Source organism: Oribacterium sp. HCP3S3_B9, assembly GCF_052064255.1.
Taxonomy (GTDB): Bacteria; Bacillota; Clostridia; order Lachnospirales; family Lachnospiraceae; genus Oribacterium.
This window is the reverse complement of sequence record NZ_JBQHVY010000002.1, coordinates 115344-173014: the sequence shown is the minus strand read 5'-3', so window position 1 is coordinate 173014 and position 57671 is coordinate 115344. Positions and strand designations below refer to the sequence as shown.

49 protein-coding genes and 1 tRNA gene (1 of these 50 only partly in view) are annotated in these 57671 nt (G+C 55.5%); 48 read left to right on the top strand and 2 right to left on the bottom strand.

All coding sequences use genetic code 11. The features are described from left to right. Nucleotides 1–212 precede the first annotated feature (212 nt). From ACTNC3_RS02115 to rplT, 40 genes are all read left to right on the top strand, one after another. On the top strand, nt 213–1484 hold the full coding sequence (locus ACTNC3_RS02115; RefSeq protein ID WP_441226305.1) for a GTP-binding protein: 1272 nt from the start codon (nt 213–215) through the stop codon (nt 1482–1484). A 12-nt stretch (nt 1485–1496) separates the two neighbouring features. Further along, nucleotides 1497–2543 (top strand): TIGR03943 family putative permease subunit, encoded by a 1047-nt coding sequence (locus tag ACTNC3_RS02110; protein ID WP_441226304.1) that lies wholly within the window; start codon nt 1497–1499, stop codon nt 2541–2543. Between the two features lie 276 nt (nt 2544–2819). Further along, entirely contained in the window at nt 2820–3866 is a 1047-nt protein-coding gene (locus ACTNC3_RS02105; protein WP_441226303.1) for an ABC transporter substrate binding protein, read from the top strand. 291 nt (nt 3867–4157) lie between these two features. After that, on the top strand, nt 4158–5111 hold the full coding sequence (locus tag ACTNC3_RS02100; protein ID WP_441226302.1) for an ABC transporter permease: 954 nt from the start codon (nt 4158–4160) through the stop codon (nt 5109–5111). A gap of 3 nt (nt 5112–5114) precedes the next feature. Continuing rightward, the gene (locus ACTNC3_RS02095; RefSeq protein ID WP_410043053.1) at nt 5115–5912 is read left to right on the top strand and encodes an ABC transporter ATP-binding protein; all 798 of its coding nucleotides are present in this window, start codon (nt 5115–5117) and stop codon (nt 5910–5912) included. 148 nt (nt 5913–6060) lie between these two features. Further along, entirely contained in the window at nt 6061–7716 is a 1656-nt protein-coding gene (locus tag ACTNC3_RS02090; protein ID WP_441226301.1) for a C40 family peptidase, read from the top strand. Nucleotides 7717–7788: 72 nt separating this feature from the next. Next, nucleotides 7789–8403 (top strand): YczE/YyaS/YitT family protein, encoded by a 615-nt coding sequence (locus ACTNC3_RS02085; protein ID WP_410043051.1) that lies wholly within the window; start codon nt 7789–7791, stop codon nt 8401–8403. Nucleotides 8404–8555: 152 nt separating this feature from the next. Beyond that, complete coding sequence (locus tag ACTNC3_RS02080) at nt 8556–9443, top strand: DegV family protein (protein ID WP_441226300.1); 888 nt, start codon at nt 8556–8558, stop codon at nt 9441–9443. A 278-nt stretch (nt 9444–9721) separates the two neighbouring features. Then, on the top strand, nt 9722–11038 hold the full coding sequence (locus ACTNC3_RS02075; protein ID WP_410043049.1) for a MarR family transcriptional regulator: 1317 nt from the start codon (nt 9722–9724) through the stop codon (nt 11036–11038). Between the two features lie 117 nt (nt 11039–11155). Beyond that, nucleotides 11156–14092 carry a DNA translocase FtsK 4TM domain-containing protein gene (locus ACTNC3_RS02070; RefSeq protein ID WP_441226299.1) on the top strand — a complete coding sequence of 979 codons (2937 nt, stop codon included), beginning with the start codon at nt 11156–11158 and terminating at the stop codon, nt 14090–14092. Between the two features lie 164 nt (nt 14093–14256). After that, on the top strand, nt 14257–15924 hold the full coding sequence (locus ACTNC3_RS02065; RefSeq protein ID WP_441226298.1) for a formate--tetrahydrofolate ligase: 1668 nt from the start codon (nt 14257–14259) through the stop codon (nt 15922–15924). A 69-nt stretch (nt 15925–15993) separates the two neighbouring features. Beyond that, nucleotides 15994–17487 (top strand): UDP-N-acetylmuramoyl-L-alanyl-D-glutamate--2,6-diaminopimelate ligase, encoded by a 1494-nt coding sequence (locus ACTNC3_RS02060; protein WP_441226297.1) that lies wholly within the window; start codon nt 15994–15996, stop codon nt 17485–17487. Between the two features lie 11 nt (nt 17488–17498). Next, complete coding sequence (locus ACTNC3_RS02055) at nt 17499–18848, top strand: UDP-N-acetylmuramoyl-tripeptide--D-alanyl-D-alanine ligase (RefSeq protein ID WP_441226296.1); 1350 nt, start codon at nt 17499–17501, stop codon at nt 18846–18848. Further along, nucleotides 18848–20977 carry a replication restart helicase PriA gene (gene priA, locus ACTNC3_RS02050; protein WP_441226295.1) on the top strand — a complete coding sequence of 710 codons (2130 nt, stop codon included), beginning with the start codon at nt 18848–18850 and terminating at the stop codon, nt 20975–20977. The genes ACTNC3_RS02055 and priA overlap by 1 nt, the downstream gene beginning before the upstream one ends. A gap of 13 nt (nt 20978–20990) precedes the next feature. Next, nucleotides 20991–21494, top strand: a complete 504-nt coding sequence (gene def, locus ACTNC3_RS02045; protein ID WP_441226294.1) for a peptide deformylase — start codon at nt 20991–20993, stop codon at nt 21492–21494. A 289-nt stretch (nt 21495–21783) separates the two neighbouring features. Further along, a complete protein-coding gene (fmt, locus tag ACTNC3_RS02040) occupies nt 21784–22758 on the top strand; it encodes a methionyl-tRNA formyltransferase (RefSeq protein WP_441226293.1) in 975 nt (324 codons plus the stop codon). A gap of 160 nt (nt 22759–22918) precedes the next feature. After that, nucleotides 22919–23632, top strand: coding sequence for a zinc metallopeptidase (locus tag ACTNC3_RS02035; protein ID WP_441226292.1), 714 nt, complete (start codon nt 22919–22921; stop codon nt 23630–23632). Between the two features lie 104 nt (nt 23633–23736). Further along, the gene (locus tag ACTNC3_RS02030; protein WP_441226377.1) at nt 23737–25014 is read left to right on the top strand and encodes a transcription antitermination factor NusB; all 1278 of its coding nucleotides are present in this window, start codon (nt 23737–23739) and stop codon (nt 25012–25014) included. Then, the gene (rlmN, locus tag ACTNC3_RS02025; protein WP_441226291.1) at nt 25011–26078 is read left to right on the top strand and encodes a 23S rRNA (adenine(2503)-C(2))-methyltransferase RlmN; all 1068 of its coding nucleotides are present in this window, start codon (nt 25011–25013) and stop codon (nt 26076–26078) included. Before ACTNC3_RS02030 ends, rlmN begins: the two co-directional genes overlap by 4 nt. Nucleotides 26079–26214: 136 nt before the next feature. After that, nucleotides 26215–26961, top strand: a complete 747-nt coding sequence (locus ACTNC3_RS02020; protein ID WP_410043076.1) for a Stp1/IreP family PP2C-type Ser/Thr phosphatase — start codon at nt 26215–26217, stop codon at nt 26959–26961. Then, entirely contained in the window at nt 26958–29111 is a 2154-nt protein-coding gene (pknB, locus tag ACTNC3_RS02015; RefSeq protein ID WP_410043039.1) for a Stk1 family PASTA domain-containing Ser/Thr kinase, read from the top strand. Before ACTNC3_RS02020 ends, pknB begins: the two co-directional genes overlap by 4 nt. A gap of 11 nt (nt 29112–29122) precedes the next feature. Next, nucleotides 29123–30109 carry a ribosome small subunit-dependent GTPase A gene (gene rsgA, locus ACTNC3_RS02010; protein WP_410043038.1) on the top strand — a complete coding sequence of 329 codons (987 nt, stop codon included), beginning with the start codon at nt 29123–29125 and terminating at the stop codon, nt 30107–30109. 41 nt (nt 30110–30150) lie between these two features. Continuing rightward, nucleotides 30151–30813 (top strand): ribulose-phosphate 3-epimerase, encoded by a 663-nt coding sequence (gene rpe, locus ACTNC3_RS02005; protein WP_441226290.1) that lies wholly within the window; start codon nt 30151–30153, stop codon nt 30811–30813. A gap of 11 nt (nt 30814–30824) precedes the next feature. Further along, complete coding sequence (locus tag ACTNC3_RS02000; RefSeq protein WP_441226289.1) at nt 30825–31709, top strand: bifunctional hydroxymethylpyrimidine kinase/phosphomethylpyrimidine kinase; 885 nt, start codon at nt 30825–30827, stop codon at nt 31707–31709. Between the two features lie 157 nt (nt 31710–31866). After that, nucleotides 31867–33186 carry a serine--tRNA ligase gene (serS, locus tag ACTNC3_RS01995; RefSeq protein WP_410043035.1) on the top strand — a complete coding sequence of 440 codons (1320 nt, stop codon included), beginning with the start codon at nt 31867–31869 and terminating at the stop codon, nt 33184–33186. A 186-nt stretch (nt 33187–33372) separates the two neighbouring features. Beyond that, nucleotides 33373–34176 (top strand): ABC transporter ATP-binding protein, encoded by an 804-nt coding sequence (locus ACTNC3_RS01990; protein ID WP_410043034.1) that lies wholly within the window; start codon nt 33373–33375, stop codon nt 34174–34176. Nucleotides 34177–34205: 29 nt separating this feature from the next. Beyond that, entirely contained in the window at nt 34206–36272 is a 2067-nt protein-coding gene (locus ACTNC3_RS01985; RefSeq protein ID WP_441226288.1) for a COG1361 S-layer family protein, read from the top strand. Next, nucleotides 36259–37602, top strand: coding sequence for an ABC transporter permease (locus tag ACTNC3_RS01980; protein WP_441226287.1), 1344 nt, complete (start codon nt 36259–36261; stop codon nt 37600–37602). Before ACTNC3_RS01985 ends, ACTNC3_RS01980 begins: the two co-directional genes overlap by 14 nt. A gap of 116 nt (nt 37603–37718) precedes the next feature. Next, nucleotides 37719–39038, top strand: a complete 1320-nt coding sequence (locus ACTNC3_RS01975) for an aspartate kinase (RefSeq protein WP_441226286.1) — start codon at nt 37719–37721, stop codon at nt 39036–39038. 104 nt (nt 39039–39142) lie between these two features. Further along, nucleotides 39143–40423: an NAD(P)/FAD-dependent oxidoreductase gene (locus ACTNC3_RS01970; RefSeq protein WP_410043030.1), complete on the top strand. Its 1281-nt coding sequence runs from the start codon at nt 39143–39145 to the stop codon at nt 40421–40423. 79 nt (nt 40424–40502) lie between these two features. After that, nucleotides 40503–41168: a (d)CMP kinase gene (gene cmk / locus ACTNC3_RS01965; protein ID WP_410043029.1), complete on the top strand. Its 666-nt coding sequence runs from the start codon at nt 40503–40505 to the stop codon at nt 41166–41168. A 12-nt stretch (nt 41169–41180) separates the two neighbouring features. Further along, nucleotides 41181–42053 carry a 4-hydroxy-3-methylbut-2-enyl diphosphate reductase gene (gene ispH / locus ACTNC3_RS01960; RefSeq protein ID WP_410043028.1) on the top strand — a complete coding sequence of 291 codons (873 nt, stop codon included), beginning with the start codon at nt 41181–41183 and terminating at the stop codon, nt 42051–42053. After that, on the top strand, nt 42034–43170 hold the full coding sequence (rpsA, locus tag ACTNC3_RS01955; RefSeq protein WP_441226285.1) for a 30S ribosomal protein S1: 1137 nt from the start codon (nt 42034–42036) through the stop codon (nt 43168–43170). Before ispH ends, rpsA begins: the two co-directional genes overlap by 20 nt. Before the next feature lie 177 nt (nt 43171–43347). Further along, nucleotides 43348–44685, top strand: a complete 1338-nt coding sequence (tig, locus tag ACTNC3_RS01950) for a trigger factor (protein ID WP_410043026.1) — start codon at nt 43348–43350, stop codon at nt 44683–44685. 90 nt (nt 44686–44775) lie between these two features. Then, on the top strand, nt 44776–45399 hold the full coding sequence (clpP, locus tag ACTNC3_RS01945) for an ATP-dependent Clp endopeptidase proteolytic subunit ClpP (RefSeq protein WP_441226284.1): 624 nt from the start codon (nt 44776–44778) through the stop codon (nt 45397–45399). Between the two features lie 49 nt (nt 45400–45448). Continuing rightward, nucleotides 45449–46723, top strand: coding sequence for an ATP-dependent Clp protease ATP-binding subunit ClpX (clpX, locus tag ACTNC3_RS01940; protein ID WP_410043024.1), 1275 nt, complete (start codon nt 45449–45451; stop codon nt 46721–46723). Nucleotides 46724–46822: 99 nt separating this feature from the next. Next, entirely contained in the window at nt 46823–47437 is a 615-nt protein-coding gene (gene yihA / locus ACTNC3_RS01935; protein ID WP_441226283.1) for a ribosome biogenesis GTP-binding protein YihA/YsxC, read from the top strand. 298 nt (nt 47438–47735) lie between these two features. Beyond that, on the top strand, nt 47736–48257 hold the full coding sequence (gene infC / locus ACTNC3_RS01930; protein WP_410043022.1) for a translation initiation factor IF-3: 522 nt from the start codon (nt 47736–47738) through the stop codon (nt 48255–48257). A 17-nt stretch (nt 48258–48274) separates the two neighbouring features. After that, entirely contained in the window at nt 48275–48478 is a 204-nt protein-coding gene (rpmI, locus tag ACTNC3_RS01925; RefSeq protein ID WP_410043021.1) for a 50S ribosomal protein L35, read from the top strand. A 28-nt stretch (nt 48479–48506) separates the two neighbouring features. Next, entirely contained in the window at nt 48507–48863 is a 357-nt protein-coding gene (rplT, locus tag ACTNC3_RS01920) for a 50S ribosomal protein L20 (RefSeq protein ID WP_410043020.1), read from the top strand. A 433-nt stretch (nt 48864–49296) separates the two neighbouring features. Here the strand turns inward: rplT and ACTNC3_RS01915 are convergent. Further along, nucleotides 49297–49379: transfer RNA gene (locus ACTNC3_RS01915), tRNA-Leu, on the bottom strand. Nucleotides 49380–49498: 119 nt separating this feature from the next. After that, nucleotides 49499–49999 (bottom strand): COG2426 family protein, encoded by a 501-nt coding sequence (locus ACTNC3_RS01910; RefSeq protein WP_441226282.1) that lies wholly within the window; start codon nt 49997–49999, stop codon nt 49499–49501. Between the two features lie 347 nt (nt 50000–50346). Between ACTNC3_RS01910 and ACTNC3_RS01905 the strand changes: the two genes are divergently transcribed. The 8 genes in view from ACTNC3_RS01905 to ytvI are tightly spaced (at most 20 nt apart) and all read left to right on the top strand, a layout consistent with a single transcriptional unit that may run on beyond the window. Next, complete coding sequence (locus ACTNC3_RS01905) at nt 50347–50508, top strand: hypothetical protein (protein ID WP_410043018.1); 162 nt, start codon at nt 50347–50349, stop codon at nt 50506–50508. After that, a complete protein-coding gene (locus tag ACTNC3_RS01900; RefSeq protein WP_410043017.1) occupies nt 50505–51806 on the top strand; it encodes a tetratricopeptide repeat protein in 1302 nt (433 codons plus the stop codon). Before ACTNC3_RS01905 ends, ACTNC3_RS01900 begins: the two co-directional genes overlap by 4 nt. A 3-nt stretch (nt 51807–51809) precedes the next feature. Then, complete coding sequence (locus ACTNC3_RS01895; protein WP_441226281.1) at nt 51810–52631, top strand: hypothetical protein; 822 nt, start codon at nt 51810–51812, stop codon at nt 52629–52631. A 2-nt stretch (nt 52632–52633) separates the two neighbouring features. Beyond that, the gene (locus tag ACTNC3_RS01890; protein WP_441226280.1) at nt 52634–53539 is read left to right on the top strand and encodes a hypothetical protein; all 906 of its coding nucleotides are present in this window, start codon (nt 52634–52636) and stop codon (nt 53537–53539) included. Between the two features lie 5 nt (nt 53540–53544). Continuing rightward, nucleotides 53545–54399 (top strand): diadenylate cyclase CdaA, encoded by an 855-nt coding sequence (gene cdaA / locus ACTNC3_RS01885; protein WP_441226279.1) that lies wholly within the window; start codon nt 53545–53547, stop codon nt 54397–54399. Further along, complete coding sequence (locus ACTNC3_RS01880; RefSeq protein ID WP_441226278.1) at nt 54396–55571, top strand: CdaR family protein; 1176 nt, start codon at nt 54396–54398, stop codon at nt 55569–55571. The genes cdaA and ACTNC3_RS01880 overlap by 4 nt, the downstream gene beginning before the upstream one ends. Before the next feature lie 20 nt (nt 55572–55591). Then, nucleotides 55592–57016, top strand: coding sequence for an O-antigen polymerase (locus ACTNC3_RS01875; protein WP_441226277.1), 1425 nt, complete (start codon nt 55592–55594; stop codon nt 57014–57016). Next, a protein-coding gene (gene ytvI / locus ACTNC3_RS01870; RefSeq protein WP_441226276.1) for a sporulation integral membrane protein YtvI crosses the window boundary here: on the top strand, nt 57013–57671 show its 5' portion. The gene runs 481 nt beyond the window's last position; only the first 659 of its 1140 coding nucleotides appear in the window; its start codon is at nt 57013–57015; its stop codon lies beyond the right edge, outside the window. The genes ACTNC3_RS01875 and ytvI overlap by 4 nt, the downstream gene beginning before the upstream one ends.

The following is a 57671-nucleotide window of genomic DNA, read 5'->3' as shown; positions in this document are numbered from 1 at the left end:
CTCTTAAATCTTTTCAAAACTCTTCGGATTGCGGAGCTGCTTGATTGACAAGCGGAAATGCACTGACTATACTTAGCAGTGTTATAAAGAGAGTGCTAATAAACCGTGAGGTACGATTTTATTATGCTACCGGAGCTTATGGGCCGGGTATGTACCGTACGGTCGTTTGCATTGTCCTGATAAATGACATGATGACTGGAAGGAGTAATCATATGACACGTATAGATATCGTATCCGGTTTCCTCGGAGCCGGAAAGACCACCTTCATTCAGCGCCTGCTGGATGAGGCCTTAAAGACGGAGAAGGTTGTGCTGATCGAGAACGAGTTTGGTGAGATCGGCATCGACGGCGGTTTCCTGAAGGATGCCGGCATCGAGATCCGTGAGATGAACCAGGGCTGCATCTGCTGCTCACTGGTTGGTAATTTTGAGAAGTCTCTGCAGGAGGTTGTGGAGACATATAAGCCGGATCGTATCATCATCGAGCCGTCTGGTGTCGGCAAGCTGTCGGACATCATCGGTGCGGTGAAGGCGGTTTCCGCTAACCTCGACGTCGAGCTGGATGCGGCGGTGACCATCGTGGATGCACAGAAGGCGAAGCTCTACTCGAAGAACTTCGGCGAGTTCTTTAACAACCAGATTCTCTATGCAGGTACCGTCGTGCTGTCGAGAACCGATATTGCAGCCGAGGAGAAGGTCGATACTGCGGTGAAGATCGTGAAGGAGATCAATCCGAAGGCACAGGTCGTGACGACCCCGGAGGCACAGCTCAGCGGTGAGCAGCTCATCCGTATCATCTCCGGTAAGGATGATCTCGAGGAGTCCATGATGAAGGAAGTCATGGAGAGAGTCCATGCACATGAGGGTGAGGAAGAGGACGACGATGATCACGATGTGATCGAGACCCTCGATAATGGCATCACCATCCACCATCATCACGATCACCATCACCATCATCACCATCACCATGATCACGATCACGAGCATGAGCATGACGAGGACGAGCACTGCTGCCACCACGGCCATGACGATGAGGACCATGATCATGAGGAGCACGATCACCATCACCACGATCATGATGAGGACGAGCACTGCTGCTGCCACCACGATCACGAGGATGAGGACCATGATCACGAGGAGCACGAGCACCATCACCACGAGCATGACGAGCACGGCCACTGCTGCTGCCATGACCATGACGCGGACGAAGTATTCACGAACTGGGGCATGGAAACCCCGCATCCGTTCAGTAAGTCGAAGCTCGAGTCCATCCTTCACGAGATGGCCGAGGGTGAGACCTTCGGCACCGTCATCCGCTGCAAGGGTATGCTCGAGGATGCGGAGAACCGTGGTCACTGGATGTACTTCGACCTCGTACCGGGTCAGACCGATGTACGGGAGGGCTCTCCGGAGTTCACCGGTAAGGTCGTCGTGATCGGCGCTCATCTCGATGAAGAAGCACTGAAGCACGCATTCTGCGAATAAATAGGAGTTTTTATGGCAACAAGTGATAATTACGAGTTACAGGATGATCAGATTCCTGTATTCCTGATCAACGGCTTCCTCGAGGCCGGCAAGACCGAATTCATCAAGTACACCATGGCCCAGGATTATTTCCAGACCGAGGGCACAACCCTGCTTCTCCTCTGCGAGGAGGGTGAGTCCGAGTACGAGGAGGCAGAGCTCCTGAAGTACCATACAGTAGCGATTCGCATGGAGAAGGAGACCGACTTCAACGAGGCGTACCTCTCGAAGCTGCAGGCAGAGTATAAACCGGAGCGTATCATCATCGAGTGGAACGGTATGTGGAACCAGGATGATCTCTACGATGGTCCGATGTCCGAGCAGAAGCTCGCGAAGGATCAGGGACGTCCGGCGAACTACGCGCTGTCGATGCCGGAGAGCTGGGTGATTTACCAGGTCATCACCATCATGGATGGCTCCACCCTCGGCATCTATATCAATAACAATAATATGCGCAGCTTCCTCGGACAGATGCTCCGGGAGGCGGAGCTCGCGATCGTGAACCGCTGTGATAATGTCTCCAGTGAGCAGTTGGTGGACTTCCGTCGTAAGATCCGTGCGATGGGACAGGGGGCAATGCTGATCCTCGAGGACAAGAATGGCGAGATCCAGCAGGACATGCTCCCGGAGGATCTGCCATATAACCTCGCGGCCGACAGCATTGACCTGAAGCCGGAGGACTACGGCATCTGGTTCGTCGACTGCATGGATAACCCGGAGCGCTATATCGGAAAGAAGATCACGTTCACCGGTATGGTTCTGAAGCGCCGCGGTATGCCGTCGAACGAGTTCATCCCAGGCCGTATGGCGATGACCTGCTGCGCACAGGATATGACCTTCCTCGGCTTCGTAACGAAGGGCGATCCGGCCGTGATCGCGCCGTATAACACGAGAGACTGGGCGAAGCTCACGGCGACTGTTTCGATGGAAGAGCGGGAGGAGTACAGCGGCGAGGGCCCTGTGCTGGAGCTCGAGTCGATCGTTCGGACCGGTCCGATCGATGATGTCGTCACATTCTAATAAAGATTCTGAAACGAAAACTTCTGAAATCAGGAGTGAGTTTAAAACGAAAGCCGTGGCAGATGCTGCGGCTTTTATTTATGTTTTGAGCCGGGCGGTTAAACGATCAGAGCTATAGAAGATATAAACACAGGTGATTGCCTGCGCCTTTTCTATAATTTATCCTTGCATTTGAAAAAATACGCGCTATAATACATTCATAACTAATCTGCTTTAAAGTGTTAAAGCTTCTAAGACTTTAAAGGATAAAAGCGGATGAGAAAGAGGAGATGCATTATGAAAAAGATGAACAGATTTACAGCGATTTCCATGGCCGCGATGATGGCTGTGGCTTCCTTAAGTGCCTGTGGCTCCAGCTCCACACCGACCGCGACGACCGTGGCAGCAGCAGAGACGACGGCAGCCGCAGCAGAGACCGATGCGACGACCGCAGCGGCAGCCGAGGGGACCGACGGTAAGACCTATAAGATCGGCGTACTCCAGCTCGTACAGCATGCGGCGCTCGATAAGGCAAACGAGGGCTTCGTAAAGGCTCTCGATGATTCGGGTATTTCCTATGAAATCGATCAGCAGAACGCGTCCGGTGAGCAGTCTGCCTGCCAGACCATCGCTGAGAAGTTCGTAAATGATGGAGATGACCTTATCTATGCGATCGCGACGCCGGCAGCACAGGCCGCTTCCGCGGCGACGACCACCATCCCGATCGTTCTTTCCGCGGTAACCGATCCAGCAGAGTCCGGCCTCGTAGCTTCCAACGACGCGCCTGGCGGAAATGTCACCGGTACCTCTGATCTGACCCCGGTAGCGGAGCAGATCGATCTTCTGAAGCAGCTTCTTCCGGATGCGAAGACCGTCGGTATCCTTTTCTGTACCGCGGAGTCGAACTCCGAGATTCAGGCACAGATGGCGAGAGACGCCTGCGATAAGGCCGGCCTCGCACATGCGGATTACACCGTTTCCAGCTCGAACGAGATCCAGACCGTCGTGGAGTCTATGATCGGTAAGGTTGACGTCATCTACGCACCGACCGATAACACCATCGCAGCCGGCATGGCGACCGTCGCTTCTGTCGCAACCGACAATAAGATCCCGATCATCTGTGGTGAGGAGAACATGGTCAATGAAGGCGGCCTCGCAACCTATGGCATCGACTACTACCAGCTCGGCTACATGGCAGGTGAGCAGGCTGTGGAGATCCTGAAGGATGGCAAAAATCCTGCAGATATCCCGATCGGCTACCTCAGTGCGGATAAGTGCACGATCGCTGTCAATCAGGAAACCGCTGATACACTCGGCATCGATGTTTCTTCTGTCAAGAAGTAAGTCGCTTTTCAGCCTTCTGTGCCGGCGGTGAATATAAAGACTTCGTTCTTCGCATCATCGCAGGGGCGTCACGGATGAGGATGAAAACGAAATTTATTTTTCAGAACCGAGGGCGGAGCAGAGGCTTCGCCCTTTTTATATTCCTTGTTGACTTTAAAGTACTAAAGTCCTATGATTATGAAAGTTGTATCAGCGCTTTAAAGCGTCTATGTGACAGAATGTGTAGACCGCTTGGGAGGATGCTTTCTTGCGCAGGATACAACCTTATTTTTTATTACAGGAGGAAACCTCATGAACGGTTTACTTGCATCCATGCTGGGCGCGGTTTCACAGGGACTCATCTGGTCGATGATGGTGCTCGGCGTCTATATCACCTTTAAGCTTTTAAATATCGCCGATATGACGACGGACGGTGCCTTCGCACTGGGCGGCTGTGTGTGCGCGACGATGATGCTCGCGGGACTCGATCCGACCCTCGCACTGATCTGCGGTTCACTGGCAGGTGGCGTGGCAGGTGCGGTGACCGGTGTTTTACATACCTTCTTCGGTATTCCGGCGATCCTCGCTGGAATCCTGACCCAGATCTCACTCTGGTCCATCAATCTCCGGATCATGTCGGATAAGTCGAATCAGTCGGTGAATAAGATTGCGTCCGACATCACCTTCTGGGTGTATAAGCTCGGCATCACCCAGTCGCAGGCGACGCTGATCGTCGGACTCATCGTCGCGATCGCACTGATCGCCATTCTCTACTGGTTTTTCGGTACCGAACTCGGTGCGGCACTGCGTGCAACGGGTAACAACGAGGATATGATCCGGGCCCTCGGCGTAGATACGAACCATGCGAAGCTGCTCGGCCTCGTCATTGCGAACGTCCTCTGCGGCCTGTCCGGCGCCCTCGTCTGCCAGTCCACGAAGTATGCGGATGTCGGTATGGGTACCGGTGCGATCGTCATCGGCCTCGCGTCCATCGTCATCGGTGAAGTCATTTTCGCCCATGCACGTAATTTCGCAATGCGTTTAAGCTCGGCGGTCATCGGCTGTGTCATTTACTTCGTTATCCGTGCCGTCGTGCTCCGTCTCGGTATGAAGGCGAACGACATGAAGCTTCTGTCGGCGGTTATCGTCGCCCTCGCGCTCTGTATCCCGGTAGCGATGCAGAAGTATCGTGCAGCGAAGAGCTATCGTGAGCGTGTATCCGAGGATGAGGAAGCGACGGATGCACTCGAGCAGAAGGAGGCATAAGCGATGTTAGTGATCAAGAACGTACGAAAGACCTTTAACAAGGGAACCGTCAATGAAAAGAAGGCACTGCGTGGCATCAACCTGACCCTGAACGATGGTGATTTCGTGACCATCATCGGCGGTAACGGTGCCGGCAAGTCGACCCTTCTCAATATGATCGCCGGTGCCTATCCGGTCGATTCCGGCATCATCGAGATCGATGGTGAGAACATCACGAAGCAGCCGGAGTGCAAGCGCGCGAAGTACATCGGACGTGTATTCCAGGATCCGATGAAGGGCACGGCTGCCGACATGCAGATCGAGGAGAATATGGCGCTCGCCTTCCGAAGAGGAGAGCGCAGACGTCTCCGCTGGGCGGTTACCCAGAAGGAGCGTGAGTTCTATAAGGATGCGCTCGAGCGTCTCGGCCTCGGTCTGCAGAGCCGTATGACCAGTAAGGTCGGACTCCTGTCCGGTGGTCAGCGCCAGGCCCTGACCCTGCTGATGGCGACGCTCAAGCGTCCGCATCTGCTCCTGCTTGACGAGCATACCGCGGCCCTCGATCCGAAGACCGCCTCGAAGGTCCTGGCTCTCACCGAGGAAATCGTCGGGGAGAACCATCTGACGGCCCTCATGGTTACCCACAACATGAACGACGCGATCCGCATCGGAAACCGCCTCATCATGATGGATAACGGAAAGATCATCTATGATGTCGCCGGGGAAGAGAAGAAAAAGCTCACCGTCGAGGATCTGCTTCAGAAGTTCGAGGAGGCCTCCGGCGGAACCTTCGCGAACGACCGTATGATGCTCGCGCGATGATATGACGGACGGAAGCATTGGCGCAGGGCAATGCAGGCGACTGGAACGCAGGCGGCTGTGCCGTGCGCTTCTGAAAAAAATAATGTAAATACAGGCCCCCTATGCTATAATGCTCGTGATTTTGAGTTTATAGGATAGGGGCATTTTTATGGGAAAGCCTGGAAGAAGCAGAAAAAAACAGGGTATGGGAAGTGAGGCGAAGCAGAGGATCCTTCTGATTTCGGCGCTCGTTTTCTGTGTCCTGATTATGGGCCTCCTGATCCGCGTACTGGTGCGCGGCGGGAAGCAGGAGGCCGTCGTGGAAGAGCAGCAGCTGAGCTCGGAAAGTGAGTGTACGGCGGTCCCGGAGACGATTTCGACGGAATCACAGATTCAGCGTCTCACCGATCAGATACAGGCGGATACGCTGCAACGGGTGCTGCAGCAGTATGCGACGCTCGGCATCGTGAAGTGTGACAGCTACATCAATTTCCGTTCGGCACCGAACCAGAACGATCTCACGAACATCATGGGTGAGCTTACGAACGGTGCGGCCGTGAACATCCTCGAGATGGATCCGGAGGGGGCCGAGGGCTGGGCACATGTCGAGTCCGGCGGGATGGATGGCTATATGTCGAAGCGCTACCTCGTGACCGGCGAGGAGGCGGTCGCGATGGTGCCGGAGCTGATCCGCGTGCGTGCGACCGTCATCACCGATCATCTTCGGATGCGTTCGGGACCGGTCATCGAGGACGGCAATACGGTCGGATCTGCGGCGAAGGGGGAGAAGTATGAGGTGCTCGAGCGTGCCGGTCAGAGCTGGATCAAGATCGCACCGGATAACATCGATACCATCGACACCTGCTATATGTCGGCGGATCCTCAGTATGTGACGATCGACTACGGTCTCGACGAGGCGCGCACCCTGAACCTGAAGGCGAAGGTGCTCAATATGTACGATCATCTCGGTGTGTCCCTCGCAAGCGACTACATCAATGTGCGCTCCTCACCGAAGGAAGACGGCATCCAGAACATCGTCGGCAAGTTCCCGGGCTATGCCGGCTGCAACATCCTCGGCGAGGAGGACGGCTGGTATAAGATCAAGTCCGGTCCGGTCACCGGCTATGTGCGGAAGGACCTGATCGCGACGGGCGATACGGCGCAGAATCTCGCCGTGCAGCACGCGCAGGTCATGGCGATCGTAAACACGGAGTCCCTGAATGTCCGTTCGGAGGCCTCGACCGATTCGAAGGCCTGGACGGCGGTCACCTCCGGTCAGCGCTATAACGTGCTGAATCAGCTGGACGGCTGGGTACAGCTCGAGCTGGACGCGGGTGATGATGACGGTGAAGATCAGGGCGCGTTCGTCTCGACGCGAGACAACAACGTCACCGTGCAGTATGCACTGCAGGAGGCCATCGAGTACTATCCGGCGGTCGAGGCAGCGAACGCGGCCATGGCCTTCCGAAACAAGATCGTCAACTTCGCCTGTCAGTTCGTCGGTAATCGCTATGTCTGGGGCGGCACCTCGCTCACCCATGGCTGTGACTGCTCCGGCTTCACACAGTCGGTACTGAAGAACTTCGGCATCTCTGTCCCACGTGTATCCCGTGATCAGGCGCGGAGCGGATCGAAGGTGACGAGTGCGAATATGCGCCCGGGCGACCTCATTTTCTACGCAAACCGCAGTGGTACGATCAACCACGTCGGTATGTACATCGGAAATGGCCAGGTGGTCAACGCCGCTTCCACCCGCTCCGGTATCCGCATCTACCGCTGGAACTACCGGACCCCGGTGGCCATCCGAAACGTCATCGGCGACTGACCCACCGCGCCAGACTTAATGGGGTCTGACCCCATTAAATTTTTATAAACTTTTAGAGGAGAAGAAACATCTATGCAGAATAACAAGATCAGTGCAAGCCGCATCGCCGGTATGCTCCTCGGCTGTGTCGTGATTTCCCTCGGCATCGCCTTCTTCAAGCAGTCCGGGCTGGGCAATGACTCCATCACGGCGCTTAACCTCCGGACATCGGAGCTCCTCGGGATCTCCCTCGGCACCATGAATCTGATGGCGAACACGCTCTTTTTCATCGTCGAGATCCTCTGGGGCCGGAAATACATCGGTCTCGGCACCTTCTTTAACTGGGTGACCATCGGCTACATCGTGACCTTCTTTTATCAGCACATCGAACAGATCTTCGGCGTGGCGTCGTCCTTTCCGGTACAGCTGATCTTCGTGATTCTCGGTGTCGTGATCACCTCCGTCGGTGTTTCAATGTACCAGACCGCGAACCTCGGCATCGCCCCGTACGATTATCTCGCCATCGGTCTCGCCGACCATACCCCATTTCCATACTTCGGCTGCCGCGTCTTCACGGACGCCCTGACCGCGCTCATCACCTTCCTGCTCGGCGGACTTATCGGCCTCGGTACCCTGATCTGCGCCTTCGGCCTCGGCCCCTTCATCAGCTTCTTTGATACCCATTTCTCAAAGAAGTGGATTCGCTGAAACAATGATGCCCTCCTGGGCCTCACTTTAATCGAAACAAATTGTTTTAACGAACATGCAACGGGGTTATGGAGAATTTTACAAGTAGTTATTGAAACTATGTGCATGCGGGTGTATGATAGGCTCAATGTTTCAAAAGGAGTGATCATACTATGCATTCTTATATACTCAGCTGTTGCTCAACGGCGGATATGCCGGAGTCCTGGTACCAGGAGCGCGAGGTCAATGTCTGCTACTTCCACCTTCGTGTCGGAGACGATGAGTACCTCGACGATTTCGGACACTCGATTTCCTCGTCCGAGGTATATCGCCGTATGCTGGCCGGTGAACGTTCGCAGACCTCACAGGTCAATGTCGAGGAGTACGTCGAGCGTTTCCGCCCATACCTCGAGGCAGGAAAGGATATCCTGCATGTCACGCTTTCGAGCGGTATTTCCGGTACCCTCAACTCTGCACGGATCGCAGCCGAGGATCTGCAGGAAGCCTTCCCGGAGCGGAAAATCTACATCGTGGATTCCCTCTGCGCATCCTCTGGCTACGGACTGCTTATGGATAAGCTCTGCGATTTACGGGATGAGGGGATGGACATCGACGCACTTCGTGACTACGCAGAGACGGAGAAGCATAAGGTGCAGCACCTGGTACTGACGACGAACCTTAAGTTTCTCATCATGGGTGGTCGTGTATCGAAGGCCTCCGGTGCGATCGGTACGATCCTCAATATCTGTCCGATGATCGAGCTCGTGAAGGATGGAACCCTCAAGGTGAAGGAAAAGCTTCGTGGTAAGCGGAAGGCCATCGCACGGCTCGAAGAGAAGATGGAGGAGCTTGCGGAGAACGGACTTCAGTACAGCGATACCTGCTTCGTCGGAAATTCCGAGTGCGAGGAGGATGCCGAGAAGCTGCGGGAGATGATCGAGTCCCGTTTCGAGCACCTGAAGGGGAAAATCCGAATCTATCCGATCGGCCCGACCATTGGATGTCATACCGGCCCTGGAACCCTGACGGTGTTCTTCTTCGGAAAAGAACGAACTGAATAAAACGAAATATACGATGAGATCGTAAGTGTTCAGCCAGGAGCCCCTGGCTGAACGCTTACGACATAAGGGGACTGCCTGTGCGCAGCCCTCTTTTTGATTGACTTTCGCGATGTGCAGTGCTAATCTCCGCATAAAAGACGCAAGTCGTAATTTACAGTATCGCGCAGAACGAAGCCCAGCGTATGCATCCGTTGAAGCATCCACTGAGCGGTCAAAGGCATCTGTGTCATGAAGGATGCATCTGATGTTCGCGCGGTCGAAGAGTATGGAGCAGATCTATGATTAATGTTGCAATTGTAAGCCCGGATCATTCGCTGGAGCCTGTAGAGAAGGTCATCGCAGAGCATGATTTCGGCTGTCAGTTTTTTCAGTATATCTATCGAAAGATGAGTGACATCGATGCCATCTACCAGGATGTGAAGGGAAAGTGCGATGTCATTTTCTTCTCTGGCGAGCTGGGCTATCACTATATCAAGAACAAGTTTCCGGATAACCGCATCCCATGTACCTTCACGGCATATGAGCCGATCGATGTGCTGTCGATCCTGCTGCAGTTTCAGATCGACCATCCGGAGACGAAGCTGAATCGTGTTTTCTGTGATTTCCTGACGACGACAAACAACTATATGGAAGTGCCGCAGTATGTAAAGAAGGAGAACTGTCCGTACTTTTTCGAGGACACGCACTACGACTACCGGCATATCACCGCGTATGCGAAGAAGCTCTGGGATGAAGGAAAGATCGATCTGATCCTGTCCCGGTCCATCAATAACCTGACCCGCCTCGATGAGCTGCATATCCCGTATGTTGCCGTGTTCCCTTCGGAGGATATGATCGTGAAGTCGATCCGCTCCGCACTGAACGAGCTCCGTCTGGACTCGATCAATCTGAAGGATGAGCTCAGCATCCTGATGCGTCTGCCGTTTGACGAGGATGTCGAGCAGGAGGAGCAGGAGTACCGTGAGGCGACGGTCTACAAGCTGCTGGCGGACTACCGGAAGGCGAATCATCTGCACTTCCGTATCTCCCAGGGCTTCAACCAGTTCGAGATCCATGTGCAGGTCCCGTCCGGTGCGCCACAGCTCGATACGATCCGTACACTGCTGCTGATCCTGAAGAAGGAGCTGAACTTCCCGTTCCGCATCGGTGCCGGTGTCAGTCCGTCCTATGAGCGCTCACGTTACTTCGCGGAGCACGCCCTCATGGAGGCGGATCGCTATGGCCGCAATGATGCCTTCTTCATGGACGAAGAGGATAAGATCACCGGACCGCTCAGTGCGGATAATCAGCTGATGTACAACTACTCGAATGAAAAGGCACTTGCGTTTGCAAGAGAGAACGGGATCAACGAGACCAATATCCTGAAGCTGATCAGCATCTTCGAGCAGAATGAGGCGCAGCTGATCAGCTCCCATGCGCTCTCCGAGAAGCTTGGCATCACGATGCGTTCCGCGAGCCGTATCCTCGCGAAGCTCTACGATCTCGATATGATCCGCTTCCGTGATACCGCTCCGGATACCAAAACGCCGCGTCAGGGTCGACCGTCGCATTATTATCACTTTAATCCGTCTGCGTTCAAGGAAGCGCTGCTCTGAACGAGCACGCACAAGTATCGATATAGACGCAAACGCCTGTTTTAGATATAGATTTTGCTGGAGTTTTGGAGTATAATACTAAAGTTACTATCAGATATTACGACCAGGTGAGGTGATATGGGTAGACCGAAGGGCAGCAAGAATAAACCGAAGACGACAGCAAATACCAGGGCGCGCTCCAGCAGTAAGGCACAGGAGTATGATGCACCCTTGATGGGGGACGAGGCCGCGATCATCATCACCTTCGCCGTCTCGCTTTTTCTGTTTCTGTCGAATCTGGGCCTCTGTGGTCCGATCGGCGCAGCACTGAAGGCTGTGCAGCTCGGACTTTTCGGCGTGGTCGGCTATCTCTTTCCGATCGTGCTGTGCTTCGTGGTGGCCTTCATCCTCTCGAACATCGATAACCCGCACGCAACGCTCCGTATGAGCTCGGCGCTGTTCATGCTGGTGTTCCTGTCGGCGCTTTTCCAGCTGTTTACCGCAGGTGGCGTGCAGGACATGAGCCTGATGGATTTTTACAGTGAGGGCGCGGAGCTCGGCATCGGCGGCGGTATCGTCGGCGGTGCCCTCGCGATGGTGCTGCATACGATCGCCGGTACGGTCGGCGCGGCCCTGATCCTCATCGTGGCCAGCTTCGTGTGCCTCATCTATACCACCGGAAAGCCACTCGCACGTATCATCGCGAAGCATTCCGCACGTGCCGCTTCCCATGCCCGTGATCGTGCGCGGGAGGACTTCTCACAGGTGGCGGAGTCTGCACGTCTCCACCGGGAGGAGCGTCGTCTCGCCCGGGAGGAGGAGCTGCGTGCACGTCGGGCCGGTGTTGATATGCAGGCGATCGATCTTTCTGCACATCAGTCCCTCTCCGAGATGAGTGCAGGGGCGACGGTGTCTGCGGAGGCCAATGCTGCCGATCAGACCACCGCCCGGCAGACAGCGGTGCCGGAGGATCCGTTTACGATCCCGGCACTCGACGACACGGCCGCCTATGAGGCAGCCCTCGGGGCGGGTGCTGATGTGAAGCAGCCTCTCTCGGTTGAGCCGAAGCTGAACGCCGAGCCGACGATCACCGGCATGGGTGCGATCCTCGGTCCGGATGAAAATGCAGCGAACAGTGTCGAGCTGCCGCTGAACGTCCGTCATACCCCGGTGACACGGGACGACCGCGCGACGATGCCGGGCAGTCCGGACATCTGGGATGACCAGAACCTCATGGACAGCTACATGGACGATGAGGCGGACGTGGTGCAGGTGGATGATGAGTTGCATTCCGAAGCTGAGGACGCGATGGATGCAGAGCTGCACCCGCTCGCGGACAGCGATGATACAGAGTCAGCCGCGGCCTATGCGGGTGATGATGAGGTAAGCGTCGCTCGCAACGGCGTGGCCACCATCGGTCGCGGCGATATGGAGCAGGGAACACGGCGCATCGTGGCCTCGAACGGTCAGGTGATTGACGCGGATGTCGAGCCGATCAAAAAGAAAATCGAGTCACAGCTCGACCGTGAGAAGAAGGAAAATACACCGACGGATGCGGATAACGCGAAGGTCCAGCAGGAGATTCTCGAGAAAAAGAAGCCTAAGAAGCCTTACGTGATCCCGCCGCTCAGCCTCCTGCAGAAGCCGGCACGTCAGGACTTCGATACGAGAGAGGAAATCCGCCAGAACGCGCTGACCCTCCAGGAAACCCTGAAGAGCTTCGGTGTCAATGTCACGATCACGAACATCTCGATCGGCCCGGCCGTCACGCGGTATGAGCTGCAGCCGGAGATCGGTGTGAAGGTGTCGAAGATCGTGTCGCTCACAAACGATATCAAGATGCGTCTCGCCGCGGCGGATATCCGTATCGAGGCGCCGATACCGGGCAAGTCGGCAGTCGGCATCGAGGTGCCGAACAAGCACGGTGCGACCGTCTACCTCGGGGATGTGCTCGGCAGCAGTGAGTTCCAGGGAGCGAAGGCGAAGCTCGCGTTCGGTGTCGGTAAGGACATCGCCGGTAAGACCATCGTCACCGACATCGCGAAGATGCCGCATCTGCTCATCGCAGGTGCCACCGGCTCCGGTAAGTCGGTCTGCATCAACACCCTGATCATGTCCCTCCTCTTCAAGTATAAGCCGGAGGATGTCCGCATGATCATGGTTGATCCGAAGGTCGTGGAGCTCTCCGTCTACAACGGCATCCCGCACCTGCTGATTCCGGTCGTGACCGATCCGAAGAAGGCAGCCTCCGCGCTGAACTGGGCGGTCGCCGAGATGACGGATCGATATAAGAAGTTCGCTGAGAGCGGCTCCCGTGATCTCAAGGGATACAACGAGAAAATCATGGCCGTGCGGAATGATCCGGAGATCCCAGAGGATCAGAAGCCGGAGAAGCTGCCGCAGATCGTCATCATCATCGATGAGCTCGCCGACCTTATGATGGTGTCGAGCCAGGAGGTAGAGGACGCCATCTGCCGTATCGCGCAGCTTGCACGTGCCGCCGGCATGCACCTCGTCATCGCGACCCAGCGTCCGACGGTGGATGTCATCACGGGTCTGATTAAGGCCAATGTTCCGAGCCGTATCGCCTTCGCCGTCTCGTCCGGTACCGACAGCCGTACCATCATCGACATGAACGGTGCCGAGAAGCTGCTCGGAAAGGGCGATATGCTCTTCTTCCCGCAGGGCATCCCGAAGCCGGTGCGTGTGCAGGGTGCCTTCGTCTCCGATCAGGAGGTATCCGATGTCGTCGATTTCATCAAGCAGGAGATGGGCGAGGTCGAGTACAGTGAACGCATACAGCAGCAGGTACAGGCCGGTGGTGGCGGCGAGGGCAGTCTCGGCGGTGCCGGAAACCAGGACGAGCTTTTCGTCGAGGCCGGCCAGCTGATCATCGAGACCGAGAAGGCCTCGATCGGTATGCTCCAGCGAAAGTTCCGCATCGGCTTTAACCGTGCAGCCCGCATCATGGACCAGCTCGCCGAGGCCGGCGTGGTCGGTCCGGAGGAGGGCACGAAGCCACGGAAGATCATCATGACGCTCGCCGAGTTCGACGAACTGATCTCGAACGGTTGACGTCACAGGTCGTTCGTGCTCCGGTTGGGATGAGACGATGCGCCGTCGGATACATTGTTCTCCTGAAGAAGCACCGGAGGCGTAAATGACCGCTTTGCCACAGTTTTCGAGGGCGCGTCCCTGAAAATACAACACTTAGAAGCTATGAGAGAAAGAGGTAAGAGATGAAGTCTGATATTGAGATTGCACAGGAATCTACGATGAATCGCATCACAGACGTAGCGGCTGCGTATGGTATCGAGGCAGATGAACTCGAGCAGTACGGAAAGTACAAGGCGAAGCTGAGCGACGATCTCTGGGATAAGATCAAGGATCGTCCGAACGGAAAGCTCGTTCTGGTCACCGCGATTAATCCGACACCGGCCGGGGAGGGGAAGACCACCACATCGATCGGTCTCGCCGACGCACTGAATCTGCTCGGAAAGAAGACCGTGGTCGCACTGCGTGAGCCGTCCCTCGGACCGTGCTTCGGCATCAAGGGTGGCGCGGCCGGCGGCGGATATGCGCAGGTCGTTCCGATGGAGGATCTGAACCTTCATTTCACCGGTGACTTCCATGCCATCACGAGCGCAAACAACCTGCTCGCCGCACTCCTCGATAATCATATCAAGCAGGGCAACGAGCTTCGCATCGACCTGAAGGCCATCAACTGGAAGCGCTGCGTCGATATGAACGATCGTCAGCTCCGAAACATCGTGATCGGACTCGGCGGAAAGGCCGACGGCGTCGTACGTGAGGATCATTTCGTCATCACCGTGGCGTCCGAAATCATGGCAATCCTCTGCCTCGCAGACGATATGGAGGATCTCAAGAAGCGTCTCGCCCGCATCATCGTGGCCTACGATGTCGATGGGAAACCGGTCACCGCAGCGGATCTGCAGGCGGTCGGCTCCATGGCTGCACTGCTGAAGGATGCCATCAAGCCGAACATCATCCAGACCCTCGAACACAACATGGCCCTCGTGCATGGCGGCCCGTTCGCGAACATCGCGCATGGCTGCAACTCCGTCCAGGCGACCCGCTTCGCACTGAAGCTCGGTGAGATCGCGGTGACGGAGGCCGGCTTCGGTGCCGATCTCGGTGCTGAGAAGTTCTTCGACATCAAGTGCCAGATGGCCGGCTTCCAGCCGGATGCAGCGGTACTGGTTGCCACCGTACGCGCACTGAAGTACAACGGCGGTGTGCCGAAGACAGAGCTTGCCGTGGAAAACCTCGATGCACTCGCAAAGGGCATCGTGAACCTCGAGAAGCACATCGAGAACCTGCAGAGCTATGGTATCCCGGTTGTGGTAGCCATCAATCAGTTCGCGACGGATACCGAGGCGGAGCTTCAGTTCGTCGAGAACTTCTGCCGTGAGCGTGGTGCAGAGTTCGCACTCTCCAAGGTACATGGGGAAGGCGGCAAGGGCGGCGTCGAGCTGGCAAAGACCCTGCTGGAGACCCTCGAGAAGAAGGAGGCGCACTTCACGCCGGTACAGAAGCTTGAGGATAATCTCTATCAGAAGATCGAGGCCGTGGCGACGAAGATTTACGGTGCGGATGGTGTAAACTACGAGCCGAAGGCACGGAAGGCCCTCGATAAGCTCACCGAGCTCGGCTTCGGTCAGGTTCCGGTCTGCATGGCGAAGACGCAGTACAGTCTGAGCGATGATGCGAAGAAGCTCGGCCGTCCGACCGGCTTCCGTATCACGGTTCGTGATGCCTATGTATCGGCGGGTGCCGGCTTCGTGGTCTGCCTCACCGGTGACATCATGACCATGCCGGGTCTCCCGAAGAAGCCGGCGGCGTTCGGCATCGATGTAAAGGACGGAAAGATCACCGGACTCTTCTGATGATCTCTGTTGCGGCCCTCTGGTATCCCTGGAGGGCCGATCTACTTTTAAGACGAAAAGAGAAAGATTATGGCAAAATTTGCAGACTGGCTGAGTGACATACAGTATGAGACCGTCCATGGTGACACTTCGGTGCCGGATGTCCGGGAGGTCGTGTTTGATTCGAGAAAAGCAGTGCAGGGAACCGTCTTTAATGCGATGAAGGGTGCCAATGTCGATGCGCATCGCTTCATCCCGGCGGTCATCGCGCAGGGCTGTCAGGCGATCGTGATCGAGGAGGATCCTTCTGCGTTTGGTCTCGCGCTTGAGACCGTGCCGGCGGAGGTTGCGATCATCCGTGTGGAGAATGCGCGGGCGTCCCTCGCGGCGCTCAGTGCGGCACGCTTCGATCATCCGAGCCGGGAGATGACGGTCATCGCTATCACCGGAACGAAGGGCAAGACGACCACCGCCCACATGATCCAGCAGATCCTCGAGGACGCCGGCGAGAAGGTCGGCTGCATCGGTACGACCGGTGTCGAGTATTGCGGGCATCACCTTCCGACGAAGAACACGACCCCGGAGTCCTATGACCTCCAGCACTACTTCCGTATGATGCGGGATGAGGGCTGTGATTATGTTGTGATGGAGGCCTCCAGCCAGGCCTTCAAGCTCCACCGTGTCGACGCCATCACCTTCGACTACGGCATCTTCACGAATATCGAGCCGGATCACATCGGACCGAACGAGCACGCGGATTTCGAGGAGTACAAGTACTACAAGAGCTGCATCTTCAAACAGTCCCGTGTCGGCATCATCAATCTCGATGCAGATTATGCGGATGAGCTCCTCGCCGCTGCGCCGTGCAAGATGTTCACCTATGCGATCGACCGTACGGCCGACTTTATGGCCGACAACATCGAACACGTGAACCGTCCGGACTTCGTCGGGATCCGCTTCGATGTGAGTGGCCACACGGAGCTCGAGATCCAGATGGATATGCCGGGGAAGTACAATGTCTACAATGCGATGGCCGCGATTTCCGTTCTGTCGCTGATCGGGATCCCGCATCGCGCGATCATGAGCGCCTTCCGGCGTGTGCACGTCGACGGACGTACGCAGATCGTCTTTAAAAACGACACGATGTCGGTGCTCGTCGACTATGCGCACAACGAGATGGCGATGGAAAATCTGCTCAGTACCTTACGGGAGCTTCATCCGAAGCGTCTCGTCGTTGTCTTCGGCTGCGGCGGCAACCGTGCGAAGGACCGTCGCTACGGCATGGGCAAGGCGGCGGCCGCGTTCGCGGATTTCAGCATTCTCACGGCGGATAATTCCCGTGATGAGGAGACGACGGACATCATCGCGGATATCAAGTCCACTCTCGTGCCGGCCGGCGGACAGTATGTCGAGATTCCGGATCGCCGTGAGGCCATCGAATATGCGATGACCCACGCCGAGAAGGGCGACATGATCGCCGTGATCGGAAAGGGACATGAGGACTACCAGGAGGTGAAGGGCGTGCGTACCCACTTCCTCGACCGGGAGGTCATCCTCGAGACAGCAGCGAAGTATAAGCTTTGATGGAGAACAGTATGAATACAGCGGATATCAGTTTCGGATTCAGTGACGAGGGCATCGAGGAGATCGTGCTCGACTCGCGGAAGAAAATGCAGCATGCCCTCTTCGTGCCGATCATCGGTGAGCACAGCGATGGACATGATTATATCGATATGGCCATCGCGAACGGCGCGGTCGCCGTGCTCAGCTCCCGTCCGATCGAAGCGCTGCAGGCGAAGCATCCGGCGGTCCGCTTCTATCAGGTTACGGACACGACGAAGGCGCTGCAGGAGATCGGCTACATGGAGCGGAAGAAGTTCCACGGCACCGTCATCGGTGTCACCGGCTCGGTCGGGAAGACCACGACCCGCAGCATGATCGCGACCGCGATCGCGGCAGGAAAGAAGGTCTTTCAGACGGCGGGCAATGCGAACTCCCAGGTGGGTGTTCCGATCACCATGTTTCAGATGGCCCGCTCCGGTGCGGAGGCGGCGGTGATCGAGCTCGGCATGTCGGAGCCGGGAGAGATGACCCGGATCGCGCAGATCGCCTGTGTCGATATGGCGGTGATGACGAACATCGGCATCGCCCACATCGAGCAGCTGAAGACCCAGGAAAACATCCTCCGGGAGAAACTGCACATCCTCGACGGCATGCGGGAGGGTGGCGCACTCTACCTGAACATGGACGACGCGATCCTTTCGAAGCTGACGCTCGAGGAGATCCATGCCTTCGGGATCGCGACGGAGCAGATGTTCGAGCTCCGGTCGTATGAAATGAAAGATTATGATCTTCACCTCATGGTGAAGGGCAGCCACATGCTTCAGAATGCGTCGGCCGCGATGCATATCGCGACGGCGCTCGGTGTCGATGAAGCGTCGGCGCAGCATGCGCTCGAGAACTTCTCCGGGCTCGCCGGCCGTGGAGAGACCTTCCGTACGAAGGAGGGGGTCCTCGTCATCGATGATGCCTATAACGCATCACCGGCGTCCATGAAGGCAGGGCTGGAGGCCCTCGCCGCCCTCGAGGGAAAACGTCACATCGCGGTTCTCGCCGATATGCTCGAGCTCGGTGAGAAGACGCTGGATTACCACCGCGAGGTGGGAAGCTACCTCGCGACCCTGCCGATCGATGCGGTCTTCCTGTACGGAGAGCGGGCCGCTGCCATCGGCGAGGGAATACAGAACGCGGTCGCCGAGCCGCACAAGCCGATCGGGGACGAGGCCGCACGCCGCGTGCCGACGATCGAATACTTCACGGATCTCGAGGAGCTCCGCAACACCCTTCACGCCATCGCCTGCAGCGGGGATGTCCTCCTCTTCAAGGGCTCGAACAGCATGAAGCTGTCCGAAATCGTGCGTGACTTCAGACAGGAACAGTGCTGATGTACGCAGAAATCATCATTGACATCACAAATGAAGCACTGGACCGTGCCTATACCTATCACATTCCGGAGGGCATGGACCTTCACGTAGGGGATCGTGTCACGATCCCCTTTGGTGCGTCCAATGCAGAGAAAACCGGCTATGTCGTCGGTCTTCGGGAAAACTTCGACTATGATCCGTCGAAGGTGAAGGACATCGTCGCGGTGATCCCGGATGCCATCTCCGTACAGGAGCAGCTCATCCACCTCGCCGCCTGGATGTCGACCGAATACGGGACGACGATGAACCAGTGCCTGAAGACGGTCCTGCCGGTGCGCCGGACCGTGCGAAAGAATGCCCGCCGCATCGATCCGATCCGCATGTATCAGAACGAGCAGGATGAGTACCACGATCTGAATCCGGCACAGGCCCAGGCGGCCGCTGCCGTCATCGCGGGGTACCAGGCCTGTGTGGCGAAGCGCACGGCTTCGCCGGTCACGAGTGTGCCGGGAGATACGGAAACCGCGGAACCGGAGAGCACCGGGACGTCTGCATTGGCCGAAGCGAAGGCAGCGGGCGAAGCAGCTCCGGCGGATGGACATCCTGTGCCGCGCTATCTGCTGCACGGGATCACGGGCTCTGGAAAGACCGAGGTCTACCTCCACATCATGGAGGAGGTGATCCGGCGCGGGGATCAGGTGATCCTGCTGATTCCAGAGATCTCGCTCACCTACCAGACGGTGCGCCGCGTATCGACCCGCTTTCAGGGCCGGGTCGCGATCCTGAATTCCCGGATGAGCATCGGCGAGCGCTTCGAGCAGTATACGAAGTGTGAGCGCGGCGAGGTCAATGTCCTCATCGGCCCACGTTCAGCCGTATTTGCGCCGTTCGAGCGGCTCGGCCTCATCATCATGGATGAGGAGCATGAGTCGGCGTACAAGTCGGAGACGGCACCCCGCTACGAGACGCGGGATGTCGCGTATGAGCGGGCGCGTCTTGCAGGCTGTCCGGTGCTCTATGGATCAGCGACGCCGTCCCTCACGATCTACAGCGCCGCTCTCCGGGGCGAGGTGCAGCTGCTCGAGCTGCTGGAGCGGGCCCACGCCGGTGCGAAGCTCGCGGAGACCGAGATCATCGACCTGCGGGAGGAGCTGGCGAAGGGAAACCGGAGCATCCTCTCGGAGCGGCTCTATACGCTCATGCAGGAGAAGCTCGAGAAGAAGGAGCAGATCATGCTCTTCATGAACCGGCGCGGCTACTCGAATTTCGTGTCCTGCCGGAGCTGCGGTGAGGCGCTGAAGTGCCCGCACTGCGACATCACCCTGACCCTGCACCGGGATGGTTCCCTGCGCTGTCACTACTGCGGCTACCAGACACGGCTCATGAAGCTCTGCCCGAGCTGCGGAAGCCCTTACCTCGCGCCCTTCGGCTTCGGTACGGAGAAGCTTGAGAGCTATGTGAAGAAGGTCTTCCCGACGGCGTCGGTGCTCCGTATGGATGCGGATACGACGAAGCGGAAGGGGGACCACGAGCGTATCCTTGAGAAGTTCCGAAAGCACCAGGCGGACATCCTGATCGGTACCCAGATGATCGTGAAGGGACATGACTTCCCGGATGTGACCCTCGTCGGGCTCATCGCGGCGGACCTCAATCTCTCGGCACCAGACTTCAAGGCCTCGGAGCGCACCTTCCAGCTGCTGACCCAGGCAGCCGGGCGGGCAGGTCGTGGTGCGCAGGCCGGTACGGTCATCATCCAGACCTATCAGCCGGATCACTATGCGATCGTGCTGTCGAAGCGGCAGGACTACAGGGCCTTCTATGAAAAGGAGTTCCGCTTCCGGAAGCTGATGGGGTATCCGCCGACGGAGCGCCTCATGACGATCCAGCTCGCCAGCAAGGATGAGGATTTTCTCTCCATGGTGAGTTCCGCTGCGGCGGAGGGCTTCCAGCTCGACTGCAGTGCCGAGGGTGCCGAGCTGATCGGACCGCTCGAGGCCTCGGTCTACCGGATCAACGACGTCTATCGAAAAATCGTCTATATCAAACACCCGTCTCATGATATAATCATCAGGTTACGGGATCATTTTACCGAACGTGTACGTCAGCACGACCGTCGCGGCCTCGTGCTGTTGAATTATGATTTACAGTAGTTAGGAGAGTATTATGGCATTAAGAACCATTCGTGAAATTGGAGACCCGATTCTGGAGAAGGAGTGCAAGCCGCTGAAGGCGGTGTCGGATCGTACCATCGACCTCATCAACGACATGTTTGAAACCATGTATGCGGCGAACGGTGTCGGACTCGCTGCACCGCAGGTCGGCATCCTTCGCCAGCTGTTCGTCATCGACATCGGTGATGGCCAGCGCTATATCTGCATCAATCCGACGGTGACCCCGATTGGCGACGAGACCCAGACCGGTGACGAGGGCTGTCTGTCCGTACCGGGCAAGCAGGGCGTGGTGACGAGAGCGATGAAGGTGCATGTCGAGGCACTCGATGCGAACATGCAGCCGTATGCCTTCGACTGTGAGGGTCTGCTCGCACGTGCGATGGCGCATGAGAACGACCACCTGCACGGCATCCTCTACACCTCGAAGGTCGAGGGAGAGCTCGAGGACGTGAACTACGAGAACCTCGACGAGGAGGAGTTCGAGGACTTCGAGTGATCAGCCAGGACCCCGGAGGGCCTTCAACAGAAGCACAGTACTACGAGACCGGTGAAATCTAACCCAGGGACCCTAAGCGGCACTAGGCCCTCTGCAATCACTGAGTTTTCTTTATGAAAACTCAGCGTTGCAGAGGGTTCCAGGGAGAGATGACACCAAGTGCCGCTAAGGGGACCTGGATTGATTTCACACGGTCCCTTCGTATGGCTTCTGTTGACGGTCCTCCGGGAACCCCTGATGGATTTTGTACACTTATGATGTTGTAAATGCCCTTGGATGGAGGTAAGAGGTGAAGGTTATTTTCATGGGAACACCGGATTTTGCGGTGGCGACGCTCGATGCACTGGTGAAGGCGGGCTATGAGATCCCGCTCGTGATTACACAGCCGGATCGTCCGAAGGGACGGCATGGTGAGGCACAGAAGAGTGATGTGCGTATCGCGGCGGAGGGCTACGGAATCCGTGTAGCGACGCCGGAGCGGATCCGGAAGGATGAGGCGCTGAAGGCAGAGATGCGTGCGCTCGCACCGGATGTGATCGTCGTGACGGCATTCGGACAGATCCTGCCGAAGGATATCCTTGAGATACCGAAGTATGGCTGTGTCAATGTGCACGCCTCGCTGCTGCCGAAGTACCGTGGCGCGGCGCCGGTGCAGTGGGCCGTGCTGAACGGCGATGCTGAGTCGGGCGTCACGACCATGCAGATGGATGAGGGCCTCGATACCGGTGATATCCTGATGATGAAGCGGATTCCGCTCGAGGCGAAGGAAACCGGCGGCACGCTCTTCGATAAGCTGGCGAAGCTCGGCGGGGAGCTGATCGTGGAGACCCTCGAGGGTCTCGAGGCCGGCAGCATCACGCCGGTGGCACAGGATGCATCCCAGGCGACGAAGGTCGGTCTTTTCACGAAGACCTCCGGTCGCATCGACTGGACGGAGGATGCGGTGGTCATCGAGCGGAAGATCCGCGGCCTGAATCCATGGCCATCCGCCTACAGCTTCCTCGGCGGGAAGCAGCTGAAGCTCTGGGATGCCGACGTACTGACGGACGCGGAGTGTAAGCAGTATCCGCTGCCGGAGGTGGCTGTGATGATGCCGGAGCGGGACAGAACGATGCCGGAGGGAACGAAGGCAGGGCATGTATATGCCGACCAGAAGATGCTGGTGGTGCGCTGTGGTCGGGGTGCACTTCTTATCCGGGAGCTGCAGCTCGAAGGCAAGAAGCGCATGAAGGCTGAGGATTTCCTGCGCGGACATCGTTTCTGATTCTTCAGATAAAGTTTAGACTTTTTACATACACTGATCACGAATATGTCGTACACTGTAGGGCACAGCTTTGAATACGTTCGCCACTAAGGCATCACGGGGACCCCCGCGCCCTACGGGCGGCACTCCCCCGTGATATTTAATGGCAGGAGGAAATACTATGTACGGTTACTATGGATATCCGATGTTTTATGATCCGACCTATGTACTGGTACTGATCGGCGTCATCGTCTCGATGCTGGCAAGTGCCAATGTCAACCGGACCTTTCAGAAATATGCGAAGATCGGCGCGCGTGCCGGCATTACCGGTGCGGATGCCGCACGCCTGATCCTGAGCCGGAACGACATCACGAATGTCCGTGTGCAGGGGATCGCCGGAAATCTGACGGATAATTATGTGCCGAGTAAGAAAGTTCTGAACCTGAGTGAATCAACCATCAACAGTCACTCGATCGCGGCGATCGGTGTCGCGGCCCATGAGTGCGGGCATGCGATCCAGGATCACGTCTGCTACGGGCCGCTGGTGCTGACGCGCACGATCACGCCGGCCTGTGCCGTCGCTTCGAAGATCTCGATTCCGTTGATCTTTTTCGGGATCCTCATCAGCTGGTCGCCGCTCATCAAAATCGGCATCATCGCCTTTATCGTGGCGATCTCGATCCAGCTGCTGACCCTTCCGGTCGAGTTCGACGCATCCCGCCGCGCGGTGAAGACGCTGCGCGAGAATCAGGTGCTGACCGAAGAGGAGCTTGACGGCGTGAAGGCGGTTCTGACAGCCGCCGCACTTACCTATGTCGCCGCGGCGGCATCGTCTCTGCTGCAGCTCCTTCGACTGCTGATCCTGACGAGGGGCAGCCGGCGAAGTGACGACTGACGCTACACGGCATATTAAAGAGAGGAAACTGCAAAGAATCATTTATGGTGAATAAGAATCAGCGAAAAAAAACGACCCGGGCAGAGGGCCCGCTGCATAAATTTATGCATGCCGGAAAGAAAAAAATATCAGAGATTTCGAGAGAAAAGACCGCAGCGACGCCGCGGTCTATTGCTGTACTTAGCCTTATGAAGATCCTTGAGGAGAAGAAGCTCTCGCATATCGTGCTGCGTGATGCACTGTCGGCGTATCCGGACTGGACGCCGCGCGACCGTGCCTTCGTGACACGACTCGTCGAGGGAACCCTCGAGTATACGATCCAGATCGACTTCATCCTGAACCAGATCAGTAAGACCCATACGAAAAACATGGAGCCCCTGGTTCGGACGGTGCTCCGCATGGGCAGCTACCAGATTCTCTACATGGATAAGGTGCCGGACAGTGCGGCCATCAACGAGGCGGTCGAGCTCGTGAAGAGCCAGGAGGACAAGGCCTTTTTCCTGAGCGGCTTCGTGAATGGCGTTCTTCGGAGTGTTTCCCGGGATAAGGAAATCATCTTCCAGAACCTCGCCCATACCGGAAAGACACCGGCCTATATCCGCTACAGTGTGCCGCTCTGGATGTACGATGCACTGAAGAAGATCTATGGACGGGAGGAGACGGAGCGCATGCTTGCCTGGTTCCTCGAGGGTGAAAAGAAGAACTTCGTCCGCTTCCAGGATGGACACTGTGAGGAGATGGAGGGCGACATCGTGCACAGCGAGGCCTTCCAGCGCGGTGAGATCACGATTCAGGACGTCGCATCACAGCAGGTCGGCATCGAAGCCGATCCGCAGCCGGGCGACCAGGTCGTCGATGTCTGCGCGGCACCGGGCGGCAAGAGCTGCCATATCGCGGCCCTCCTCGAGGGAACGGGCCATGTCGATGCGCGGGACCTCACGGAAGCGAAGGTGGCGCTCATCGAGCAGAACATCGCACGGCAGCAGCTTACGAATATCACGGCGCAGGTGCACGATGCACGCACGCCGGACCCGACGCTGCTGGATGACGCCGGACAGGGAACGGCAGATATCGTCATCGCCGATCTCCCGTGCTCCGGTCTCGGTATCCTCGGGAAGAAGCCGGATATCCGCTTCAACGCGAGCCGTGAGGGCATCCGGGAGCTGCAGAAGCTGCAGCGCGAGATCCTCGATACGGTATGTACCTATGTGAAGCCGGGCGGAAAGCTGCTGTACTCCACCTGCACACTGACGAAGGAAGAAAATGAAGACAACCGGGAGTATATCCTCGCGAAGGGCGGCTTCACCCTCCTGAAGGAGCGGAAGTTCCTGCCGGGTGCGCCATCCGACGGGTTTTATCTTACGGTATTTCGAAAAGAATGAAGAATTTACGCGATTTAGAAATTAACGATTTGAAAAAGCTGCTCGAGGAGATGGGCGAGAAGCCATTCCGTGCGAAGCAGATCTATACCTGGCTGCACCAGAATCTGGTGGAGCACTACGACGAGATGACGAACATCTCGAAGGGACTCCGCGATCGGCTGAGTGCGGAGTACAGTGTGGCCCTGCCGGAAACGGTGGAGGTGCTCACCTCAAAGATCGATGGTACGAAGAAATTTATCTTCCGTATGCAGGACGGACATGTCATCGAGTCCGTCTGGATGGAGTACCAGCACGGGCACAGTGTCTGTATCTCCTCCCAGGTCGGCTGCCGCATGGGCTGCAAGTTCTGTGCATCGACGCTCGACGGCCTCGCACGGAATCTGACGAGCGGAGAGATGCTCGGACAGATCTACCAGATCCAGCGTACGACCGGTGCCCGGGTCGATAACATCGTCATCATGGGCTCCGGCGAACCGCTTGACAACTACGATGAGTTCACCCGTTTCATCCGCATGATCTCGGATGAAAACGGACTCCATATCTCGCGACGGAACATCACGATCTCGACCTGCGGTCTGGTGCCGAAGATCCGGCAGCTGGCGGATGAAAATTACGGGATCACGCTGGCACTCAGCCTGCATGCGCCGAACGACGAGACACGGAAGACCCTGATGCCGATCGCAAACAAATATTCGCTCTCGGAGATCATGCCGGCCATCGAGTACTACTTCGAGAAGACCGGTCGACGGGTGACCTTCGAGTATTCCGTCGTCGAGGGTGTCAACGATAATAAGGCGGAAGCGATGGAGCTTGTGAAGCTTATCCGCAGCATGAAGAACGGCGGGAAGCTCCAGTGCCACGTGAACCTGATTCCGGTGAATCCGATCAAGGAGCGGGACTGGAAGCGACCGGATCGCACGAAGGTCGAGGCCTTCCAGCATATTCTGGAGAGGAACGGCATCGCGGCGACGATCCGCCGGGAGATGGGCTCCGACATCTCGGGCTCCTGCGGTCAGCTCCGCCGGGATTACCTCGAGACGGAGGGAATCGATTCGAAGGCGTAGGGAGTGAAACGAGGCGCTGGAGGATGCGCGAAGCTTCGTATCGCCGTGGAGGCCACGAGGGACTGCGAAGTGAGGATGTCGAGGACGTCAGCATTGAACCACGATGATGAAGTGACGAAGTGACAGGTGAAGCATGATGGACTTTTTTGCGAAAACCGATAAGGGACAGCGGCGGCGTATGAACCAGGATTACGTCTTCGCGAGCGATCAGCCGGTGGGAACACTACCGAATCTTTTCCTGCTCGCAGACGGGATGGGCGGACATAAGGCGGGGGACTATGCCTCCCGCTATGCGGTCGATGAGCTCCGGCGTTATATCGAGAAGGCTGCGCAGCCACAGCCGGAGATCCGCCTGCTGCAGGAGGGAATACGTGACGTGAACCAGCGGCTCTACCGCCTGGCGCAGCAGAATCCGAATCTGAGCGGGATGGGCACGACGCTCGTGATCGCGCTGATCGAGGGGCCGAATCTGACCGTCGGTAATATCGGCGATTCCCGGGCATACCTCATCCATGGGAACAGCATCCGACAGATCACACGGGACCACTCCTATGTCGAGGAGATGGTACGGCGTGGTCTCATGCGGCGTGGCTCGAAGGAGTATATGGCGTCCCGCAATATCATCACGCGGGCCGTGGGCATCGAGCCGCAGGTGGAGGCTGATTTCTTCGAGATCGAGCTCAGTGAGGGCGATTATCTGCTGCTCTGCTCGGACGGTCTCTCCAACATGGTGGACAATGAAAGCATCCGAAACATCATTCGTGAGCACAGCACGGTACAGGAAAAGGTACAGGCGCTCATCGATATGGCAAACATCAACGGCGGGAAGGACAATATCGGCATCGTTCTGACCGGCCCTTACCGAGAGGAGGCGACGATATGATGCTGGAGCAGGGACAGGTGCTCGACGAACGTTATGAGATCGATACGCTGATCGGACAGGGTGGCATGAGCTATGTCTATCGTGCCAACGACCGGAAGATGGGGCGTGTGGTCGCGATCAAGGTCCTGAAGGAGGAGTACTGCGAGGATGAGGATTTCATCCGGAAGTTTCAGAATGAGGCCCAGGCAGCGGCGAAGCTGAATCATCCGAACATCGTCGCGGTGTATGACATCGTCGATAATCCGGAGACGAAGCTGCACTATATCGTGATGGAGCTCGTCGAGGGTATCACACTGAAAAACTATATCAAGCGTGCGGGACGCATGGACTCGCAGGAGACCATCGCCATCGCGCTGCAGGCGGCGGCCGGTATCGAGCTCGCGCATAAGATGGGCATCGTGCACCGGGATATCAAGCCACAGAACATCATCGTCGACAGTGAGGGAAATGTGAAGGTGGCGGATTTCGGGATCGCCCGTGCCGCGACGCAGCAGACGGTCAATGCGACCGTCATGGGCTCTGTCCACTATATTTCGCCGGAACAGGCCCGCTCTGGGCAGTCGGATGAGCGTTCGGATATCTACAGCTTCGGCTGTACGATGTATGAGATGCTGACGGGCAAGGTGCCGTATGATGGCGACACCTCGGTGTCCGTCGTCTTCGCACACCTCGAGAATCCGATCCCGCACGTGAAGGAGCTGGTGCCGGATGTGTACCCTGCCCTCGATATGGCGGTGTACAAGTGCATGCAGAAGAAGGGAAAGCTTCGCTACCAGCACATCGGCGAGCTGATGGAGGACCTCCGGAAGGCACTGAAGGATCCGAGCGGTTCCTTCATGTCCGGGGAGATGCCGGAGGACCTCAGTGAGACCCGGGTGCTCTCTCCGCGGGAGCTGAATCAGCTGAAGCACCGGCAGAAGCTTCGGAGGAAGCTCGCACATCTCGATGATACGGATGCACTTCCGCTCGATGATACGGAGGAAGATGAAACCAGCTTCCACATGACGAAGATCTACCGTGTGATCGTCGGTGTCTGTATCCTGCTGATCATCGTGCTCGTGCTGATCATCGGCCGCAATATGTTCTCCTTCTTCCGGGACAGCCGGACGGCGCTGGAAACGAGTCAGCCGATCGAGGCCTCCACCGAAACGACGGAGGCGGCGACGATCAATATCACAATCTCCGCGCTCGATAACCTGCTTCCGAACATCCTCGGAAAGACGGTGGCGGAGGCGGAGGACTATCTCGGAGACTATCATATCCATCTCCGGAGCGCGAAGGAAAGCTTCTCGGATCAGTATCCGACGGAGGGCACGATCATCGCTTACCAGAAGAAGATCCAGAACGGCAGCACCCTCGATGTGACCGTGTCGAAGGGCGCAGAGACCATCCGCTTCTATGATCCGGCAACGCCGGATAAACTGGATGCACTTCATGCCGTGAAGTGTGACACCCTGGTCGAGGCGCTGGAAAAACGAAAAATCAATTATAAGATCCAGGACGCGTTCTCCGACACGGTGCCGCTGGGCTATGTCATCAGCACGAACAAGCCGGATACCAGCGGAACATCGATGCTGATCATCACGCGTTCCGCCGGGTCTGCGAGCGAGAATGGCATGGCGCTGGTCCCGGAGCTGCGTACGCTTAGTGAGGACGATGCGCTGAGCACGCTGGAGGATGCAGGACTCACACTTGAGGGCATCGACTCTGTGCCGGATGCTGAGCATGAGGAGAATACGGTCATCGACCAGAGTCTGACACCTGGATCCGTGGTCCTGAAGGGGACGACGATCTCGCTCACGGTTTCCTCCGGCTCCGATGGAGAGACGAGTCAGAAGAGCACCACGACCGACGGTCAGGGTGACTGGTACGGCTCGATCAACACGGCCGTAAAGATCGGCGGTGAGACCAGTCCGGCGGCAGATACACGGCGGATCATCCTGATCCGTCTCTGTCAGGAAATCGATGGTGCGGAGCGCTATACGACGCTTCAGGAAGCGCGAAGCTATGAAGCCGGCACCGAGCTTCAGGTCGTGATCCCGAACATCCGGGGTGCAGCCGGCATCGGAAAGGGCACCGTCGAAATCGTCGATGCATCGAACGATACCGTCATCGCATCCTATACTGTGAATTTCGCACCACGTTCCTAGAGAGGTAATGCATGGCTTTAAAAGGTAAAATTTACAAGGGCATCGGTGGCTTCTACTATGTCCATACCCCGGAGGGCGACTATGAGTGCCGCGCGAAGGGTATCTTCCGAAACCGGAACGAGAAGCCGCTCGTCGGTGATGATGCGGAGATCGAAGCGGTACAGGATTCAGAGAAGGAGCATGAGGGCTCCGTCATCCGCATCCTTCCGCGGAAAAATCAGCTGATCCGGCCGGCCGTCGCGAACGTCGACCAGGCGGTCGTCATCTTCGCACTCCGCCATCCGGATCCGAATCTGAACCTGCTCGACCGCTTCCTCATCCATATGGAGCAGCGGGAGATCCCGGTGGTGATCTTCTTTAATAAGGTGGACCTCGTGCAGCCAGGCGAGGATCCGACAGAGGAAGAAGAAACGATGCCGGAGGAGCGCGATGCCTGGAAGAAGAAAAAGTCACGGGCGAAAACGATCCCGGAGATCCATGCGGAGCACCCGGAGATGATTCCGGAGATCTACCGCGCGGCGGGCTATCCGGTGCTCGAAATCAGCACCCGGAACGAGGACAGTCTGCCGAAGATCATGGAGGTACTGCGCGGAAAGACCACCGTTCTTTCCGGGCCGAGCGGGGTCGGCAAGTCTTCGCTCACGAACCTCATCCATCCGGCTGCAAACATGGAAACCGGGGAGCTCAGTAAGAAGATCGAGCGTGGGAAGAATACGACCCGTCACTCGGAGTTCTTTTATATCGATGACGAGACCTATGTGCTCGATACACCGGGCTTTACCTCGCTCTATGTGACGGATATCGAACCGGAGCGGCTGATGTACTACTTCCCGGAGTTTGAGGACTACCGCAGCGCGTGCCGCTTCAACACCTGCGTGCACGTCGGTGAAAAGGACTGTGCGGTGAAGCGTGCCGTCGCGGAAGGAAAGATCGCTCGCGAGCGCTATGAAAGCTATGTCATGCTCTATCAGGAGCTGAAGGAGCAGAAGCGATACTGATTATGAAACGTCGTCTTAAGACGGCAGAGGAGAATACTACTATGAATTATGATCTGTCCCCATCGATTTTATCCGCTGATTTCGGAACCCTGCGTGACGACCTCCGTGTACTCGAGGAGGCGGGCACGAAGTACCTGCATTTCGATATGATGGATGGCGATTTTGTGCCGAATATTTCCTTCGGCATGCCGGTGATCCAGTCGGTACGTAAGGATAACCACTGCTTCTTCGATGTCCATATGATGGTAACTGAGCCGGGCCGCTACATCGACGCAGTCGCCGATGCCGGTGCGGACGGCATCACCGTACACCAGGAGGCCTGCACACATCTCGACCGTACCCTTCAGCAGATTCGGGAGCGTGGCCTCAAGGCCGGTGTAGCCCTGAATCCGGCAACCCCGATCAGCACCCTGGACTGTGTCCTTCCGATGCTGGACCTGGTGCTCATCATGTCGGTCAACCCGGGCTTCGGTGGGCAGAAGCTGATCCCGTATACGATCGAGAAGATCCGTGCCCTGCGGAAGCAGACGGACGCGCTCGGCCTCGAGCTGAATATCGGCATCGATGGTGGTGTTACCCTCGACAACGTGCAGGAAATCAAGGATGCCGGTGCGAACTTCTTCATCGCCGGCTCTGCCGTCTTCAAGCCACGTGAGCGTATGGTGGAGAATGTGAAGGCATTTAACGCCATCCTGCACGCATAAAGGAGTTTTCCGTGATAAAGAAACTTGCGCTCATCAATGATTTATGCAGCGTCGGACGCTGCTCACTTTCCATCCAGATTCCAGTGGTTACAGCACTTCAGCTCAGCGCCTGCCCGATTCCGACCGCGGTGCTCAGCAACCATACGGCCTTCCCGCACGTATCCAGCACAGGACTTGGGGCGGTGATGGAAGAGCGGCTCGAGACATTGAGCGAAAATGACATCCATTTCGATGGGATCCTGATCGGCTACCTCGGTGACTGTACGGATCTCCGGGCCCTCGACGCGTATCTCGAGGCGGAGAAGCTGCGGAATCCAGCGCTGCGCATCTTCCTCGATCCGGCGATGGCGGATCATGGCCGTCTGTATCGCGGGATGACGGAGGAGCATATCGAGGCGATGCGGGCCCTCTGTCGGAAGGCGGATCTCATCTGCCCGAACCTGACGGAAGCGGCCTTCCTCGCCGACTTCGATTATGCGGGACTGAAGGAGACACTCGACCGCTGTACGAGCGCTGCGACACGCGGGATGGTGATGCACGCTCTGCTTTCGGAGCTGCATCATCTGACGGAGGGACAGATCGTCGTGACTGGTGTCGAGGCCTATCCGGAGACAGCGGAGGATAGAGCCACGACGCCGGAAGCCCTGATCAATGTCGTCTCGGAAGCGGATGGCGATCTCCGTTTCGTCGGGCATGCCCGGTCCGGCGATGCCCGTCCGGGGACCGGCGACCTCTTCAGTGCCATCGTTGCGAGTCTCTGTCTTCGCGGTGAGGAGCTCGAGAACGCCACGCGTCGCGCCGCCGACTTCGTCGCGCTCTGCATCCGACACAGCGAGGAGGAGAAGGTCCCGATCGTTTACGGCGTACAGTTTGAGGATGTCCTCGGAGCGCTGTAGATGTTCGGACGCAACTGTCCCTCCGGGTCCCCACCTGTCTGATCGGTTGCGACCCGTCCGTCAACTGTGACGGAATGACTTGAAAACAGACGTAAATAAGGCTATAGTAAATGGTGGTTTATCGCCAGAAAGATTTCGCAGAAGTGGAGAGGATCCTATGTTAGATATTAAATTTGTCAGAGAAAACCCGGAGCTTGTCAAGGAAAACATCAAGAAAAAGTTTCAGGATGAGAAGCTTCCGTTAGTCGATGAGGTCATCAAGTATGATCTCGAGGCGAGAAAGTGCCAGCAGGAGGCCGATGAGCTTCGTGCGAAGAAGAATGCGGTTTCGAAGCAGATCGGTGCGCTGATGGCGCAGGGGAAGAAGGCGGAGGCCGAAGAGGTCAAGGCCGAGGTCGGCGCATTTACCGCACGTCTCAAGGAGCTCGAGGAGCAGGAGCCGAAGCTTCAGGCGGAGGTGACGAAGCGCATGATGATCATCCCGAACATGATCGATGCATCCGTTCCGATCGGTCCGGATGATTCTCACAACGTCGAGAATGAGCGCTTCGGTGAGCCGGTCGTTCCGGCATTTGAGGTACCGTATCATACCGATATCATGGAGTCCTTCGGCGGTATCGATCTCGATGCAGCCGGACGTGTCGCAGGTAACGGCTTCTACTACCTGATCGGCGACATCGCGAGACTGCACTCTGCGGTGCTCAGCTATGCGCGCGATTTCATGATCAACCGTGGTTTTACCTATGTGATTCCGCCATATATGATTCGTTCCAAGGTTGTAGATGGTGTTATGTCCTTCGCAGAGATGGATGCCATGATGTATAAGATCGAGGGCGAGGACCTCTACCTCATCGGTACCTCGGAGCACTCGATGATCGGTCGCTTCATCGATGAGATCCTTCCGGCAGATACCCTTCCGCTTACCCTTACTTCCTATTCTCCTTGCTTCCGTAAGGAGAAGGGTGCACACGGTATCGAGGAGAGAGGCGTGTACCGTATCCACCAGTTCGAGAAGCAGGAGATGATCGTCGTCTGTGAGCCGGAGGATGCCATGGACTGGTACGAGAAGCTCTGGAAGAACACCGTTGATTTCTTCCGTTCGATGGAAATCCCGGTCAGAACACTGGAGTGCTGCTCCGGTGATCTCGCAGACCTCAAGGTGAAGTCCTGCGATGTCGAGGCGTGGTCACCACGTCAGAAGAAGTACTTCGAGGTCGGCTCCTGCTCGAACCTCGGCGATGCACAGGCGAGACGTCTGCACATCCGTATCAAGGGCAAGGATGGAAAGATCCATCTCGCAAACACCCTGAACAACACCTGTGTCGCTCCACCTCGTATGCTGATCGCGTTCCTCGAGAATCGTCTTCAGGCCGATGGCAGCATCACCATCCCGGAGGTGCTTCAGCCATACATGGGTGGTACCAAGGTGCTCATCCCGAAGTGGAACTCCATCGAAGGCAAGCCGGCAAACGCTTGATGATCGAAGACCTGTGCAGTAGCACAGGTCTTTTTATGTACATTCAGGCAGGGGCCGCGGAGGGGTGGCAATGGAGGTACAGTACTCCGCGGTCACTGCCCGAGCTGAAAGTCTTAATATTATTGACGAAGTTGTTAATGAATTCGTTTATTGTTTATAGATGGCAGCTATCATATAATGAAGGCCATGAAGCCAGTTTATGATTTGACAAGTTGTGGGAGAGATGTAGTGGAACCGATCATCAAGGTGCGGGATTTATATAAGATTTTCAAAATCGGAGACAATAAGGTCTACGCGCTGAATGGTGTGTCCTTCGATGTCTACCAGGGGGAGTTCGTCGCGATCGTCGGCACCTCCGGCTCCGGTAAATCGACCTGTCTCAATATGCTGGCCGGTCTGGAAGCGCCGAGTCGAGGGGCGATTCAGATCGCGGGGAAGCGCATCGATAGGATGAGCGAAGCGGAGCTCGTCAGCTTCCGGCGTCAGAATGTCGGCTTCATCTTTCAGAGCTATAATCTGATCGGCTCGATGAATGCGGTCGAGAATGTCGCGATGCCGCTGATGTTCCGCGGGGTGCCGTATGAGAAGCGTATCCGGGAAGCAGAGAAGTATATGAAGCTGATCGGCATCGGGGATCAGGGAGAGCATATGCCGAACCAGATGTCCGGTGGACAGCAGCAGCGTGTCGGGATCGCTCGTGCGCTCGTCATCGACCCGAAGATCATCTTCGCCGATGAGCCGACGGGTAATCTTGATTCACATACGACGGAGGATGTGCTGAGCCTTCTTCGGAAAATCGTACGTGAGGAGGACCGCACGCTGATCATGGTCACCCATGATGCACACATCGCTTCCTGGGCGGATCGGCAGCTGCGTGTCGTCGATGGAAAGATCGTCGAGACCGTGATCCGTCCGGATAGCCCGATCGAACAGAAAATAGAAACAGAAACCGGAAATCCGCCTTTTGCGCAGGTGACGCCACTCGGCTGAGTACGGTGTATATAGAGGGGTATAAAATCATGAATCATTTTCACACACAAAAGCATACGATCCTTCGGCGTTTTCTGTGCGGCGCGATGGTGCTCGCGCTCCTGTCGCCGGCATTGACCTTCGTACAGCCGATGGAGGCCCAGGCGTCCTACGTCGATACGAATATGAACACCTTCATCCATGATGCAGCAGACACACCGGTTGCGGGGATCGGGCAGGATTTCCAGCTGACCGTGAAGGTCGGCTTCAACGGCGTGAACGGTCTCTATAATCCGACCGGTGACGTCATCAACAACGTGCGCGTGCGCCTGAGTCAGGACCAGAATCTCTTAAATACGAAGGGCATCGTGCCGAATTCAAAAAAGTCGAATCCGTATGATGAAGACTCGGACAACGAGCAGGAGTCCCTGCAGCATGATGCGTACAATGAAGGCTACCAGGCGGGGGCGCAGCGTGCCTATAATGCGTCGCTGGGCCTCACCTATCCGGTGGACGGTGGTACCTATCCGCTCGAGATCGGCACATCGACGATGAACCAGGAGAAGAACCTTGGCTCGCTGCAGAAGGGCGAGTACAAGGAGGTGACCTTCAATGTAAAGATCCGGAACGATATCAAGGAAGGCTACTATGCGATCCCGATTTCGATGAACTATGATGTGCCGTACAACTCGACGGGGCAGTACGGCAGTCTCAGCCGCGCCGAGTTCATCAATATCTATGTGCAGGACCTCGGAACGATTTCGAATCCGACCAGCGCGACGAAGGATCAGGCCTTCGTGCTCGGCGAGGGACAGTCGACACCGAGCGGTACCTATCCGGGAACCGTACAGTTCGCCGTGAACCTTCGGAATAAGAAGGGACGGGCCCTCTATGATGTCGTCGTGAAGATGAATAAGGGAAACGGTGGTGCAGCCTCGGGTGATTCGTCTTCGACGGCGACCGCTGGAAAGGTCGACTACAGCAGCTTCCCGTTCCGTGTGACGGAGGAGAACTATGACCGCAGCTTCGCCAGTGTCGAGGCGGATCAGACGATCTCGGCTCCGTACTCGATGGCCATCGCGAAGGATTCGAAGAGCGGTGACCATGCCATCGGCTTCACGGTGAGCTATAAGGAGACGCCGAACGCGACCATCACGAAGACAGAGCAGTATACCTACTACGTACATATCAGCAACCCGACCACGGATGAAACCGACAGTCAGCGTGATTTCAATGCTAACGACCGTTCGAAGGCACGACTCGTCGTGGCGGGCTATCATACCGAACCGGAGAAGGTGTTTGCCGGTCAGCCGTTTAAGCTGGTGGTGCAGATGCAGAACGCAAGTACCGGCATCAGTGCCAGCAACATCCTGCTTTCCCTCGAGTCGGAAAAGGTGAATGAGTCCTCGGCACTGTCGACGGAGAACGGCGCGAACTCCTATGTCATCAACAGCCTCGCGGCCGGGGAGACGAAGGAAATCGCCTGGAATATGGTGGCGGAACCGGGGGTCGACCCGCGGTCCTATGCGCTGACCATCAATGAAAAGTATGACTCCCCGGATTTCAAAAATGCCGAGGAGAAGGTGACGCTGAATATCATGGTCAATCAGGAGGCACGACTTTCGGTTTCCAACTACGATGTGATGCCCGAAAGCATTGACGTCGGCAGTGAATCTAACGTGATGTTCAATATCAACAACACCGGCAAGGTGATTCTCTATAATGTCACTGCGGAGTTTAAGGCGGATTCCATCAATGATACCAGCAGCTACGTCGGCAACATCAAGCCGGGTGAGTCGGGCTCCGTGGATGCGATGATCACGGGTGCGGCTCCGACCATGGATGATGGTACGATCCAGGTCATCATCAGCTACGAGGATGTGAACGGAGAGGTGCATACCTCCGAGCAGACGGTGAACCTCATGGTGAACGAGCCGATGGAAAGCACGGATGACATGAACGGCATGGATATGATGCCGGAAGAAACGCCTGGATTTTTCCAGCGCTTCCGACTCCCGATCATCGGTGGGGGCGTCGTTCTGCTGGCGGCAGCTGCGGTTTTCGTGAAGAAGCATAAGGATAAGAAGAAGGAAAAGGAAAACGATGAGACTATTTGATCTTATCAAGCTCGCAACGAGTAACCTGAAGCGACGAAAGATGCGAACCGTACTTACGGTCTTCGGTGTCGCCATCGGTACGGCGTCCATCGTGGTCATGGTGAGTCTCGGCATCGGGATGAGTGCGATGATGCTGAAGTCCTACCAGAGCATGGGCTCGCTGACCCGGATCGACGTATACGAGGGTGGTTATGGCGGCGGCACGAATGGCGATCAGTCCATGATGCTGACCGACGAGACCGTGGAGAGCTTTAAGCATATCCCCCATGTGACCGGCGTGAGTCCGTCCATCGAGGTGAATATCGAGGCGAAGTGCAAGGGCGTCAGCGGCTCCTTCAGCATTGTGGGTGTCACCCAGGATTATCTTCAGCAGCTTGAGCTCCGGGACGGCGGACATCTGCCGGCGGCGAACTCGGATACGCTGGAGCTCCTGTATGGTAATCAGATTCTGTACAGCAGCTTCTATAAGCAGAAAACCTGGGAGAATGTCGAGATCGACCCGGAGAAGGATACGGTATTCATCACCTTCCCGCAGCCGAGCACCTCGCAGGGAACACAAAGCAGTGAGGGCAGTACGCAGGAGCCGAAGCAGAAGAAGTACATCTTCCCGGTGGCCGGGATCATGAAGGGCGGCGCTGAGGACTGGTCGGATGGCTCGTATAATGTCTACACGGACATCGACAGTCTGAAGCGTTTTCTGAAGAAAATCTATAAGAAGGCGCTGGTGCCGAATCCGAGGACGAATAAAAACGGGAAGCCGTATCCGTACTATGTATACAATAATGTCTATGTTTTCGTCGATAACATGGATAACGTCAGTGCAGTACAGAAGCAGATCTCGGACATGGGCTTCAGTGTGAGCTCCAGTATGGAGTGGCTGAAGCAGGCGCAGCAGCAGCTCAATATGGTGCAGCTCGTGCTCGGCGGTATCGGCGGTGTATCGCTTCTCGTCGCGGCGATCGGTATCATGAATACCATGATGATGTCGATCTATGAGCGGACGAAGGAAATCGGTGTTATGAAGGTGCTGGGCTGTGCGATGCCGGATATCCGGAACATGTTCCTCTGTGAATCCGGTATGATCGGGCTCATGGGTGGTATCGCGGGACTCGCTGTCAGCTATCTGATTTCCTATATCATCAATTTCTTTACGAAAAATGCCGGTTCGATGATGTTCGGCTCCGGCTCGACGGGCGGGCTGTCCAGCATTCCGCTCTGGCTCGCGGCCTTCGCGATCGGCTTCGCCATCGCGGTCGGCACGATCGCCGGCTATGTTCCGGCGGCGCGTGCGATGAAGCTGAGTCCGCTGGCAGCGATCCGAAATGAATGATTCTATAGCCGGTCTTCCGACGCCCTTCTATACTTCTCATGATTATTAATTATATTGAGTATTTTGAAGCACGATGATATAATGCGGCAAAATGCCAAATTTGGAGGGAGTACGAAATGATCAAGGTTGCAAAATTTGGCGGAAGCTCCTGCGCCTCCGCGGAACAGTTCAGAAAAGTAAAGGACATCGTTCTTTCTGATAAGTCGAGACACTATATCGTGGTTTCGGCACCAGGTAAGCGGGCTTCCGGCGATACGAAGGTGACCGATCTTCTCTATCGTCTCCAGGATGCAGTCGAAGATGAGAAGAAGTTCCAGGAGACGCTTCAGACGATCAAGGATCGTTATCAGGAGATCATTGACGGCCTCGGGCTCGATTTCAGTCTGGCAGCGGACTTCGATCGGATCGAGCAGGATCTCAAGGCTGGTGCAGATCGTGATTATGCGGCTTCCCGCGGTGAGTTTCTGAATGCGAAGCTGATGGCGGCCTATCTCGGCTTCAGCTTCATCGATTCTGCAAGCTGCTTTGTCTTCAAGGAGGACCGGAGCTGTGATTACCAGAAGACGGAAGAGGGCATCCGCGCAGCACTGAAGGATATCGATTATGCGGTATTCCCGGGCTTCTATGGTGCGAACGAGAAGGGTGAGGTCGTTACCTTCAGCCGTGGCGGCTCAGACGTGACCGGCTCCCTGATCGCAGCGGCGGAGCATGTCGATCTCTATGAGAACTGGACGGATGTATCCGGCTTCCTCGTTGCGGATCCACGCATCGTGCCGAATCCGGAGGTCATCGATTACATCACCTACCGTGAGCTTCGTGAGCTGAGTTACATGGGTGCCGGTGTACTGCATGAGGACGCGATCTTCCCGGTACGCCGTGAGGGTATCCCGATCCAGATCAAGAACACGAACCGTCCGGAGGATCATGGTACCCTCATCGTGCAGAATACGTTGAAGAAGCCGCGTTTCATCATCACCGGTGTCAGCGGAAAGAAGGATTTCTGTGCGATCAACATCGAAAAGGCGATGATGAACTCGGAGATCGGCTTCGCCCGGAAGCTTCTTTCCGTCCTCGAGGACAACAACATCTCCTTCGAGCACATCCCGTCCGGTATCGATACGATGACCCTCGTCATCCATCAGGAGGAGCTCGAGCACTGTGAGCAGAAGATCCTGAACGGCATCCAGCGTGCCGTGAATCCGGACCTCATCGAGCTCGAGTCGGACATCGCTCTGATCGCGGTCGTCGGACGTGGCATGAAGTCATCCCGTGGTGTGGCCGGTCGTGTATTCTCTGCACTCGCCCATGAGTACATCAACATCAAGATGATCGACCAGGGCTCCAGCGAGTACAACATCATCATCGGTGTACGGAACGAGGATTTCGAAAAAGCCATCCGTGCCATCTACAAGATGTTCGTCATGAGCGCTAAATAATATGAATGTTTGACATAAGTCCCGGGGGCAGGCTTTCAATGGCCGCCCCGGGACTTTTATCATGCCCGGACATATGATATAATGCGCGAAGCGAGGATAAAACGATGAGAATAATTGTGATCGGCGGCGGAGCTGCCGGACTGATGGCGGCGATCGCGGCGAAGGAAACCGCGGCGGACGCCGATGTGGTTTTAATAGAAAAGAATGATAAACTCGGAAAAAAGATCTTCATCACGGGAAAGGGGCGCGGCAATCTGACGAATGCGGTGGCCATCGAGGATTTCTTTCCGCAGTATGTGACGAATCCGCGTTTTCTGTACTCGGCACTTTATGACTTCACGAATCAGGATACGATCGAGCTGCTGGAGGCGCACGGCTGCCGGACGAAGGTTGAGCGTGGCGACCGAGTCTTCCCGGTATCGGATCATGCCTACAGTATCACGGATGCACTTAAGCACTCTATCAAGAAGCTGGGCGTCGAGATCCGCTATAAGACCGAGGTGAAGAAGATCGAGCTTCGGGACGGGCAGGTCCGTGGTGTGGTGACGGATCGTGGCTTCCTGCCGGCGGATGCGGTGATCGTCGCGACCGGCGGCCGCAGCTATCCGTCGACCGGCTCTACCGGTGATGGCTATCGCTTCGCCGAGGAGGCTGGCCTCCAGGTGACGGAAACCTATCCGTCCCTCGTCGCCCTCGAGGTGCATGAACCGGATGCCTACCGTCTGAAGGGCTTAAGCCTCCGAAACATCGCGATCGATATCCGGGACGAGGATGGAAAAAGCTACTACCGGGACTTCGGTGAGCTCGAGTTTATGGAGAGCGGACTGCGTGGCCCGGTGATCATCTCGGCATCGGCGGTCGTAACGAAGCTCGTCAATGCTTCCGACCATAAAAAGTGGAAGCTCCTCACCGTGCACATCGACCTGAAGCCGGCGCTGGAGGATGCAGAGCTCGACCGTCGCCTGCTCCGTGATTTTGATACCTATCGGAATAAGGAGCTCCGCAATGCGTTTTCCGAGCTCCTCCCATCGCAGCTGATTCCGGTCTTCACGGCACGACTCGCCGCGCAGGGGGTCGATATCAATCGAAAGGTCACCGAGGTCGATCGCGAGACACGGAAGAAGATCGCGGGCCTCATCCGGGATTTCAGCTTCACGATCCGCGGTACCGGCAGCTTCAAGGAGGCCATCGTCACCCAGGGTGGCGTCGCTGTGAAGGAGCTGAATCCGAAAACGATGGAAGCGAAGAAGGTGAAGGGACTGTACTTCGCCGGCGAGGTCATCGACGTCGACGGCTATACCGGCGGCTTCAATATGCAGATGGCCTTCTCCACCGGCCACCTCGCCGGTAAGTCTGCCGCTGAAGCACTCAATTATAAATATTAGATAAATGGAACAATTCCGGTCACCGCCCCTGCGAGCACTGACCTGAATTGTAACAATGTGAAATATGAAGGAGGCTGTTATGCCATATAGTATTGCCATCGATGGGCCGGCGGGTGCCGGCAAGTCGACGATTGCGAAGGCCGTAGCGCGAGAACTCGGCTATGTTTATATCGATACCGGTGCCATGTATCGTGCCGTCGGTCTGTTCTGTCTCGATCAGGCTATCGCCCTCACGGATGAGGCGCGCGTGTCGGAGGCGGTGCGCGACATCGACATCACGATCGCCTATGATGAGGAAGGAGCTCAGCAGGTCTTCCTGAACGGCGCCAATGTCTCCACCCGGATTCGTACCCAGCAGGTCGGTGATGCCGCATCCACGGTGTCCCAGTATCCGGCCGTGCGGGAGAAGATGGTGAAGCTGCAGCAGAGCCTCGCGGAGCATACCTCGGTCGTGATGGATGGCCGGGATATCGCATCGAAGGTGCTTCCGCATGCGGATACGAAGATCTATCTCACTGCATCCGTCGAGGAACGCGCACATCGTCGTGCGAACGAACTGCGTGAAAAGGGAGAGACCTGTGACATCGCAGAGGTTGAGGCGGAGATCCGTGCGCGGGATGACCGCGATATGCATCGTCAGCATTCCCCACTCATCCAGGTGCCGGAGGCGGTGCTCGTCGACAGCTCGACACTGACCATCGATGAGACGATCGACCGTATCCTCGAGATCTGTATGCAGCATTGAGGTCGGCGCGATATGAAGGTAACACTTGCAAAAACCGCCGGCTTCTGCTTCGGCGTGCAGCGCGCGGTTGATACCGTGTACCGCGTACTCGAGGAGGAGCATGAAAAACCGCTCGATGAACAGCGTTCGATCTATACGTACGGACCGATCGTGCATAATGAAACCGTGATTCAGAAGCTCGCCGCAGAGGGCGTGGAGGTACTCGAATCCGAGGAGGAGCTTGCGACGCTTCACGACGGCATCGTCATCATCCGTGCACATGGGGTGCCGAAGCACATCTATGAGCTGCTTGAAAAGCAGAAGGTCGAAGCCGTCGATGCTTCGTGCCCCTTCGTCCAGAAGATCCAACGCCTCGTGCAGCAGCACACAGCAGCCGGTGAAGAGGTCTTCGTGACCGGAAACCCGGAGCATCCGGAGGTGATCGGCATCATGGGCTGGGCGGAAGGCGGCATTTCTGCGATTCCGGACATCGAAACCGCTGAAAAATTACCAAACGGAGAGGGCAGAAGCGTGGTTGTCGTGTCACAAACCACGTTTAATATCGATAAATTCAAACTAATTATTGATATTTTGAAAAAAAAGCATTATTATGTTAATGCTATTAATACGATTTGCAACGCAACGTTTGAGCGACAGTCGGAGGCGAAGGAACTGGCGAAACAGTCCGACGCCATGATTGTCATTGGGGGACGCAGTTCCTCCAACACGAAGAAACTTTTTGAGATTTGTAAAGACCAGTGTCGTAACACCCAGTTGATACAAACGGTTGGAGATCTTAACTTCGTTCAGGATGAAGCGGTTCAAAACGTAGGTATTACAGCTGGGGCAAGCACCCCGAAAGAAATTATTGAGGAGGTTCAAAATTATGTCAGAGATGAGTTTTGAACAGATGCTTGACGCATCATTAAAGTCTATTCATGCAGGGGAGATTGTTACTGGTAAGGTTATTAGTGTAAAGCCTGACGAGATTGCACTCAACATTGGGTACAAGTCCGATGGTATCATGACCAGAAGTGATTACAGCGCAGATAACACTGTAGACCTCACCACAGTAGTCAATGTCGGCGATGAAATCGAGTGCAAGGTAAAGAAGGTAAACGATGGAGAGGGACAGGTTGTTCTTTCTCACAGAGAGGCTCTTGCTTCCAAGGCTTCCGAGGAGCTCAAGGATGCATTTGAGAACCAGACCGTTCTTACCGGCAAGGTTGTTCAGGTTGTCAAGGGCGGCCTGAATGTTGAGGTAAATGGTGCACGTGTATTTATCCCTGCATCCCTCGTATCTGATACCTTCGAGAGAGATCTCACCAAGTATCAGGGTCAGGATATCCAGTTTGTGATCACTGAGTTCAATCCGATGAAGCGCAGAGTCATCGGTGATCGTAAGCAGCTTATGGCAGCTACGAAGAAGGAGCAGCACGACAAGCTCTTCAGTGAGCTTCAGGTCGGCGATGTTCGTACCGGTGTTGTTAAGAACCTTACTGATTTCGGTGCATTCATCGATCTCGGTGGCGCTGATGGTCTCCTTCATATCTCCGAGATGTCCTGGGGCCGTATCGAGAACCCGAAGAAGCTTTTCAAGTCCGGCCAGGAGGTTAAGGTACTTGTTAAGGAGATCAACGGTGAGAGAATCGCTCTTACACGTAAGTTCCCGGATGAGAACCCGTGGAAGGATGCAGAGATCAAGTTCGCTGTTGGTACGGTTGTAAGCGGCAAGGTTGCACGTATGACCGACTTTGGCGCATTCGTAGAGCTTGAGAAGGGCATCGATGCACTTCTTCACGTATCTCAGATTTCCAGAGAGCATGTGAACAAGCCGTCAGACGTTCTCGAGGTTGGCCAGGAGATCGAGGCGAAGATCGTCGATCTCGACGTAGACAGTCACAAGATTTCCCTGAGCATGAAGGCTCTTTCTGAGCCGGAGCGCAAGGAGGATCTCGATGTTGCAGACGTTGACATCGAGGCTGTAGGCAAGGCTGAGGCTGAGCGCGTAGACGAGGAGTAATCCGCATAGACAGAGGGTCGGACAGAAATGTCCGGCTCTCTTTTTTTAAAATCCTTGCGTGGGACTTTTTTACGTGCTATACTCTTGACTCGGATATGTTGACTCATGGGAGAAGTATGCGCATTTCCCCTGTGCGTTTGCATAATATATAAAACGAAAGTTTCGGAGGTACTCTTAATGAGCGTTAAAGTTGAAAATCTTGAGAAGAATATGGCTAAGCTGACCGTTGAGGTGGACAATGCTGAGTTTTTAAAGGCCATCGATGTAGCATACAAGAAGAACCGTAACAAGTTCAATCTTCCTGGTTTCCGTAAGGGCAAGGCACCGAAGGAGATGATCATGAAGATGTACGGACCACAGGTATTCTTCGAGGATGCGCTCAATGAGATTCTTGATAAGACCTATCCGGAGGCTGCGAAGGAGTCCGGCCTCGAGATCGTTTCCAGACCGGAGATCGGCGTAGAGCAGATCGGTATGGATCAGAACGTGATCTACACAGCAACCGTTGCTGTAAAGCCGGAGGTTACCCTCGGTGAGTATAAGGGCGTTACGGTAGAGAAGGCAGAGACCACGGTAAGCGCAAAGGAAGTCAACGAGAAGCTGGCTGCTGAGCTTGAGAAGAATGCACGTGTCGTTGAGGTTGATCGTGAGATCAAGAAGGATGATATCGCAAACATCGATTTCGTGGGCTCCGTAGACGGTGTTGAGTTCGAAGGTGGCAAGGGCGAGGATTACCCGCTGACCATCGGCTCTGGCACCTTCATCCCGGGCTTCGAGGATCAGCTGATCGGCCACAAGGCTGGTGAGACCGTCGATGTAAAGGTTACCTTCCCGGAGAACTACGGCGCAAAGGATCTCGCAGGTAAGGAAGCACTTTTCGTAACCACCATCAAGACGGTTAAGGAGAAGCAGGTTCCGGCTGCTGACGACGAGTTCGCATCCGAGGTTTCTGAGTTCGACACCCTCGATGAGTATAAGAAGGATCTGAAGAAGACCCTGAAGGAGGAGAAGGAGAAGGCTGCAACCACGACCAATGAGAGAAATGTCATCGCAAAGGTCGTTGAGAACGCTTCCGTAGAGATCCCGGCACCGATGCTTGAGGCACAGCTGGACAACATGCTCTATGATTACCAGACCAGACTTGCTCAGCAGGGCATCCCGATGGATCAGTATCTCAAGATCACCGGCCAGACTGTAGAGCAGATCAAGGACCAGATGAAGGAGAGCGCTGAGAAGAATCTCAAGACGTCCCTTGTGATCGAAGCCATCATGGAGAAGGAGAACATCACCGTCGCTGAAGAGCGTGTAGATGAGGAGTTCAAGAAGATCGCAGAGCAGTACAAGATGGAGTATGATGACCTCAAGAAGACGGTTTCCGAGGAGCAGAAGGAGAGCATGAAGAGAGAGATCGCTTTCCAGGAGACCATCGATATGCTCGTAGCTGAGGCGAACCTTGTAAAGGCAGAGAAGAAGTCCAAGAAGGCTGCTGAGGACGAGGAGAAGACTGAGGAGTAATTCCTGTATCGCTTCATCGAAGATTTAAAGATTTTTAGCGGTGCAGGTAACTGCACCGCCTTTTTTTAAGATTCATAGGGAGGTTTCATTATGAATTTAACACCTAGAGATATTACAACGATTCCGTATGTCATTCAGTCGACATCCAGAGGAGAGCGTTCCTATGACATCTTCTCCCGTCTTCTGAATGAGCGTATCATCTTCCTCGGAGATGAAGTGAATCATGATACCGCTTCCCTCGTCGTCGCACAGCTTCTGTACCTCGAGTCCGAGGATCCGGATAAGGACATCAGCCTGTACATCAACAGCCCGGGTGGCGTGATCACGGACGGTATGGCGATCTACGATACCATGCGTTACATCAAGTGCGATGTATCCACCATCTGTGTCGGCATGGCTGCATCGATGGGTGCCTTCCTCCTGGCCGGCGGTACGAAGGGCAAGCGTATGATCCTTCCGAATGCTGAGGTCATGATTCACCAGCCGTCGGGCGGTGCACAGGGCCAGGCCACGGAGATCCAGATCACGGCAGAGTGGATCCTTCGTACGAAGAAGCACATGGCGGAGATCCTCGCAGCGAACTGCGGACAGCCGGTGGAGAAGGTGATGGAGGATACGGAGCGTGATCACTGGATGACGGCACAGCAGGCGCTGGAGTACGGCATCGTCGATCATATCTTCGAATCACGCGAAGCAGCTGAGGTACGGAACTGAGTACCGGTAGCAGCATCATCAGACTAACCAGAACGAGAGGACTGCATTCATGCAAATGAAACCAGACGATAAAATCCGCTGTTCTTTCTGCGGTAAATCGGCGAAGCAGGTACATAAGCTCATCGCCGGTTTAAATAATAATTATATCTGTGACGAGTGTGTCGAGCTCTGCGAGGAGATCCTGAACGAGCAGGATGGTGATTTCAGAGAGGACAGCGACACCTCAGACATCCATCTTCTGAAGCCGAAGGAGATCCATGATTTCCTCGATGAGTATGTCATCGGACAGGATGAGGCGAAGAAGGTGCTGTCTGTAGCGGTTTATAACCACTACAAGCGCATCACCTCGAAAATCAAGGACATCGACGTTCAGAAGTCGAACATCCTGATGATCGGACCGACCGGTACCGGTAAGACCTACCTGGCACAGACCCTGGCCCGCATCCTCGGCGTTCCGTTCGCAATCGCAGATGCTACGGCGCTCACCGAAGCCGGCTATGTCGGCGAGGATGTCGAGAACATCCTCCTGAAGCTGATTCAGGCGGCAGACTATGATATCAAGCGTGCGGAGATCGGTATCATCTATATCGATGAGATCGATAAGATCACGAAGAAGTCGGAGAATGTCTCCATCACCCGTGATGTCTCCGGCGAGGGCGTTCAGCAGGCACTGCTGAAGATCCTCGAGGGGACCGTCGCTTCCGTACCACCTCAGGGCGGACGGAAGCATCCGCAGCAGGAGCTCATCCAGATCGATACGACGAATATCCTGTTCATCTGCGGCGGTGCATTTGACGGCCTCGAGCACATCATCGAGAAGCGTGTCGCTTCCGGATCGATGGGCTTCGGTGCGGACATCGTCGAGAAGAATCGCGACAACTACGATGACATCCTTCGTCAGGTACAGCCGGAGGATCTCGTACGCTTCGGTCTGATCCCGGAGTTTATCGGACGAGTACCGGTTGATGTCACCCTGCAGTCACATGATGCGGCGACCCTGAAGCGTATTCTGACGACCCCGAAGAACGCGCTCGTGAAGCAGTATCAGAAGCTGTTTGAGATCGACGGTGTCGAGCTCCGATTTACGGATGAGGCAGTCAGCGCCATCGCCGAGAAGGCAGCCGAGCGCAAGACCGGTGCCAGAGGACTCCGCTCCATCATGGAAGATATGATGATGGACATCATGTATGAGATTCCGTCCGAGCCGGACATCCAGAGCGTGGAGATCACGGAGGATGTGGTGAAGGGCACGGGCGAACCGATCATCACCCGTAAAGAGAAGAAAACAGCCCCTCGTGCAGATGCAGCAGATACGGCTGTATGAGTTTGACGAAACCCGATCGGTTATGTGCCGACCGGGTTTCCTGATCCTGAACCAGCTGGATCCGTCAGGTATCAATCATCACTAAGAAAAGGAGATTCCATGAAGATCACTTCTGTAGAGCTGGAGAGAGTGCTGGGCGTAAAATCCGAGCTTCCGAAGACCGGAAAACCTGAATTTGTCATGGCGGGACGATCCAATGTCGGAAAGTCCTCCTTTATCAATGCCTTCGTCAATCGAAAGAACTTCGCCCGTACGAGCTCGACACCGGGTAAGACGCGCACGATCAACTTTTATAACATCAACGAACGGTTTTATCTCGTCGACCTCCCTGGCTACGGCTATGCATCCACCGGTGCGGTCGAGCAGGAGAAGTGGGGTCGGATGATCAACCGCTATCTCGAAACCTCGGACGACATCGAGGAGGTGATCCTCTTCGTAGACATCCGCCACGATCCATCGAAGCTCGACATCCAGATGTTCGACTACGTGACCCAGGTCACCGGCTTCGAGCCGATCGTCATCCTGACGAAGATGGATAAGATCAATCGCTCACAGATCAAAAAGCAGACCGCTGCGATCCGCAAGGCTCTGCACGCGACGGAAAACTGTACGATGATCCCGTTCTCCTCCCAATCAAAGCAGGGACTCGAGAGCATCTATGCGATCATCGACGAGATTATGGATGCCCCGGAAACTCCAGAGACACAGGCGTGAGCCTGGATGTAGTAAGGGCTCAGGTAGTGGACCCTCCGGGCCCCTTACCTGTCTGAACTGTTACATCTGATGTAAACCGGGAATTGCAAAATTCCGAAAACGGGCTTGACATCGGTGCAGACTGGTGCTAGTCTATAAAGGTCGTAAAGACAAAGGAAAGTAGGTATCCACCTCACCTTGGCAGTTGTAGCTGACCCGGGTTCATATTTGATTATTACTTCGTGTATTTTCATTATGGTGGATTGGCTTACAATCCGCCATTTTTTTGCATTCGACCAGTGTATGTGGAGAGGAGTTTATGGCTATTAAGAAAAACGCAAGCATCGAAATTAACGAGCAGATCCGTGACAGAGAGGTAAGAGTCATTGGTGCAGAGGGCGAGCAGCTCGGTATCATGTCTTCCAAGGACGCTTATATGATGGCGAAGGAGAAGGACCTGGATCTTATTAAGATCGCGCCGACTGCAACGCCGCCTGTTGTAAAGATCGCCGACTTCGGTAAGTATCGTTACGAGATGATGCGTAAGGAAAAGGAAGCCAAGCGTAATCAGCGCGTAACTGAGCTGAAGGAGATCCGTATGACACCGAACATCGATCAGAACGATCTCAACACAAAGTTATCCGCTGCACGTAAGTTCCTCGAGAAGGGCAATAAGGTCAAGGTCGCTCTTCGATTCAGAGGCCGTGAGATGTCTCGTATGAATCAGTCCAAGTACATCCTTGACGAGTTCGCCGAGCAGCTGAAGGACATCGCTGTCCTCGATAAGCCGGCGAAGGTAGAAGGCAGAAACATGGCGATTGTAATAAGCCCGAAAAAGTAAAATCACAGGAGGCTGTTATGGCAAAGTTAAAGCTGAAGACAAAGAGAGCTGCTGCTAAGCGCTTTAAAGTTACTGGCACAGGAAAGCTTGTAAGAAATAAGGCTTACAAGTCCCACATTCTCACCAAGAAGACAACGAAGCGTAAGAGAGGCCTGCGCAAGGATACTGTCCTTGATCAGACCAACGTTAAGACGATGAAGAAGATTCTTCCATACCTTTGATTTGTAGACTTTAGAGGAGGAAATTAAAATGAGAATTAAGGGCGGATTAAACGCTAAGAAGAAGCATAATAGAGTACTCAAGCTTGCTAAAGGCTACAGAGGATCTCGCTCCAAGCACTACAGAGTAGCGAAGCAGAGCGTAATGAGAGCACTTACGGAGTCCTACAGAGGCCGTAAGGAGAGAAAGAGACAGTTCAGACAGCTCTGGATCGCTCGTATCAACGCAGCTGCAAGACTGAATGGTCTTTCTTACAGCAAGTTCATGTTCGGCCTCAAGAATGCCGGCATCGATATGAACCGTAAGATGCTTTCCGAGATCGCAATCGCTGATCCGGAGGGATTTGCAAAGCTCGCTGAGACTGCAAAGGCTAACCTCGCAAAGTAATGTTCGACCGACAGGATTCGTCCTGTCGGTTTTTTAATGCTCGTTTGCCGTGCGGACGTGAAGAGGCCGGCGATGGACTCTGTGGCCGAACACGCATTTCGATGACAGTCCGGCCAGCACCCAGGAGGGCCGGCAACAGAAGCACAGTACTCCGAGGCCGGTAAACTCTAAGCCAGGGACCCTAAGCGGCACTAGGCCCTCTGCAATCACTGAGTTTTCTTGAGGAAAACTCAGCGTTGCAGAGGGTTCCAAGGAGAGATAGCACCAAGTGCCGCTAAGGGGACCTGGCTTGATTTTACACGTCCTCTACGTATGGCTTCTGTTGCCGGTCCTCATGGGCACTGGCCGATTTCCGTTTCCCGATGAAAAATCAAATATCTAACTCGGAAAAACACATAAAAAAAGAACCGATTCTTATGAATCGATTCCTTGATGCGGAAGAAGGGATTTGAACCCTCAAGAGTGTAACCTCACACGGACCTGAACCGTGCGCGTCTGCCGTTCCGCCACTTCCGCGAACTCGTATATAATAGCATGGTGAGATGGGTTCGTCAACAACTAATTTTTACTTTTTTTGATTGGACTTTGCGGTGGGATCGGTCACGGAGTCCACTGCCGGGCCACCACATTTGAATTCAGTGGAGGAACGCGCCGAGCACGCCGTAGGAGACGATCGACATGATGGCGGAGGCGAGCAGTACGCCGACGATGATGGCGAGGAAGGACTTCTTCCGCGGCATGTGCAGGAGGCCTGCGACGAGGGAGCCGGTCCATGCGCCGGTGCCCGGAAGCGGGATGCCGACGAAGAGCACGAGGCCCCAGAAATCATACTTCTGAATCGATGCCTGGTTCTTCTCGACCTTCTCACGGAGCTTTCGCGCGATCCCCTGTGTCGGTCCGAAATGCTCACAGGCCAGTACGATCTTCTCGATGAAGAGAAGGATCAGCGGGATCGGCAGGAGATTTCCAACGATGCAGAGGATCACTGCACGCAGATACGGCACGCCCAGCAGCGAGGATGCGAGGAGTCCGCCACGGAGCTCCAGGATCGGCATCAAGGAAATGATGAAGACGATGGCGTCCTTCGAGAGGAGTCCCGTCAGGTGAGTAGTGACAAAACTTACAAGTGCTTCCATTTTTGACCTCAATTTCCTAATAATATCGTAATTCAGTTTTCTTGAATGCCCCTATGGAATGTGATAGACTAAACAGATGATTTGAAAGTGCGCGCACACGTCATCTGGAAGATAACGAGGTCTCCCGCGGCGTGCTGGCAGTTCTGGTCGCCTGCATTGTCCGACGCCATAAAAGGCACAATGCCGATTCTATCGACTGCGTCCCACAGTGTCAAGCTATGCGCAGATTTCAGCTCACTGAAACAAGGAAATGTAAGCCGGGAGACGGTCTAACCGATGTCTGCCATCCGGGAATCACGGGGTTGACGCGGTACCACAGGTCCCCGAACAGCTGTAGAAAGAATAGTATGATCAGTTACGAAGAAGAAATCAAACGTTTTAAGCCGAGTCTCGATGTCGATCAGATCGAGGATGCGATCGCGAAGGTGGATCTCACCGATATGAACGACATCATGACCAGTCTCATCGAGGAGGCCATCAAGCATAAAAAGGATGAGAGCGTTAAATGAAGTATGACGTAATGCTGGAGCAGATCGCAAACTGCTACTATAATCTGGGACTCGAGCGTGCACGTCTGCGCGATCTGAGTGGCGCCGCCGAGCTGCTGAAGAAGTCGCTGACCTTCGATAAGTATCAGAAGGATGCGCGAAATCTGCTGGGGCTGATCTTTTTCGAGTGTGGTGAGACCGCGGATGCGCTCGTGCAGTGGGTCATCAGTATGAACCTGCTCCCACAGGATAACATCGCGGATCATTATCTCGATGAGGTCCAGCGCAAGCCGGCGATCCTCCGAATCTGTTCGGACAATGTCAAGCGCTACAATCAGGCGCTGGACTACGCGCAGAACAACAACGAGGACCTCGCCATCATGCAGCTTAATCAGGTCATCGAGGACAGTCCGAACTATATCAAGGCACACATCCTGCTCGCTCTTTTATATATGAAGAGAGAGGACTGGGTGAAGGCGGGACGCAGCCTCTACCTCGTGCTGAAAATCGATCGCAACAACCCGAAGGCCCTCGTGCTGATGGATGAGGTCAAGCATAACACCGGCCGGAAGGAGGTCGAGCAGAGCCGCCTGAAGAATGCATTTTCCCACCGCAAGATGACGGATGATGATGTGCTGATTCCCCAGGAGGTGAAGCAGGTGTCACCGTGGATGGTCGTCGGCTACATCTTCGTCGGCGTCATCCTGGCACTCTTCGCATTTTATCTGCTGATCATGCCGGCGAAGACGAAGGCGCTCAATGCGGAGAACAACCGTGAGCTGATTTCCTATACCGAGAAACTCGATGCCTCGAACCGTGAATATGCAGAGCTGAAGGACTCATATGATACGCTGGAGTCGCAGTACGCCGAGGCAGCTCAGCAGGTTTCACAGTTTGAGAATGCCAATGCCTCCTTCATGGGGCAGTACCAGGCACTGAACGAGATCCGGACAGCGCTTGCAAATGGCGATGTCCTTCAGGCGGCGAAGCTCTATACGGACCTCGATCAGACGCAGATCAGTGATGCGACGATGCTGCAGCAGCTTCAGAGCATCAAGGTGGAGATGGAGGGCTCGATCTATCAGGAGCTCGCCGACCAGGCGACCAACGCCTGGAACAGCGGAAACCAGGATCAGGCAGCCGAGCTGTATAATCTGAGCCTGGCGATCCGCGAGGAACCGGAAAATATGTATCTCCTCGGACGTCTCTACCAGAGTATGGGACGAACGGAGGAAGCAAATACACTGTTTGATAAAATCATCGGCGCACACCCGGATTCAAATTATGCCGAGCGCGCGAGACAGGCAAGAGGGTACTGATCCATGCTGAATGTTGAGAAGATCCGCCTGATGACCCAGCTTTCGATTTATGACAGGAAAGAGGGGAAGGCGATACGGGATGTAAGCAGATATTTCAAGGGAGACTATCTCTCCCGGAGGATGTTCATGGCACTCGTGCACTATACACTGTGCTTTATTCTGGTGTCTATGCTGCTGATGCTGATCAATATCGAAGAGCTTCTGATGCATCTGAACATCCCGTTTATCGTGGCAGCGGTCCGGGTCCTTCTTTTCATTTATGTGCTCGGCTTCGTCGGGATGATGGCCTTTTCCTATGTGCGCTATGCACGGGCCTACGATGATCTTCACCGGAAGAGTCTCTATTATATGGCGAAGCTCGACAAGCTTCTGCAGCTCGAGGAGGCACCGGATACGAAACTTGACATCGAGAGCGCCGGCTCCGAGTTTTATAAGGAGAAGGGCGGGAAGATCCGCGTCATGGAGGATGCGCCTCTGCGGCAGACGAAGCGTTCGAAGACAGCGCCGGACAGAAGGGGCAACGCGAGCGCGGCTCCGAAACAGGTAGAAGCACAGCCTGTGAAGCGAAAGAGTGCGGTGCAGGACACGGACCGGCAGGAAGAGGCGTGGCTCGATGATCCGATCGAGCAAGAGAACGGCTGGCTGGATGATCCGGTTGAACCGGAAGACGGCTGGCTGGACGACGGAAACGATGCAGTAACCACAGGCGACGATGGTGACTGGCTGGACGATCCGGTCGATCCGAAGCCGCATAGTGACACGGGCAGAGCCTCTATGGATGGCATACAGCTCATGGATTTCAGAAAACATCACGAAGGAAGATAAAGATGACACAGCTGGTCGATATGAAGGATGAATTACAGAAGTTTTACATCAAAAATGAATACTGGCTCACACCTGTACTGAAGGCGCTGACCGCGTTCCTGTGCTTTTTCATGATCCGGATTCGCATAGGCTCCGACAGCATGTTCGGCAGTCTGCTGATCGCGATCGCCGCTGCTGCGCTGTGCTCGTTCCTTCCGTGGACGGCTGTGACGGTCATGTCGGCGGTTTTTGTGCTGGGCAATGCCTATGGCACGTCGATGGAGCTCGCCCTTCTGGCGGCCTTCATCCTCCTGCTGATGGCGCTCGCACAGTCGGCCTTCCGTGCAGGAAATGCGATTCTGATCGTCCTGGTTCCCCTGCTGTTTTATCTGCATGTACCCTATGTACTCCCGGTCATCGCAGGGCTCAGCCTCGGACTGATGTCCATCGTACCGGTATCCATCGGTGTGATGATGTATTATTTTATCGAGTATATCTCGGAGAATGCATCTAAGCTCAGTGTATCGACGAAGGATCCGATGGAGATGGCGAGCCAGTATGCCAGCATCTTTCAAGGCTACTTTCAGAACCGCACGATGATCGTGTCCATCATGGCCTTCGCCATCTGCATCGTGCTGGTGTTTATCCTTCATCAGATGGTGTTTTCGTATAACTGGGGAGTCGCGGTCATCGTCGGACTCCTCTCGATCCTGGTGGTTTCTGCCATCGGATCCGCGCGGCTCGGAGCCACCTTCTCTTTCAGCACGGCACTGATCGGCGTGATACTTTCCGGCATCCTCGCCCTTCTGTATGCACTGGCCTTCCATGGTGCAGACTATAAGGGGACGGAGCGCTTACGTTTCGAAGATGATGACTATTTCTATTTTGTAAAGGCGATTCCGAAGCTGAAATCAGGAAATGAGGCATAAATCGAATGACAGGAATGATTGAAAAAATGAAAAGCTGGGTGAGCCTCCTGCCACCGATCGGCTATACCAACATCCTCGAGATCATCATCCTCGCGGTGCTCGTATATGAGATCCTTCTCTGGATCAAAAATACGAGAGCCTGGGAGCTGCTCAAGGGTCTGCTGGTCATCGCCGCCTTCATCACTGCAGCGGCGATCCTTCATCTCACGACCATCATGTGGCTGATCGAACGGATCTCAACGGTGGCCATCATCGCGACCGTCGTCATCTTCCAGCCGGAGCTCCGAAAAGCGCTGGAACAGCTCGGCAGCCGGAACTTCATCGCCAATCTGATTCCGGATGACGGGATCGATGACGCCAGTGTGACGACGATCAACGAAATCATCCGTGCGACCTTCGAGATGGCGAAGAAGAAGACCGGAGCACTCATCGTGATCCAGCAGAATCAGCCACTGAAGGAAATCGAAGAGACCGGTATCCGTATCAACGGTATCGTGTCGTCGGCACTGCTGATCAACATCTTCGAGAAGAACACACCGCTGCATGACGGTGCTGTCACGATCGTCGGTGATAAGGTTACGGCCGCGACCTGCTATCTGCCGCTGTCCGATACCGATATCTCGAAGGACTTCGGTACACGTCATCGTGCTGCGCTCGGCATGTCTGAGACGAGTGATGCCGTTACGATCGTGGTCTCGGAGGAGACCGGTCGTGTGTCAGTCGCTGCAAACGGGAAGCTCTGCCGTGCACAGGATGCTGAAGCTCTGCGCTCGATGCTTCCGACGAGAGAGCAGAAGGAGATGGATAAGAATACACGCTTCCGTATCTTCCGTAATACACGAAAGGAAGGCAAAGCATGATAAAACATTTCTTTACGGAAAATCTGCCGCTCAAGGTGCTGAGTCTCCTGATCGCGCTGCTCCTCTGGCTGCTGGTGGTCAATGTCTCGCATCCGGAGGTCACGGATACGAAAACGGTGCCGCTCGAGGTCGAGAATCAGTCGACCTTTGCGGCGCAGAATAAATCCTGGGAAATCGATCGCACGAGTGTGACCATCAGCTACAGTGTCCGCACGAACAGCCGCTCCCTCATCAGTGCGTCGGATTTTCATGCCTACGTGGATCTGAAGGATTACAGCATCACCGGAGCCGTCCCGATCTATGTGGATGTACTGAATGACAAGGACGAGCTGATCGGAGATGTGACGGTCCGTCCGACGGTCACCCGGGTCATCATCGAGGATATCCAGGAAAAGAAATTTGAAATCAAAAATACCGTGCATGGTACACCGAAGAGCGGCTACAAGGTCGCGAATGTGATCGTCAGTCCGGAACATGTCTATCTGAGTGGTCCGCAATCTGAAATCGGCCGCGTGTCCAGTGTCGGAATCGATGTGAATGTAGAAGGCATCGCACAGAACGAGGATGGGGTTGCTGAGCTCGTATACTATGATGCAAATGGAAATCAGCTCTTTGACCTGAAGAACGTCAGTGCGTCGACGAGCTCGATCCACTATGCCGTGACCCTGTATAAGGAGAAGTCCATCAACCTTCTATCCAGTGTCAGAGGCACACCGGCCGCGGGGTATCAGTATGAGTCGACCGCGGTTTCACCAGCGACCGTGAATCTGGCGGCGTCGACCTACATCATTGATGGCATGACGGTGTTCGAGCTTCCGAAGATCGATATCAGCGGTGCCAGCGGAACGAAGACCATCACCTTTAATCTGGCAGACTATCTCCCGGCCGGTGTTATGCTGGCGGAGGATCAGGACGCCGAGGTCAATGTGACGGTCCGCATCGAAAAGATACCGGAGACAGAGGAGACGTCGACCGACAGCGACGAGACCGCTGCGACGACGGCACTCATCTCCGGATCACAGAGTGCGCATACCAGTGAGACTACGGCGGCAGAAGCGAAGCTGCCGGAGAGCAGTGCCCAGGACGGAGATACCGAGCCGGAGGTGACGGGCGCTTCGCATGAGTCGGGCAGTACACATGAAGAAACACTGCTCAGCCAGTCCGGACACTGATCGGAGAATGCATAAATTTCATGAAAACAGAATGGTTTAAACTTGGTATCTATACAGCAGCGTATGTCATGAGCTTCGTGCTGGGAGAGGCGGGTCTTTCCGCCCCTTCCGGCCTGTGCCTGATCTTCGCTGCTGCTTTTTTATATCTTTCAGAGTACCGGAGAACGGCGTATCTGCTGAATCTTCGGGGCCTGCTCGCCCTCGGTCTCCTCGGCGGGGAAGGCATCGCCCGTTTTCAGCTGAGCCGGCTGAGCACCGACTGGACGCTGGAAACCTGGCTTTCGTTCTATCTTTTTTATCTGATTTTTGATCTTTCGGCACAGCTCGCCGATCATGCAGGAGCCATCCGATCCGCCCGATCTGGAGACGATGCGGATCGTAGTGCATCCTGCAGCGTGGTACCGGATCCGCTGGCGTCCACAGCTTCTATAGATGTCCGGGATGTCGGTGGGGTGCCCGGTCGCTTGGCGACAGGAGAGAGCGCAGGACCGGATCTTCGTTTCTTTCGGTATGCGATCCTCGGTCTGCTCGGTATTTCCTGGGCGGCGTTTCTTTTTGAGGCGCGGCGGCTCGGCTTCGTACCGCTCTTTACGGTCGATACGCCACATGCCTACAGCTACTTCCATGTAAAGGGTGTGCACTACTTTACGACGCTGGCTGTGCTTACTCCGGCGGTCTCGATGCTGTATCTCGGTGCGCGGCGGAAACACGGACTTCGCCCGGATGTGCTGACACTCCTCGGACTGCTGCTTCCGATCATCCTGACGATCCTGATGGTGTCCCGTTTTCAGTTTATGATTTCGGTGATTCTGGCTGTTTTCGTGGCCTTGCTTTCAGGCCGCCGTTATAAGCTGTGGCAGCTTCTGCTGCTCCTCGCGCTGATGATCGCTGCCTATGTCTTCATCACGATCGAGCGTGCGCATTCCGTCGAGTACCTGAACGGCATCTTCGAGATGAAGGATCCGTCGACCCCGATCTTTATCACCCAGCCGTACATGTACATCGCAAACAACTATGATAATTTTAATGTCATGACCCGTGAGCTGACGGTCCACGCGCATGGACTCCGCATGCTCTATCCGTTTGTGACGCTGAGCGGGATCAAGTTCTTCGTCCCGTCACTGGCGCAGGGCTTTCCGCTCTTCGTGACGAAGGAAGAGCTCACGACCGTCACGATGCTCTATGACGCATGGTATGACTTCGGTCTCAGCGGGATCGCTGTGTTCGCACTCGTGCTCGGCCTCGTTTCAGGGCGGGTCGCACGTACCTGTCGAAAGAATCAGAACCCGTTCTCCGTGCTTCTGTATGCACAGCTCGCTTTCTATTATCTGGTTTCGTTTTTTACCACCTGGTTCAGTAACCCGGCCACCTGGTTTTATCTGGGCATCAGTTTCCTGCTGTACCTTGCGTATGCATGTACTGTGCGAAAAAGGAGAAGAGAATGAAGCGTTATACGCAGCTGATCTTAAATATCCTGGTACCGATCCTGATGATTGCGGCGGTCGTCATCTTCGTTCCGAAGCTGATCATCTTTTTTATCCCGTTTATCATCGGGGCCGTCATCGCATGGATCGCCAATCCGCTGATTCGTTTTCTGAATACGAAAACGAAGCTGATGGAACGGCAGCATGCGTCGGTTGTCATCATCATCTTCATGCTCGTACTGATCGGCGCGATCCTGTATCTCGTCCTCAGCGTAGCTGTCCGTTTCTGCGTCGGCTTCGCAAAGGATCTGCCGGATATGGTGCGGGACCTCGCACAGCTTCTCAGGGAGTTTCTGCTTTCGCACCAGAGTCTGCTGCAGCACCTGTCGCTGAATCTGCCGGGGACGGGAGCGGATGGCGCTGCGGTTATACTGAATCTCAATAAGCTGAACAGCAGCATCGAGGAATCGCTGCTCGGCTTCGTAACGAATATCTCTGCGCCGATCGCCAATGTCTCCATCGGTGCGGTTCGCTCGATTCCGAATGTCCTTGTATATTCGGTCGTAACGATTTTTTCTGCGTACTGCTTCTGTAAGGATGGCGAACACTATGTCGAGCGGGTGAAGGCGTGGATTCCGAAGGAGCTGTTCCGTTACTATGAGCTGCTGAAGGCAGA

Excerpts from the sequence above, each read along its gene's own strand:
- ACTNC3_RS02115 (WP_441226305.1), top strand. The coding sequence starts at position 213 with ATGACACGTATAGATATCGTATCCGGTTTCCTCGGAGCCGGAAAGACC.
- ACTNC3_RS02110 (WP_441226304.1), top strand. The coding sequence starts at position 1,497 with ATGGCAACAAGTGATAATTACGAGTTACAGGATGATCAGATTCCTGTA.
- ACTNC3_RS02105 (WP_441226303.1), top strand. The coding sequence starts at position 2,820 with ATGAAAAAGATGAACAGATTTACAGCGATTTCCATGGCCGCGATGATG.
- ACTNC3_RS02100 (WP_441226302.1), top strand. The coding sequence starts at position 4,158 with ATGAACGGTTTACTTGCATCCATGCTGGGCGCGGTTTCACAGGGACTC.
- ACTNC3_RS02095 (WP_410043053.1), top strand. The coding sequence starts at position 5,115 with ATGTTAGTGATCAAGAACGTACGAAAGACCTTTAACAAGGGAACCGTC.
- ACTNC3_RS02090 (WP_441226301.1), top strand. The coding sequence starts at position 6,061 with ATGGGAAAGCCTGGAAGAAGCAGAAAAAAACAGGGTATGGGAAGTGAG.
- ACTNC3_RS02085 (WP_410043051.1), top strand. The coding sequence starts at position 7,789 with ATGCAGAATAACAAGATCAGTGCAAGCCGCATCGCCGGTATGCTCCTC.
- ACTNC3_RS02080 (WP_441226300.1), top strand. The coding sequence starts at position 8,556 with ATGCATTCTTATATACTCAGCTGTTGCTCAACGGCGGATATGCCGGAG.
- ACTNC3_RS02075 (WP_410043049.1), top strand. The coding sequence starts at position 9,722 with ATGATTAATGTTGCAATTGTAAGCCCGGATCATTCGCTGGAGCCTGTA.
- ACTNC3_RS02070 (WP_441226299.1), top strand. The coding sequence starts at position 11,156 with ATGGGTAGACCGAAGGGCAGCAAGAATAAACCGAAGACGACAGCAAAT.
- ACTNC3_RS02065 (WP_441226298.1), top strand. The coding sequence starts at position 14,257 with ATGAAGTCTGATATTGAGATTGCACAGGAATCTACGATGAATCGCATC.
- ACTNC3_RS02060 (WP_441226297.1), top strand. The coding sequence starts at position 15,994 with ATGGCAAAATTTGCAGACTGGCTGAGTGACATACAGTATGAGACCGTC.
- ACTNC3_RS02055 (WP_441226296.1), top strand. The coding sequence starts at position 17,499 with ATGAATACAGCGGATATCAGTTTCGGATTCAGTGACGAGGGCATCGAG.
- priA (WP_441226295.1), top strand. The coding sequence starts at position 18,848 with ATGTACGCAGAAATCATCATTGACATCACAAATGAAGCACTGGACCGT.
- def (WP_441226294.1), top strand. The coding sequence starts at position 20,991 with ATGGCATTAAGAACCATTCGTGAAATTGGAGACCCGATTCTGGAGAAG.
- ACTNC3_RS02035 (WP_441226292.1), top strand. The coding sequence starts at position 22,919 with ATGTACGGTTACTATGGATATCCGATGTTTTATGATCCGACCTATGTA.
- ACTNC3_RS02030 (WP_441226377.1), top strand. The coding sequence starts at position 23,737 with ATGCATGCCGGAAAGAAAAAAATATCAGAGATTTCGAGAGAAAAGACC.
- rlmN (WP_441226291.1), top strand. The coding sequence starts at position 25,011 with ATGAAGAATTTACGCGATTTAGAAATTAACGATTTGAAAAAGCTGCTC.
- ACTNC3_RS02020 (WP_410043076.1), top strand. The coding sequence starts at position 26,215 with ATGGACTTTTTTGCGAAAACCGATAAGGGACAGCGGCGGCGTATGAAC.
- pknB (WP_410043039.1), top strand. The coding sequence starts at position 26,958 with ATGATGCTGGAGCAGGGACAGGTGCTCGACGAACGTTATGAGATCGAT.
- rsgA (WP_410043038.1), top strand. The coding sequence starts at position 29,123 with ATGGCTTTAAAAGGTAAAATTTACAAGGGCATCGGTGGCTTCTACTAT.
- rpe (WP_441226290.1), top strand. The coding sequence starts at position 30,151 with ATGAATTATGATCTGTCCCCATCGATTTTATCCGCTGATTTCGGAACC.
- serS (WP_410043035.1), top strand. The coding sequence starts at position 31,867 with ATGTTAGATATTAAATTTGTCAGAGAAAACCCGGAGCTTGTCAAGGAA.
- ACTNC3_RS01990 (WP_410043034.1), top strand. The coding sequence starts at position 33,373 with ATGAAGCCAGTTTATGATTTGACAAGTTGTGGGAGAGATGTAGTGGAA.
- ACTNC3_RS01985 (WP_441226288.1), top strand. The coding sequence starts at position 34,206 with ATGAATCATTTTCACACACAAAAGCATACGATCCTTCGGCGTTTTCTG.
- ACTNC3_RS01980 (WP_441226287.1), top strand. The coding sequence starts at position 36,259 with ATGAGACTATTTGATCTTATCAAGCTCGCAACGAGTAACCTGAAGCGA.
- ACTNC3_RS01975 (WP_441226286.1), top strand. The coding sequence starts at position 37,719 with ATGATCAAGGTTGCAAAATTTGGCGGAAGCTCCTGCGCCTCCGCGGAA.
- ACTNC3_RS01970 (WP_410043030.1), top strand. The coding sequence starts at position 39,143 with ATGAGAATAATTGTGATCGGCGGCGGAGCTGCCGGACTGATGGCGGCG.
- cmk (WP_410043029.1), top strand. The coding sequence starts at position 40,503 with ATGCCATATAGTATTGCCATCGATGGGCCGGCGGGTGCCGGCAAGTCG.
- ispH (WP_410043028.1), top strand. The coding sequence starts at position 41,181 with ATGAAGGTAACACTTGCAAAAACCGCCGGCTTCTGCTTCGGCGTGCAG.
- rpsA (WP_441226285.1), top strand. The coding sequence starts at position 42,034 with ATGTCAGAGATGAGTTTTGAACAGATGCTTGACGCATCATTAAAGTCT.
- tig (WP_410043026.1), top strand. The coding sequence starts at position 43,348 with ATGAGCGTTAAAGTTGAAAATCTTGAGAAGAATATGGCTAAGCTGACC.
- clpP (WP_441226284.1), top strand. The coding sequence starts at position 44,776 with ATGAATTTAACACCTAGAGATATTACAACGATTCCGTATGTCATTCAG.
- clpX (WP_410043024.1), top strand. The coding sequence starts at position 45,449 with ATGCAAATGAAACCAGACGATAAAATCCGCTGTTCTTTCTGCGGTAAA.
- yihA (WP_441226283.1), top strand. The coding sequence starts at position 46,823 with ATGAAGATCACTTCTGTAGAGCTGGAGAGAGTGCTGGGCGTAAAATCC.
- infC (WP_410043022.1), top strand. The coding sequence starts at position 47,736 with ATGGCTATTAAGAAAAACGCAAGCATCGAAATTAACGAGCAGATCCGT.
- rpmI (WP_410043021.1), top strand. The coding sequence starts at position 48,275 with ATGGCAAAGTTAAAGCTGAAGACAAAGAGAGCTGCTGCTAAGCGCTTT.
- rplT (WP_410043020.1), top strand. The coding sequence starts at position 48,507 with ATGAGAATTAAGGGCGGATTAAACGCTAAGAAGAAGCATAATAGAGTA.
- ACTNC3_RS01910 (WP_441226282.1), bottom strand. The coding sequence starts at position 49,999 with ATGGAAGCACTTGTAAGTTTTGTCACTACTCACCTGACGGGACTCCTC.
- ACTNC3_RS01905 (WP_410043018.1), top strand. The coding sequence starts at position 50,347 with ATGATCAGTTACGAAGAAGAAATCAAACGTTTTAAGCCGAGTCTCGAT.
- ACTNC3_RS01900 (WP_410043017.1), top strand. The coding sequence starts at position 50,505 with ATGAAGTATGACGTAATGCTGGAGCAGATCGCAAACTGCTACTATAAT.
- ACTNC3_RS01895 (WP_441226281.1), top strand. The coding sequence starts at position 51,810 with ATGCTGAATGTTGAGAAGATCCGCCTGATGACCCAGCTTTCGATTTAT.
- ACTNC3_RS01890 (WP_441226280.1), top strand. The coding sequence starts at position 52,634 with ATGACACAGCTGGTCGATATGAAGGATGAATTACAGAAGTTTTACATC.
- cdaA (WP_441226279.1), top strand. The coding sequence starts at position 53,545 with ATGACAGGAATGATTGAAAAAATGAAAAGCTGGGTGAGCCTCCTGCCA.
- ACTNC3_RS01880 (WP_441226278.1), top strand. The coding sequence starts at position 54,396 with ATGATAAAACATTTCTTTACGGAAAATCTGCCGCTCAAGGTGCTGAGT.
- ACTNC3_RS01875 (WP_441226277.1), top strand. The coding sequence starts at position 55,592 with ATGAAAACAGAATGGTTTAAACTTGGTATCTATACAGCAGCGTATGTC.